At 49.9% G+C, this 57,671-nt stretch carries 49 protein-coding genes (1 of these 49 running past the window's edge); 32 read left to right on the top strand and 17 right to left on the bottom strand.

All coding sequences use genetic code 11. The features are described from left to right. Window positions 1-500, bottom strand: the 5' portion of a protein-coding gene (locus tag M6D81_RS24760) for a HAMP domain-containing sensor histidine kinase (RefSeq protein WP_262679851.1). It extends 988 nt beyond the left edge of the window; the window shows 500 of its 1,488 coding nt (coding positions 1-500); its start codon is at window positions 498-500; its stop codon lies beyond the left edge, outside the window. Continuing rightward, on the bottom strand, window positions 484-1,185 hold the full coding sequence (locus M6D81_RS24755) for a response regulator transcription factor (RefSeq protein ID WP_262679850.1): 702 nt from the start codon (window positions 1,183-1,185) through the stop codon (window positions 484-486). The genes M6D81_RS24760 and M6D81_RS24755 overlap by 17 nt, the downstream gene beginning before the upstream one ends. 189 nt (window positions 1,186-1,374) lie before the next feature. Here M6D81_RS24755 and M6D81_RS24750 point away from each other — a divergent pair, with 189 nt between their 5' ends. Continuing rightward, entirely contained in the window at window positions 1,375-4,665 is a 3,291-nt protein-coding gene (locus tag M6D81_RS24750; protein WP_262679849.1) for an InlB B-repeat-containing protein, read from the top strand. 11 nt (window positions 4,666-4,676) lie between these two features. Then, window positions 4,677-6,383, top strand: coding sequence for an S-layer homology domain-containing protein (locus tag M6D81_RS24745; protein ID WP_262679868.1), 1,707 nt, complete (start codon window positions 4,677-4,679; stop codon window positions 6,381-6,383). Window positions 6,384-6,491: 108 nt separating this feature from the next. Here M6D81_RS24745 and M6D81_RS24740 read toward each other — a convergent pair whose 3' ends face one another. Beyond that, window positions 6,492-10,811, bottom strand: a complete 4,320-nt coding sequence (locus M6D81_RS24740) for an InlB B-repeat-containing protein (protein ID WP_262679848.1) — start codon at window positions 10,809-10,811, stop codon at window positions 6,492-6,494. A 225-nt stretch (window positions 10,812-11,036) separates the two neighbouring features. On the opposite strand from M6D81_RS24740, the gene M6D81_RS24735 reads away from it, so the two are divergent. The 3 genes from M6D81_RS24735 to M6D81_RS24725 all read left to right on the top strand — a co-directional run bounded on the left by M6D81_RS24735 (window position 11,037) and on the right by M6D81_RS24725 (window position 15,705). Further along, window positions 11,037-14,108, top strand: coding sequence for an AfsR/SARP family transcriptional regulator (locus M6D81_RS24735; RefSeq protein ID WP_262679847.1), 3,072 nt, complete (start codon window positions 11,037-11,039; stop codon window positions 14,106-14,108). A 44-nt stretch (window positions 14,109-14,152) separates the two neighbouring features. After that, entirely contained in the window at window positions 14,153-15,097 is a 945-nt protein-coding gene (locus M6D81_RS24730) for a hypothetical protein (protein ID WP_262679846.1), read from the top strand. Window positions 15,098-15,282: 185 nt separating this feature from the next. Beyond that, complete coding sequence (locus M6D81_RS24725) at window positions 15,283-15,705, top strand: VOC family protein (RefSeq protein WP_262679845.1); 423 nt, start codon at window positions 15,283-15,285, stop codon at window positions 15,703-15,705. Window positions 15,706-15,825: 120 nt separating this feature from the next. Here M6D81_RS24725 and M6D81_RS24720 read toward each other — a convergent pair whose 3' ends face one another. Next, window positions 15,826-18,102, bottom strand: coding sequence for a preprotein translocase subunit SecA (locus M6D81_RS24720; protein WP_262679844.1), 2,277 nt, complete (start codon window positions 18,100-18,102; stop codon window positions 15,826-15,828). A gap of 245 nt (window positions 18,103-18,347) precedes the next feature. Between M6D81_RS24720 and M6D81_RS24715 the strand changes: the two genes are divergently transcribed. From M6D81_RS24715 to M6D81_RS24705, 3 genes are all read left to right on the top strand, one after another. Then, a complete protein-coding gene (locus tag M6D81_RS24715; RefSeq protein WP_262679843.1) occupies window positions 18,348-18,455 on the top strand; it encodes a putative holin-like toxin in 108 nt (35 codons plus the stop codon). 313 nt (window positions 18,456-18,768) lie between these two features. Continuing rightward, window positions 18,769-19,239, top strand: a complete 471-nt coding sequence (locus tag M6D81_RS24710; RefSeq protein WP_262679842.1) for a MarR family winged helix-turn-helix transcriptional regulator — start codon at window positions 18,769-18,771, stop codon at window positions 19,237-19,239. Beyond that, the gene (locus M6D81_RS24705; RefSeq protein WP_262679841.1) at window positions 19,232-20,203 is read left to right on the top strand and encodes a haloalkane dehalogenase; all 972 of its coding nucleotides are present in this window, start codon (window positions 19,232-19,234) and stop codon (window positions 20,201-20,203) included. Before M6D81_RS24710 ends, M6D81_RS24705 begins: the two co-directional genes overlap by 8 nt. On the opposite strand, the gene M6D81_RS24700 is transcribed toward M6D81_RS24705, so the two are convergent. Then, entirely contained in the window at window positions 20,105-20,845 is a 741-nt protein-coding gene (locus M6D81_RS24700) for an SDR family NAD(P)-dependent oxidoreductase (RefSeq protein ID WP_262679840.1), read from the bottom strand. The two genes, M6D81_RS24705 and M6D81_RS24700, sit on opposite strands and share 99 nt — an antisense overlap. Window positions 20,846-20,971: 126 nt before the next feature. Between M6D81_RS24700 and M6D81_RS24695 the strand changes: the two genes are divergently transcribed. From M6D81_RS24695 to M6D81_RS24680, 4 genes are all read left to right on the top strand, one after another. Further along, window positions 20,972-21,880, top strand: coding sequence for a LysR family transcriptional regulator (locus M6D81_RS24695; RefSeq protein WP_262679839.1), 909 nt, complete (start codon window positions 20,972-20,974; stop codon window positions 21,878-21,880). An 88-nt stretch (window positions 21,881-21,968) separates the two neighbouring features. Beyond that, window positions 21,969-22,424, top strand: a complete 456-nt coding sequence (locus M6D81_RS24690; protein ID WP_262679838.1) for a MarR family winged helix-turn-helix transcriptional regulator — start codon at window positions 21,969-21,971, stop codon at window positions 22,422-22,424. 73 nt (window positions 22,425-22,497) lie between these two features. Further along, a complete protein-coding gene (locus tag M6D81_RS24685; RefSeq protein ID WP_262679837.1) occupies window positions 22,498-22,995 on the top strand; it encodes a VOC family protein in 498 nt (165 codons plus the stop codon). Between the two features lie 113 nt (window positions 22,996-23,108). Next, entirely contained in the window at window positions 23,109-23,918 is an 810-nt protein-coding gene (locus M6D81_RS24680; protein ID WP_262679836.1) for an ABC transporter ATP-binding protein, read from the top strand. A gap of 6 nt (window positions 23,919-23,924) precedes the next feature. On the opposite strand, the gene M6D81_RS24675 is transcribed toward M6D81_RS24680, so the two are convergent. The 4 genes from M6D81_RS24675 to M6D81_RS24660 are packed head-to-tail and all read right to left on the bottom strand — an operon-like array spanning window position 23,925 to window position 26,656. After that, window positions 23,925-24,116 carry a capping complex subunit for YIEGIA gene (locus M6D81_RS24675; RefSeq protein ID WP_262679835.1) on the bottom strand — a complete coding sequence of 64 codons (192 nt, stop codon included), beginning with the start codon at window positions 24,114-24,116 and terminating at the stop codon, window positions 23,925-23,927. Next, entirely contained in the window at window positions 24,113-25,024 is a 912-nt protein-coding gene (locus M6D81_RS24670) for a YIEGIA family protein (RefSeq protein WP_262679834.1), read from the bottom strand. The genes M6D81_RS24675 and M6D81_RS24670 overlap by 4 nt, the downstream gene beginning before the upstream one ends. Next, on the bottom strand, window positions 24,988-25,644 hold the full coding sequence (locus M6D81_RS24665) for a nucleotidyltransferase family protein (RefSeq protein WP_262679833.1): 657 nt from the start codon (window positions 25,642-25,644) through the stop codon (window positions 24,988-24,990). The genes M6D81_RS24670 and M6D81_RS24665 overlap by 37 nt, the downstream gene beginning before the upstream one ends. Beyond that, window positions 25,571-26,656 carry an XdhC family protein gene (locus M6D81_RS24660; RefSeq protein WP_262679832.1) on the bottom strand — a complete coding sequence of 362 codons (1,086 nt, stop codon included), beginning with the start codon at window positions 26,654-26,656 and terminating at the stop codon, window positions 25,571-25,573. The genes M6D81_RS24665 and M6D81_RS24660 overlap by 74 nt, the downstream gene beginning before the upstream one ends. Before the next feature lie 161 nt (window positions 26,657-26,817). On the opposite strand from M6D81_RS24660, the gene M6D81_RS24655 reads away from it, so the two are divergent. The 5 genes from M6D81_RS24655 (at window position 26,818) to M6D81_RS24635 (ending at window position 32,379) form a co-directional block, all read left to right on the top strand. Continuing rightward, entirely contained in the window at window positions 26,818-29,142 is a 2,325-nt protein-coding gene (locus tag M6D81_RS24655) for a xanthine dehydrogenase family protein molybdopterin-binding subunit (protein ID WP_262679831.1), read from the top strand. Further along, on the top strand, window positions 29,139-29,987 hold the full coding sequence (locus M6D81_RS24650; RefSeq protein WP_262679830.1) for an FAD binding domain-containing protein: 849 nt from the start codon (window positions 29,139-29,141) through the stop codon (window positions 29,985-29,987). The genes M6D81_RS24655 and M6D81_RS24650 overlap by 4 nt, the downstream gene beginning before the upstream one ends. Beyond that, complete coding sequence (locus tag M6D81_RS24645; RefSeq protein ID WP_262679829.1) at window positions 29,974-30,447, top strand: (2Fe-2S)-binding protein; 474 nt, start codon at window positions 29,974-29,976, stop codon at window positions 30,445-30,447. The genes M6D81_RS24650 and M6D81_RS24645 overlap by 14 nt, the downstream gene beginning before the upstream one ends. Window positions 30,448-30,622: 175 nt before the next feature. Continuing rightward, entirely contained in the window at window positions 30,623-31,369 is a 747-nt protein-coding gene (locus M6D81_RS24640; RefSeq protein WP_262679828.1) for an RraA family protein, read from the top strand. 41 nt (window positions 31,370-31,410) lie between these two features. Continuing rightward, window positions 31,411-32,379: a D-2-hydroxyacid dehydrogenase gene (locus tag M6D81_RS24635; protein WP_262679827.1), complete on the top strand. Its 969-nt coding sequence runs from the start codon at window positions 31,411-31,413 to the stop codon at window positions 32,377-32,379. On the opposite strand, the gene M6D81_RS24630 is transcribed toward M6D81_RS24635, so the two are convergent. Beyond that, a complete protein-coding gene (locus M6D81_RS24630; RefSeq protein ID WP_262679867.1) occupies window positions 32,358-33,149 on the bottom strand; it encodes an AraC family transcriptional regulator in 792 nt (263 codons plus the stop codon). The two genes, M6D81_RS24635 and M6D81_RS24630, sit on opposite strands and share 22 nt — an antisense overlap. A 259-nt stretch (window positions 33,150-33,408) precedes the next feature. Between M6D81_RS24630 and M6D81_RS24625 the strand changes: the two genes are divergently transcribed. The 8 genes from M6D81_RS24625 (at window position 33,409) to M6D81_RS24590 (ending at window position 47,176) form a co-directional block, all read left to right on the top strand. Beyond that, complete coding sequence (locus M6D81_RS24625; protein WP_262679826.1) at window positions 33,409-34,488, top strand: sialidase family protein; 1,080 nt, start codon at window positions 33,409-33,411, stop codon at window positions 34,486-34,488. A gap of 13 nt (window positions 34,489-34,501) precedes the next feature. After that, entirely contained in the window at window positions 34,502-35,284 is a 783-nt protein-coding gene (locus M6D81_RS24620; protein ID WP_262679825.1) for a response regulator transcription factor, read from the top strand. Beyond that, window positions 35,281-38,010: a sensor histidine kinase gene (locus tag M6D81_RS24615; RefSeq protein ID WP_262679824.1), complete on the top strand. Its 2,730-nt coding sequence runs from the start codon at window positions 35,281-35,283 to the stop codon at window positions 38,008-38,010. Before M6D81_RS24620 ends, M6D81_RS24615 begins: the two co-directional genes overlap by 4 nt. A gap of 101 nt (window positions 38,011-38,111) precedes the next feature. Further along, a complete protein-coding gene (locus tag M6D81_RS24610) occupies window positions 38,112-39,800 on the top strand; it encodes a type 2 periplasmic-binding domain-containing protein (protein ID WP_262679823.1) in 1,689 nt (562 codons plus the stop codon). Between the two features lie 86 nt (window positions 39,801-39,886). Then, window positions 39,887-40,840, top strand: a complete 954-nt coding sequence (locus tag M6D81_RS24605; RefSeq protein WP_262679822.1) for an ABC transporter permease — start codon at window positions 39,887-39,889, stop codon at window positions 40,838-40,840. 1 nt (window position 40,841) lies between these two features. Continuing rightward, on the top strand, window positions 40,842-41,753 hold the full coding sequence (locus M6D81_RS24600) for a carbohydrate ABC transporter permease (RefSeq protein ID WP_262679821.1): 912 nt from the start codon (window positions 40,842-40,844) through the stop codon (window positions 41,751-41,753). A gap of 34 nt (window positions 41,754-41,787) precedes the next feature. Further along, window positions 41,788-46,374, top strand: coding sequence for a CBM96 family carbohydrate-binding protein (locus M6D81_RS24595; RefSeq protein ID WP_262679820.1), 4,587 nt, complete (start codon window positions 41,788-41,790; stop codon window positions 46,372-46,374). Window position 46,375: 1 nt separating this feature from the next. Further along, entirely contained in the window at window positions 46,376-47,176 is an 801-nt protein-coding gene (locus M6D81_RS24590) for a polysaccharide deacetylase family protein (RefSeq protein ID WP_262679819.1), read from the top strand. A 68-nt stretch (window positions 47,177-47,244) separates the two neighbouring features. Here M6D81_RS24590 and M6D81_RS24585 read toward each other — a convergent pair whose 3' ends face one another. From M6D81_RS24585 to M6D81_RS24575, 3 genes are read right to left on the bottom strand one after another with little or no spacing between them, the layout of a single operon-like run. After that, a complete protein-coding gene (locus M6D81_RS24585) occupies window positions 47,245-47,592 on the bottom strand; it encodes a hypothetical protein (RefSeq protein ID WP_262679818.1) in 348 nt (115 codons plus the stop codon). Between the two features lie 6 nt (window positions 47,593-47,598). Beyond that, entirely contained in the window at window positions 47,599-48,027 is a 429-nt protein-coding gene (locus M6D81_RS24580) for an SHOCT-like domain-containing protein (RefSeq protein ID WP_262679817.1), read from the bottom strand. Between the two features lie 17 nt (window positions 48,028-48,044). Then, on the bottom strand, window positions 48,045-48,407 hold the full coding sequence (locus tag M6D81_RS24575) for a DUF2089 domain-containing protein (protein WP_262679816.1): 363 nt from the start codon (window positions 48,405-48,407) through the stop codon (window positions 48,045-48,047). Between the two features lie 401 nt (window positions 48,408-48,808). Between M6D81_RS24575 and M6D81_RS24570 the strand changes: the two genes are divergently transcribed. After that, on the top strand, window positions 48,809-50,116 hold the full coding sequence (locus M6D81_RS24570) for an ABC transporter substrate-binding protein (protein WP_262679815.1): 1,308 nt from the start codon (window positions 48,809-48,811) through the stop codon (window positions 50,114-50,116). Window positions 50,117-50,188: 72 nt separating this feature from the next. Here the strand turns inward: M6D81_RS24570 and M6D81_RS24565 are convergent, their stop codons facing one another. Further along, complete coding sequence (locus M6D81_RS24565; protein WP_262679814.1) at window positions 50,189-50,521, bottom strand: DUF1904 family protein; 333 nt, start codon at window positions 50,519-50,521, stop codon at window positions 50,189-50,191. Between the two features lie 167 nt (window positions 50,522-50,688). On the opposite strand from M6D81_RS24565, the gene M6D81_RS24560 reads away from it, so the two are divergent. From M6D81_RS24560 to M6D81_RS24550, 3 genes are read left to right on the top strand one after another with little or no spacing between them, the layout of a single operon-like run. After that, window positions 50,689-51,198: a YhfM domain-containing protein gene (locus M6D81_RS24560; protein ID WP_262679813.1), complete on the top strand. Its 510-nt coding sequence runs from the start codon at window positions 50,689-50,691 to the stop codon at window positions 51,196-51,198. A gap of 32 nt (window positions 51,199-51,230) precedes the next feature. Beyond that, the gene (locus M6D81_RS24555; protein WP_262679812.1) at window positions 51,231-52,145 is read left to right on the top strand and encodes a hypothetical protein; all 915 of its coding nucleotides are present in this window, start codon (window positions 51,231-51,233) and stop codon (window positions 52,143-52,145) included. Window positions 52,146-52,182: 37 nt separating this feature from the next. Next, complete coding sequence (locus M6D81_RS24550; RefSeq protein WP_262679811.1) at window positions 52,183-53,403, top strand: hypothetical protein; 1,221 nt, start codon at window positions 52,183-52,185, stop codon at window positions 53,401-53,403. A gap of 29 nt (window positions 53,404-53,432) precedes the next feature. Here the strand turns inward: M6D81_RS24550 and M6D81_RS24545 are convergent, their stop codons facing one another. Then, entirely contained in the window at window positions 53,433-53,672 is a 240-nt protein-coding gene (locus M6D81_RS24545) for a hypothetical protein (RefSeq protein WP_262679810.1), read from the bottom strand. 286 nt (window positions 53,673-53,958) lie between these two features. On the opposite strand from M6D81_RS24545, the gene M6D81_RS24540 reads away from it, so the two are divergent. Further along, on the top strand, window positions 53,959-54,906 hold the full coding sequence (locus tag M6D81_RS24540) for a helix-turn-helix transcriptional regulator (RefSeq protein WP_262679866.1): 948 nt from the start codon (window positions 53,959-53,961) through the stop codon (window positions 54,904-54,906). Between the two features lie 68 nt (window positions 54,907-54,974). Further along, on the top strand, window positions 54,975-55,517 hold the full coding sequence (locus M6D81_RS24535) for a DinB family protein (protein WP_262679809.1): 543 nt from the start codon (window positions 54,975-54,977) through the stop codon (window positions 55,515-55,517). A 97-nt stretch (window positions 55,518-55,614) separates the two neighbouring features. Here M6D81_RS24535 and M6D81_RS24530 read toward each other — a convergent pair whose 3' ends face one another. Beyond that, window positions 55,615-57,225 (bottom strand): S-layer homology domain-containing protein, encoded by a 1,611-nt coding sequence (locus M6D81_RS24530; RefSeq protein ID WP_262679865.1) that lies wholly within the window; start codon window positions 57,223-57,225, stop codon window positions 55,615-55,617. Window positions 57,226-57,338: 113 nt separating this feature from the next. Beyond that, on the bottom strand, window positions 57,339-57,548 hold the full coding sequence (locus M6D81_RS24525; RefSeq protein ID WP_262679808.1) for a hypothetical protein: 210 nt from the start codon (window positions 57,546-57,548) through the stop codon (window positions 57,339-57,341). Between the two features lie 20 nt (window positions 57,549-57,568). Here M6D81_RS24525 and M6D81_RS31905 point away from each other — a divergent pair. Continuing rightward, window positions 57,569-57,671, top strand: a 103-nt coding sequence (locus M6D81_RS31905; RefSeq protein WP_410795791.1) for a transposase, incomplete at its 3' end; no start/stop codon positions are given.

Genomic DNA, 57,671 nt, shown 5'->3' with positions numbered 1-57,671 from the left:
ATCCAGGATTGCCGTACATAAACAAAGACTTGCGTTCCCCGCATTTCCTTGCCGGGCATTGACATGATCAGATACTGGGGTTCATTATCAAGCGCCCAATGAAACACTAAGGTCACCACTTCGTTGTTAAAGCCCCACAGCTTATCAGGCATGCCTGCAAAACGTTCCATCATCTCATCGAACGCATAAGGTTTCTTCCGCTGATTTGTGGCATACTGCAACGTGCCATCCTTGGAAAACCACTCCAGACTCATCTGCGGGTGTTCATCCCGAGTATGATCCAGTAGGCTTTGAATTCGCTCATCCACCTCTCTCTTGTTTAAATCAACTGCTTGATTGCCCGCATCTTCTACCAGCTGATTTCCTATCTGATTCAGCGATTCATGGGTATAGCCACGCGAAGTAAAAGAACCCATAATTACGATGCTCGCGATTAACAACACTAGTCCGGTAAAACTGGCTGCAATGACCATTAACCACAATTTAGTCCTCAGATTCATGCGTTCCCTCCACAAACCGATAGCCAACACCGCGTATTGTCTCAATATAGCGAGGGTTTGCCGGGTCCCTCTCTATTTTTTTGCGCAAAAAATTGATATACACATTGACTGAATTCGCATCGAATTGATCCAGCTTCCAGACATATTTGAATAGTTCTTGCTTGGTGAAAATGCGTCCCGGCTGGCGCATGAACAGCTCCAGCATCATCGCTTCTATTGGAGACAGGGAAATAGTGCTGGTTGGTTTCTCGATTTGCTGAGCGGCACGATCGTAGATGAGACTCCCACAGCTGATCTTATTTCCGTACATAGCGGGCTTGTAACGCCGCAGCAACGCCTTGATGCGGGCCGTCAGCTCGCCGGGGCTGAACGGTTTCGTGACGTAATCGTCTGCTCCTAATCCGAGGGTTTCAATTTTATCATCTTCCAGATGTCTGGCGCTAAGGATGATGACGGGCGTGTCCAACTGGCGGGACTGCATATAGTGCAAGACCTCCCAGCCGTTCACATCCTCCATCATCAGGTCCAATACGATCAGATCGACTGTGTAATGCTCCAGTATGGAGATGGCATCACGTCCTGAAGCTGCTTCAGAAGTGTGGATTCCTGCATTATGCAAGTGCAGCTTGACCAGCTGAACGATTTCCGGTTCGTTATCGACAATCAGTACGCGGGGATTTTCCATGGCACACTCTCTTCTATTGTCCAACGTTTTATTCATTATACAATACAGCCAGGCGTTTCTCCTTTATAGAATGAAATTCTTTAAGCATCCTTTAAGACTCTAGCCTTTCAGCAGGTGGTAGGATGAAAAATGGCAAGAAATGATCGAATCATAGATTCAGATGGAAATAGAGAAGGGGATGTTCTGGATATGTCCAAAAATACACGGCGTTCAAAGAAAAGCTCGCAACTGATTACGGTCGTTTTGGCACTCATCATACTTTGGGGTTACACTGTGCCTGCTGTCGTATCGGCTGAGAGGTCTTCGGGTGGCAGTTGGAGTCGGGGATCGTTCCAGATGATCGCTGCGGGAGTGTTTCATTCGCTGGCGCTGAAATCAGATGGAAGCGTGGTCGCATGGGGATCTAAGGTTAACGGTTTAACGACCGTTCCCGCAGATGCTCATAGCGGCGTAGTGTCCATCGCTGCGGGAGAGTATCATTCTCTGGCACTGAAATCGGACGGCAGCGTGGTCGCATGGGGAAAGAACAATTACAGTCAAACGAGTGTGCCGGATGGTCTAAGCGGCGTCGTGTCCATTGCCACGGGAGCGTATCATTCTCTGGCACTGAAGTCGGACGGCACTGTCGTCGCTTGGGGATTGAATAGTTCCCATCAAGCTGATGTACCGGATGGTCTAAGCGGCGTCGTGTCCATAGCCGCGGGACATTCTCATTCCCTGGCACTGAAATCGGACGGCACTGTCGTCGCTTGGGGATTGAATAGTTCCCATCAAGCTGATGTACCGGATGGTCTAAGCGGCGTTATATCCATTGCCGCGGGAGATTATTATTCTCTGGCACTGAAATCGAATGGTACTGTCGTCGCTTGGGGATCTAATAGTAATGGTCAAGCTGATGTACCGGATGGTCTAAGCGGCGTTGTGTCTATCGTCGGGGGAGGAGCTCACTCGCTGGCACTGAAATCGGACGGCAGCGTGATCGCGTGGGGAAAGAACAATTATCATCAAACAAATGTGCCGGTAAATGCCAAAAGCGATGTCGTCTCCATCGCAGGGGGAAGCTCTCATTCACTGGCGCTGAAATCGGACGGCAGCGTCATCGCATGGGGATTCAATGCTTACGGTCAAACGACCGTTCCGGCAGGTCTGTCTTCACCCGTCAAGGCAATCGCTATCGCTGCAGGAGAGTCTCATTCACTGGCATTAAAATCGGACGGTAGCGTGGTCGCATGGGGAAAGAACAATTACAGTCAAACGAATGTACCGGAAGGTCTAAGCGGCGTTGTGTCCATTGTTACGGGATGGAATCATTCGCTGGCGCTGAAATCAGACGGTAGTGTCGTCGCGTGGGGAAAAAATGATAATGGTCAAACGAATGTCCCCACCGATGCGCAGAGCGGCATCGTGGGGATCGCGGCTGGAGGCAACCATTCCTTGGCGTTAAAGTCGGACGGCAGCGTCGTCGCGTGGGGATATAATTATTGGGGTCAAACTGCTGTCCCCGCTGATGCGCAGAGCGATATCGTAGCCATTGCGGCTGGAAATGGTCATTCCATGGCGTTAAAGTCGGACGGCAGCGTCGTCGCATGGGGATTGAATGTTGACCATCAATCGACCATCCCGACCAACGCGCAAAACGGGGTTGTGGCCATTGCGAGTGGAGGCTATCATTCCCTGGTGTTAAAGTCGAATGGCAGCGTCATCGCGTGGGGATACAATTTTAGTGGTCAAACCTCCGTACCGACCGCAGCGAAAAATGGGGTTGTGGCGATTGAAGGTGGAACTCATTATTCCATGGCGTTAAAGTCGGACGGGTCTGTCGTCGCATGGGGGAAAAATGCAGACGGCCAAACGAATATCCCCACTGATGCACGGAGTGGCGTTGTATCCATTTCTGGGGGAGAAAATCATTCGCTGGCGCTGAAAACGGACGGCAGCGTAGTCGCCTGGGGATCTAATAATTACGGTGAACGTACTGTACCAAGCAGCGCGAATCTAAGTAATCTTGCGATAGATGCCGGTGAGCTAAGCCCATCATTTGTCCCCTCCGTCACGGCGTATACCTACCAGCTTGTGGGTTCATCTGCCGCCAGCATCGATGTGACGTCTATATTGTCCGACGCAGCCAACTCCATGTTGCTGGTCAATGAAGAGGAGCAGACAAGCGGCATACCTGTTGCCGTACCCTTGACCGGAGACACTACGGAAATCTCCGTCCGGGTCGAGCCGCATCTCCTGAGGGGCAAGACGTATACCATTACCGTGTCGCAGCTTTATACCGTCACGTATGATGACAATGGCAGCAACGACGGCAACTTGCCGGCTGACAATAGCGCATATAGCCCGGACGACAGCGTCACCGTGCTCGATAACACAGGCAGCCTGAGCAGGACAGGCTATACGTTTGCGGGCTGGAACACAGCAGCTGACGGCAGCGGTACGGGCTACACGCCGGGTGATTTCTTTTCGATGGGTACGGCCAATGTGACGTTGTATGCGCAGTGGACAATCGACAGCTATACCGTAAGCTATGACGGCAATGGCAACGACGGAGGAATAGCACCCGCCGATGTGAACGGGGATTACGGGAGCACGGTGACGGTGACGGGTAACACGGGAAATCTGGTGAAGACGGGGTATACGTTTGCCGGCTGGAATACCGAGGCAGACGGCAGCGGTACGAGCTACACGCCGGGTGATGCCTTTATGATGGGCGCGGGCAATGTAACATTGTATGCGCAGTGGTTGGATAGCTTCGCTCCTGCGATTACCGTTCATATGTCAGAAGCGGACGAATCGCCGTACGCGAACGATACGTGGACGAATCGTAGCGTGACCGTCAGTGTATACGCGTCGGATGACGGAAGCGGAGTGGCAACGCTTGAATACTCGGAAGACGGGGGCACGTCCTGGCAGCCGTTTGTCGAGGCGTTGACCTACAGCGAGGATGGGATATATACCCTGACTTTGAAAGCGACCGATGAGGAAGGGAATGAAGGGCAAGTAACTAGAAAGGTGAAGATCAATCGAAATGGGCTGGTTGTCACGATTTCCGCAAGCAATCAGGACGGTGGTCCGTACGTTTCCGGAGACTGGACGAACCAATCCGTGACGGCGGAAGTCAATGCCTCTCATCAGCAAGGGATTGCCGTCACATCAATAGCCTATTCGTTGGACGATGGCGCAACCTGGTACCATTACACGGAACCGCTAACTATCTCGGGAAGCGGAACGCACACGATCAAGGTCAAAACCCAAGACGAGGCGGGCAATGAATTGGAAGATGTCCTGACGGTTAAGATCGACCAAATCAATCCAAGCATCGAGTTCGGCACGAACGGAAATGAAACATGGAGCCTAAGCGGATCGACGTTGGTAACGGTGAGCGATACGGAGAGCGGCTTGCATCCAACCGCACTGGCATTCGCTTGGTCGCAGAGGCAGATGGCTGGGCGACGTTCACAAGCGGAACGGTACTAACGCAAAGCGGAGTGGATGGAGACTGGTACTTGCACATCCGGGCGCAGGATGCGGTCGGCAATACGGTGGACGCAGCATCGGAGCGGTTCAGACTGGACGCATCTGCTACGGAATTGAGCGGGCTTGCACTCTCGGCGGGAACGCTGGACACGGTGTTCGACGCATCCACGATGGATTATAAGGCAAGCGTGGCGAACAATGTGAGCAGCATCGCCATAACGCCGGTTGCCCTCGACGCGACGGACATCATCACCGTAAGCGTCAACGGCGGGACGCCATCAACGGTGACGAGCGGACAAGCGAGTGAAGCGTTGGTCTTGGATGTGGGTGGCAATACAATTGCGATTGAAGTTACGGCGCTGAACGGGGCGCGGAAGACCTACTCTGTCGCTGTTGCGCGCGCAGCGAGCAACGCCGGAACTTCTGGAGGATCAAGCGGCGAACCATCGGAACCGATGGGGAAAGCGAGCTTGCAGGTTGACTCGACTGAAATTGAAGCAGTGGCGATTAAGAGAGTAACCCGTCCGGACGGTGCTATCGTCGAGCAAGTCTCGCTTGATGAAGAGACACTGGATGAAGCGTTGAATTCATTGAAGGATGCCAAGCAACCGGTCCTCACGATCAAAGTGGACGATTCCGAGCCGATCGTTCTGGTAGAGCTTCCTGCCACTTCAATCGCCGCAGGAGCTGTCCCGAATGCGATTATCGAGGTGAAGCTGAACGGGGCCAGCTACCAGCTCGTCATCCGTGTGCTTGATCTGGTTGGATTGGCGGAACAGCTCGGCGTTGAACTGACAGACCTCAAGGTGAACATCATCCTGGAGCGCGCGGACGAAGCCACGGAGACGCAGGTCCAGCGGCTCGCCGTTATGGAAGGCTTTGACCTGGCAAGTGCGGTCATCGATTTCAAGGTGACGGTAGAGGCGAACGGTCAGACGGAGGAGATCCGCGATTTCGGCGGGACCTATATGGCGCGGGCGATCACGACGGAGAAAGGCGCCGAGAATCGCAACCTGACGGGCATACTGTATGATCAGGAGACGATGACGTTTACGTTCGTTCCTTCGCATTCAGGTACCCGCCCGGATGGTACACAGGAAGTCATTATGAATGTACCGCACAACAGCATGTATGCTGTACTGGAATCAACGGGCAAGACGTTCGACGATCTGAGCGGGCATTGGGCGCGGGAGGACGTTGAGCTGCTGGCGTCCAAGCTGATCGTCAATGGCGTCACGGACAGCGGCTTCGCGCCGGACGCGGACATCACGCGGGCGGAATTTACGGCCTTGCTCGTCCGAGCGCTCGGCCTTTCGCCGAATCCTGACGGACAACCTTCCGGCTTCGCGGATGTGGCGGCGAATGCGTGGTACAGGCCTGCCGTCGAGGCAGCGGTGAATGCAGGACTGGCGAGCGGCCTATCGCCGGACCGATTCGATCCGAACGAGCGGATCACTCGCGAACAGATGGCCGTAATGGTTGCCAGAGCACTATCGTTCGCAGGCAAGGAGGCGGCAGCAGACATGGGAGTGCTGGGATCGTTCACTGACCGAACGTCGATCTCCGCCTGGGCCGCGGATGCAGTTGCTCAAGCTGTGGCTGCGGGTATTATCACGGGCACGCCCGGCGGCACAATTATGCCTTCCGAACATGCAACCCGCGCGCAGGCGACGGCGATGCTGAAGCGTTTTCTGCAATATACGGAATTTATCGACTAGAGAGTTGGGGCTGCGGAAGAATGTCCCAAGGGGTGAAGTTGTACACAAAGACCCGTAGAGCATCATGCTCTGCGGGTCTTCCCTGTCCCATCCTTCTATCCAATCCTCTTATTGCTCAAGATTGATTGCTTTAAGAATAACTGTAGCAGCCTCCGCGCGAGTGGTATTAATCTTTGCCTTAAATGTGCCGTCTGTATAGCCGTTCATTAGCTCCTTCTCGGCTGCGGTTGCTACTGCTTCCATGGCCCAACTGGACACCGACGAATTGTCCGTAAAGCTGATAGACGTACTTGATGCCGGCAGCTTCAGTGCCCGGACGACGATTACGGCCATTTGCTCACGAGTGATCATGTCGTTCGGACGGAAGGTATGATCTTCAAATCCGGAAATAATCCTCAAAGCTGCGGCTGTACCGATCGCATCCTTAGCCCAATGACCAGTTGTATCGTCAAAGCTGCGGCTGCTTGGTGCTGTCAGCTTGAGCGCCTTTACCAAAATGGAGACGAATTGGGCTCTTGTAATCGGGCTATTCGGTTTAAAAGTCTGATTCGGATAACCGCTGATGGCTCCCAATTCAATCAATTCCCGAATATCGGCTTCCGCCCAGTGTCCCTTGATATCGGTCAAGTTCGATTCATTTTCGGACGGCGAAGGCGTCTGCTTAAGCTCCGAACGGAGCACGGCGAACTTCGTAAAATGCATGATCGTGCCGGATACCGTACCGCTTGCTTCATCCGCCTTCGCATTGTCCAGCTTCACCCATTGGTTCGTTTGTTCGTTCAGCCAGTAGACAGCGACCTCATTCGCATTGAGATCGACCTTGGAGCTGTCAAAAGGCAGCGTAATCGTCACAGGCTTTATAAAGTCGCCATCGCTGTTTTTCTTTACTTCGTAAACGTCCCCAAGCAATTGGAGCGAGGCGTCTTGCGGCAGATGAGCGATATTAGCCACTTTATCCACCGTGACTTGAATGGTTTTGTCCGAAGCTCCTTCCGGAAGGGTAAGGGTAACGCCATTCAGAGTGAACTCGGCACTAGAGAAAGCTTTGATCGTAAAACTGTTGGACGGAGCACTGCCTCCCCCGCCGCTTACAGTTGGCGGACTAACCGGCGTATAGGCGGCAAACTTGGTGAAGTGCTTGGTCCAAATAACAAGATCGCTGCCAACGGTGATTGCCGCTTCTCCTCCGGCTGCAATTTCACTGTCAGCCGCAGCCTGAGTGTCCGTGGAAATCGTGCGTGTAATCGGCGTACAGGTTGTGTCGCCTGTTCGTTTGAAGCAGGCCTTCTTGCCCCCTTTATTCGGGATGAGCAAGCGTACGGCCTTGTCGAACGTTAACGATACGTCCGACGATCCGACCTCGATGACGGCGTCCACGTTGCCGTTATTGACCGATACGCTGTCGTTGCTCAGCACCTGCGGAAGCTTGATCGTTCCGTCCCAATTAGAATTAGCCGTAACTTTTGCGCCTGCCGGAATCGTTACGCTCACATTGCCTGACGAGGTAGCTGCTTGCACTTCCACAAGCGGCAGCGTCGCTTCTTTGTTCGAGCCTGCCGTCGTTGTCGTGACCGCAATCTTGGCACCCGTTACCCCCGCAGGGATGGCAATCGATACAGGATCGCTGGATACTTGAGTCATCAATCCGTATTTCATCACGGTCGCTTTATTCAAGTTACTGCCATCTTGATAGACAACATAAGGAGTTCCGCTGCCGTCTATCGCGATAGACGTATAAGAAGCCGAGCCTGCCGAGAAGCCTACCGTTGCCCAACTGCCATTCGCGTACTTCATTAAGGTCGCTTTATCCCCGTTTCCGCCATCTCGATATACAACATAAGGAGTTCCGTAGCTGTCTATCGCGATAGACGTATAAGAAGCCGAGCCTGCCGAGAAGCCTGCACCGCCTACCATCGTCCAATTGTTATTCGCGAATTTCATCACGGTCGCTTTATACGAGTCCGAAATCTCCCAATATACAACATAAGGAGTTCCGCTGCTGTCTATTGCGATTGACGTGTACCAAGCATCTTCTGCCGAGAAGCCTTCACCGCCTACCGTCGCCCAACTGCCATTCACGAATTTCATCACGGTCGCTTTATATGAGCTATCGAAATCCCGATAGACAACATAAGGAGTTCCGTTGCTGTCTATCGCGATCGACGTGTACCAAGCCCAGTGTGCTGAGAAGCCCGCATTGCCTACCGTCGCCCAACTGCCATTCGCGAATTTCATCACGGTCGCTTTACCCGAATTTCCGCCATCCTGATAGGCAACATAAGGAGTTCCGCTGCTGTCTATCGCGATCGACGTATACTCAGCCTTGCCTGCCGAGAAGCCTGCGCTGCCTACCGGCTCCCAATTGCCACTCGCGAATTTCATCACGGTCGCTTTAGACGAGCTTCCGCCATCCTGATAGGCCACATAAGGAGTTCCATTGCTGTCAATCGCGATCGACGTATACTCAGCCTTGCCTGCCGAGAAGCCTGCACTGCCTACCGTCGCCCAACTGCCATTCACGAATTTCATCACGGTCGCTTTATTCGAGTTCCCGCCATCTTGATAGACAACATAGGGGGTGCCGTTGCCGTCTATCGCGATCGACGTATAATTAGCACTGCCTGCCGTAAAGCCTGTGTTGCCTAAGGGTTGCCATAGCGATATCCACTTGGCGTAAAGCGTGATGTCGCTCGTTACTGCTGTCGCGGCGTTAAATGTCGTGCCGTTGCCATCCGACTGAGTATTCCATCCGCTGAACGCATAGCCCGTTCGTGTCGGGGGAGTCGGCAGGCTTCCTACAGTGTCGCCGTAGGCCACAGTTTTTGCGGCCGGAGTGGCTGCCGAGTCGCCGCCGTTTTTGTCGAAGGTGACCGTGTAGCTGGTCATCGTCCACTTGGCGTAGACCGTCATGTCGTTCGTTATCGCTGTCGCGGCGTCAAATGTCGTGCCGTTGCCGTCCGCCTGGGTATTCCATCCGCTGAATGTATAGCCCGCCCGAGCCGGCGGAGTCGGCAGGCTCCCTACAGTGCCGCCGTGGGTTACAGTCTTTGCGGCCGGAGTGGCCGCCGAATCGCCGCCGTTTTTATCGAAGGTGACCGTGTAGTTGTTGATCGTCCACTTGGCGTACAACGTCACGTTGGCGTTGTCCATTGTAAACGTATCGCCAGCGGCGTATGTCGTGCCCGTCACCGTATCCCAACCTGTGAACGTGAAGCCTGTATTCGTCAGGCTCCCTACGTTGTCGTATACCGAAACCGTATCACCTTGCGCATAGGTTCTACTGTCTGTCGGCACACTTCCGTTCGTAGCGCCGTTGTCGTCATAAGTCACGGTGTACGTCGGTACCAAGACATACCTTACTACGGTCGCTTTATCCGACTGTTCGCCATCCGTATAGACCACATAGGGAATTCCGCTGCTGTCTATTGCGATCGACGGATCCATAGCTTCGTCTGCCGAGAAGCCTGTATTGCCTAAGGGCATCCAGCCGTCATTCGCGTAAATCATGACGGTTGCCTTATTCGAGTTATCGATATCCTGAAAGGCCACATAGGGGGTGCCGGTGCCGTCTATCGCAATTGACGTATGAACAGCTTCGCCTGCCGAGAAGCCTGCATCGCCTACCGGCGCCCAATTGCCGTTCACGAATTTCATTACCGTCGCTTTAGACGTGTTCCCTCCATCCTGATAGACCACATAAGGAATTCCGCTGCCGTCTATTGCGATCGACGTGTATGCGGCTGTGTCTGCCGAGAAGCCTGCATCGCCTACGGTTGCCCAATTGCCATTCTCGAATTTCATCACGGTCGCTTTAGAGGAGTTTCCGCCATCCTGATAGGCAACATAAGGAGTTCCGCCGTTGTCTAGCGCGATTGACGGATCATTAGCCCAGTCTGCCGAGAAGCCTGCGCTGCCTACGGCTGCCCAGCTGTCATTCTGGAATGTCATCACGGTCGTTTTATTCGAGTTCGCGCCATCCAGATATACCACATACAGAGTCCCGATGCTGTCTATCGCGATTGACGTGGACGCCACACTGCCTGCCGAGAAGCCCTCATTGCCTACGGGTACCCAACTGCTATTCTCGAATTTCATGACGGTCGCTTTGGACGAGTTCAATCCATCCGAATATACAACAAAGGGAGTTCCGCTGCTGTCTAGCGCGATCGACGCGCCAAAAACCGGGCCTGCCGAGAAGCCTGCATGGCCTACGGTCTCCCAATTGCCATTTACGTATTTCACCACGGTGGCTTTATACGAGTTCCCTCCATCTTGATAGACAACATAAGGGGTTCCGCTGCCGTCAACTGCGATCGACGTCTCATAAGCGGTGTCTGCCGAGAAGCCTGCGCTGCCTACGGTCTCCACTTTAATTGCAGCAGCCCATGCATATTGCGGTATACTTACCGCCATTATGATAAGACACAATAACGTTACTCTTACAATCCACCGTTTGGCTATCACTTTCTTTCACTCGCCTTTCTATGCCTTCGATTTTAACCACATGTCAACTATATCACTCGAGAATACACAACGAATCGACAAGGAATACACAACGAATCGGCAAATCCTTGGGCATAACGTAGGATTATAGCGTCTTTTGTCGAAATTAGAAAAGAAAATCAATCCACTGATCATCAGGAGGGTCGCCAAATGATTGTAAAAACAAAGCTAACCATCCCCCCTGTGAGCAACGATCTAGTCGATCGTTCCTCCTTGATGCGCTTGCTCCACAAGGGGATGGGAACCAAGCTGACACTGCTTTCCGCGCCCGCCGGCTATGGAAAGACGACAGCGTTAAGCAAATGGACTAGGCTAAACAACATTCGTGCAGCGTGGTTGTCACTGGATCAACACGATAACGATTGGGTTCAGTTCTGGAGCTGTGTCACCGCATCCATCCAGGACATCATCCCTGATTATGGCCAAACGGTATGGCCGCTTCTCGAGAACGGTCCTTCCGCGTCCAGGGTGTCCGCGGAGCCTGCCGTCCAAGCCATGCTGAACGAACTGAATCTATTCACATGCGAGCTAGCGATTATCCTCGACGATGTTCACTTGATTGAGCATCCCGCGATCCATCAATCGTTAAGCTATTTGCTGGAGCGGTTGCCTTCGTCGATCCATCTTTATATGGCAAGCCGAACGGAACTGCCTTTTCCTACCGCCAGGCTTCTGGCGAAGGGAGATATGCAGCGAATTACGATGCAGGATCTGCGTTTTACGCACGAAGAGGGGGTTGCCTACTTCCGCGGTACGACGGAGTTGTCCCTGACCCGCGAACAAGTCGTGAAGCTGTGCCAACAGACGGAAGGCTGGATCAGCGGTCTCAAGCTCGCGGCGATTGCACTTGCGCGCAGCGATAATATCGCGGAGTCCATTCGCGCGTTCAGCGGTCATCAGCATCATATTTCCGAGTATTTGCTGGAGGAAGTTTTTCACCATCAATCGGAAGAGATGCGCGCTTTTTTGCTGCGCACATCGATCTTGAGCCGCATGAATGATTCTCTGTGCCGGGCCGTAACAGGTTTGGAGAGCAGTCAGAACCTCTTTGAAACGTTAAAGCAGGGCAATCTGTTTACGATCCCCTTGGACGATCAGCATAATTGGTATCGCTATCATCATTTATTGTCCGATTTTTTGCAGAAGTTGTTTTCCCGGACAGCGGAGGGTGAGTGGACGAAAGCACATGTTCAGGCTGCGAATTGGCTGGAGTCCCATGGCTTCGTGGAAGAAGCGGCGGAGCATTATTTGGCAGGGCGGCAATACGAGGATGTCGTTCGAATCATGGAGGAGCATCTCCTTGCCTTTCTTTTTAAGAAGAGCATTGTACTTGGCGAATTGATTCTGCAAGTGCCGGAGAGCTACCTTGTCAATCGGCCTTATTTGGAATGGTTTTATTTGAACCTTATGTTTGTAGACAGGACGCGATGGGCGTACATCCCTGAGAAAGTGGAACAAGCCCGAACGCGTTATGAAGCGCTCAAGGATCAAATGAGTGAAGAGAACTGGAACAAAATGATGGGCGATTTTTATTTGCTGAGCGCGATGTCTTGTTTTATTCAAAAGGATTTGACGCGATCGGCCGACTATCTGATAATGGCCGAACACTATTTGACTGAAGACAGCCTTACTTACTTGATCGGGCAAAATAAATATTTCGGGACGGAAGAATTAGAGGATCACTTGTTCTACATTAACGACCATCATGAGGCAGCCGCCTATTTGCACAGGATGATCGATCATTGCGGCCCTCGTACGGATCATCCGTATATCGCCTCGATGTTTGCTTCTTACAGTAAACTGCTGTATGACTGGAACCGGTTAGAAGAAGCTGAAGCTTGCTTGAACCGGATGATGAAGCCGAACCATAAACCGCTCATTCCGCGAATGTTATTCCATGTACATATTACCGCTGCGAGAATTCAACTCGGACTTGGGAACCGTGCAAGGGCACAAGAGCTGATGGAGCAGCTTAAGCTCACGATCGACTCTCCCGATTATGAGCTGTTTATGCGAAAGATCGAGGCGGAGGAAGCTTGGCAATTCGTACGACAAGACGATATCGCATTTGGCGTGAAGTGGCTTGAATATTGCGGTATGGCTTCTACGGATGAGGTATCGCTCGTTAGTGTATCTGAACATATGGCTTTATCCTATGTACTGTCGGCCTGCGGTCGAACCGAAGAAGCATGGTCGCTTTCGGAGAAGCTGATTCAGTTGTTGGTGAAAGAGGATCGTCTGCGCGACCGCATTAAAATGATCATTTTGCAGGGGCTTCTCCTGTATCGAATGGGGCAGAAGAAGGAGGCGCTCAATCGACTGGAAACGGCTTTGCATTTAGCGCAGCCGGAAGGGTTGATCCGCAGCTTCATCGATGAAGGCGCCGTGATGGCGGAACTGCTGTCTGAGTATGTGCAGGCGGACCGAGATCTTTCAATAAAAGATTATGCAAAGAGCCTGCTTCAGGCTTTCCAAGATTCGCAACCAATTCCCCCCAAAATGATCCGGGCGCAAGTGTGCTGCTTCGGCAGGTTTCAAGTCACTTCGGGACAAGGAGACGGAAATGCCATCAAATGGCGCACCTCCAAGACGGAGGAGCTCATGGCTTATCTCGTCCATCATCGTGGAGAACCGGTAGACCGGGACCTGATTCTGAATAACTTGTGGGGAGATATGGATTCGGACAGAGCGAGAGTTCAATTAAACAACACGGTCTACACGCTGCGAAAAAACCTGAGCACGCTCGGGCTTGAAGGGATCGTCCAGCATGTCAAAGGCTATTATCGGATTGAAATGCACACGCTTAATTGCGATTACATTGCATTTCTGCAATTGATATCCGAAGGCGTTCCGGCCCCTATCGAACACATCAAGGAATATGAAGAAATATTGGGAAAAATATATCGGAATGGTTATCTGCAAGGCAATGATTTTCCGTGGGCGGAAGGGATGCGAAGCCGCCTGGAAAACGAATATTTCCGGATTCTTCTTCAGATTTCTGAACATTATGTACAGGAACGTGAATTCTCTTTTGCGGTTAACCAGTTAAACGAAATTCTGGCATTCAATCCGCTCAATGAGGAAATTCATGCCAAGCTGATTCGCGTATATATGCTTGCGGGCGATCGCGTTTCAGCGATGAAACAATATGATTCTCTTAAAGGGATGCTTCAAGCCGAGTTGGGGGTAGAACCGAAAGAGTCTATTAGACAATTGCTGTGAATGAAGGGGTATATACTAATATTGATCACAAGAGGAGTGGTAAGATGGACTATAGCATCCTGGAGAGTGGTTTATCTATTATATCGCAGTGCAAGGAGCGGACTGGTGATATTTGGGAAGCGCATTTTGGAGCGGCAGCTATCGCAAGTTATTTTTTTGTCAAAGAAAATGCACTGTCTGCTAAAGCGGTAGCTCGAATTACGGAAGAATCCCACGCGATGTTGCGTAGCCGCACGTATGTACATATACCTCGAAACGCAGAAGAAACGGATGTCCAAGCCGAAGAAATGGCGATTCTAATTGCACTAGAGCCAACAATGGATGGACTCCATTGGGTCGGACACAATGTAATCTATGCCGCCCTCAGTTTGTGGGCTATTAAAGAACTTGGCCATTGGGGACGTAAGGATGATATTGCAGGCATCTCGAAGCTGATCGAATCGTTCCATAAAACGATTCCCGGGAGGTCTTGGCTAGGCTATTCGGTATCGGAAGTGAAGAAGCTGGAAGTGGAGGAAGGGGATTGCTTTCCTGAAATCCGAAATGCAGAACAGCTTTCAGATTTTATATTAAACGAGTTGTCATCCTTTCGAACCATTTACAAAGCGGAGGCTCATCACGATTTAATCGGACATATGCTCACTTTCTCTCAAGCATTAAATATTTTGCATGATCTTGGTCACACCGAACTTTTTCTGAAAGGTATCCCGTCCCTTCTAAAGCTGATTAAGGCGCTTCGAATGAGTCGGGATATAGACCCGAAGCATCCGCCCAAATTGCTCTCTCCAGTAGATCGATTGCCCCTTCAATTAGCGTATCGTTCAGAGTGGCTGCCAGTCGAGGATGAATATTGGCTAAGAGACTTTCAGCATCTGGGCTGGGAATTCGGCCATACATTTAAATTCCCCTATAGTCTATATAACCACATGAACAGACTACCCAGACCTAACTCCAAAGCAGTGGAGAATTTTCGATACATTATTGGGTAATGAAAAAACTTGCCGTTACAGACAGCGCGGAGAACCTCATCATCGCTAGAAGTATCAACAGTCGTGGCGTGCCGGCCGTTTTGGACGAGAATGAGATTTTTCGAGGTAACCGATGATTTTACGGTGGCCGAATCGTCTATACTTATGAAACACAATCGAATCAAAATTTGAGGAGGAACAATCTTATGACGGTAAAACTTACCCCTTATATTACTTTGGAGGGACGTGTAAAGGAAGCAATTGCGTTTTATGAACAAGCCATCGGTGCAGAAATCCTCTCCATTGCTACTTACGGTGAAATGCCGGACATGCCCAATACGTTCACTGACGATTTGAGTAGTCTTATTGCGCACGCCAAATTGAAAGTCGGTGAAACGGAACTCATGTTATCGGATTCTCCAGGCGGATCGCCTATTAAAAGCGGGAAACAGGTAACTATTTGCATTACATCGAACGACGTAGAACAATCAAGACGAATTTATGAAGCCTTGCGGCAAGACGGTCAAGTCAATATGCCGTTCAAAGAGGAATCTTTCAGCCCAGGATTTGGCGATGTAACGGATAAATTCGGCGTGACCTTTCAAATTTATACGGAGATGGAACACTAAAAACGATAGCGCGGTAGCAGTATTTATTCTATAAATGCATCGCCATGCGGCTTGTACGCCTTGGCGATGCATTCTTCGTGGCTCGAGGTCAACATGGAATCAACACTTGCATACGCTGTATCAAAATTTGGACAATTTGAATATCGGCCTCAAAATGCCGCGAAGATAATAAGCCATCATCGTCGCTGGGTTCCATGAGCTGCGCTTATTTTGGATGTATTGATCGCTGATAATATAAGTCCGAGTGGAAGCGGGACTCTTCAGACCGAGCTTTTCCCACTTTGACGGATCATTCGAGCCTGCGAGCCTTTCAAGCATATTCGCCGACTCATTATTTATTTTAGCTGGAATTTGATCGTATGCTTCGGTAATCTGCACATGGAATTCGTCGATCGGATTGCGGCTGGCGAGGCTCTCCAAGTGGATGCCTTCGCGAATGTAAGAAGCGTATGCCAGATGGTCAGCCCAGAACTGATCGATATAAAATAGTCGTACCCGTTGCTCCGAAGGACTCATCGACTTCCCGCCTTTCAATATGGCAAGACGCTCCTCATATAGAATTCGCCTCTGATCCTCTACCATATCCGAATAACAGTTCAACTCCTGGCGGATATGGTAGTTTTGGGCCATCGCAACCCGCTGAATATGCGAGATTTTGCTGTGGAGCGCTGGCTCTTGAAGCTCCTCATCTTGTCTAAGACCGCGAACCCATCTGTCAATGCCGAACTGAAGCATCAACTCGTCCTCCAAGCTTACGAAAAAAACGGAAGCTCCCGGGTCGCCTTGGCGGCCGGCGCGCCCGCGCAGCTGGTCGTCGATCCGCACGCTTTCGTTCACATGTGTGCCAATTACGTATAAACCGCCCAGCTTGGCGACGGCTTCTGCTTGCGTGGGATTGCCGCCGCCGAGCCGGATGTCGACGCCGCGTCCCGCCATATTGGTAGACACCGTTACGGCGCCGATTTCTCCCGCTTTGGCGATGATCCCGGCTTCTTCTGCGTCATTCTTCGCATTCAGTACATGGCAAGGCACATCGGCAACGGCTAGCGCCTCCGCCAGCATGTCAGACTCCTCGACGCTTGACGTACCGATAAGAATCGGACGGCCCGTTGCATGGACAGACGAGATTTCTTGGACAAGTGCCTTAAGCTTGGCCGCTTTATGGGTATAAATCCGGAGCGGATGGTCGATTCGGATGTTTTGCCGGTTCGACGGAATTTGCACGACCTGCAGCTCATAGATCTCTTCAAATTCGATTGCGGAAGCATGCGCGGTAGCTGTCATTCCGCAAGCCTTCGGGTATAGGCTAAGGAAGTGCTGAAGGGTGATCGTTCCAAGAATTTTACCGCCGGATTCGGACGGCAGCCCTTCTTTGGCCGTAAGCGCGGCTTGCAGCCCGTCCGGCAAATGCCTGTTCTCCGCCACGCGTCCGGTATATTCGTCGATCAGCTCGATTCTCCCGTTCCGGACGATGTAATCCACGTCTTTCTTCAATAACGATTCTACATGCAGCGCACAATTTAATGCAGATAACAGAGGACCGTTATGACTTTCGAACAAATTGCCGCATCCAAGCAGCGATTCCACCTTTGCAGAGCCCGCTTCATTCAAGTAAACGTTCCGCTTGGACTCGTCGAAGTCGTAATGTTCAATGGGCGTGAGCTGCCGAACCACTTCTGCGAGATGAATGCCGTCGCTGCTGGAAGAGTCCGACTCGCCGGCGATAACTAACGGGACCCGCGCTTCGTCGAGAAGCAGTGAATCCGCTTCGTCGACGATGACGTAGTGGAAAGAACGATGCACGGTATCGGCTTCGTTCAGTGCGATCGTATCGCGCAAATAATCGAATCCCGCCTCTTTGGCTGTGACGTAGGTTATATCTGCGGCATAGGCTTCCCGTTTCTCGGACAGGCTCATGCCCGCTTGAACCGAATTTACCGTTAATCCGAGGGAACGATAGATTGGGCCCATCCACTCCGCATCTCGACTTGCCAAATAATCGTTGAAAGTCAGCACATGAACGCCTTCCCCGGTTAGCGCATTTAGATATGCAGGCATAACTGCAGAGAGCGTTTTTCCTTCGCCTGTATACTGCTCGATCAACTTCCCATCATGCAAAGCGAGGGCAGCCATGATCTGGACATCGTATGGCTGTAATCCCAGCGTTCTCTTCGCCGCCTCGCAGACTAACGCATAAGCGTCGACAAGCAGCTCGTCCAAAGGCGTACCCGATTGTGCTTCTTTTTGCAGCCGGAGGGATTCCGCTTGAAGTTGCCCATCATTACATGCCTCCCAATTCCGTTTCCTGATGAGCTCCACCTTGTCCTGATAGACCTTCAGCGTATTCCGGATTTCGCGGTTTTTGAGTTTTTGCAACAACTTGTCGGCTATATTCATAGCAATTTGATCTCCCCTCGGTAAAAATACGCAGTTTTATAAAGGTCATGAATAGATTAGTGAGGAAATGTAATTGTCTTTATCAGCAGAAACTGGCAGAAACGATTGGATTTTGTACAGCGATGATCCCATTGAAGTGCGAATTTCTTGACTATGCTTCTTACAAATTATGCTATAATTAGACAAGCACATAGAACGGCTTGCAAGGGCGGTCGGCTACCTCTCTAAGGAAGGGAGGGATGCCCATGGAGGTTAAAGACGCTTTGACGTTGATGATTGGTTTTGGTGCGCTAATTATTGCGCTGCTGACGCTGATTGTTGCCATCATTGCATTAATTATCCAACAAAAATAGACCGCCCCGTAGCAAGGTGATCGGTCTATTTTCGACTAAATTACCAAAGCCGACCGCCTTTGAAGCGGTCTACTGTGCTGTCGGAGTCGTGTTGGCGCACGGCTCCTTCTTTAGTTTTATTATAACGGCGTTAGTTTATTCATGCAAACAGAAATTAAGTGAAATGGAGTGTGATACTAGTGCGGACGATTCAGCCAAAAGCAATTTTGCTGGATATGGATGACACGATCATTTCTTACATAGTTGCAATAACATCCTATTTGTTGTATCTTAAAATTAGTTGCAATAACATTCTATTTGAAGGAGGGAAAGTGTGAACGAGCATTGGAGGCAGAATGACAATAGTGCAGAGGAATCACATGGACAATACATCTCAGCCATTTACCGACACATGCAAGTATTGATCTCAGCGGAGTTGGCACCTTATAGAATCGGAAGCGGACAGTATACTTTTCTGATAGCAATTGCGAATCAACAACCCATTACTCAAAAGGAGCTAAGCAAAAAACTGCTCATCGACAAAACGACTACAGCCAAAGCGATTACCAAATTGGAAGCGGAAGGTTACGTACGAAGGGAAGCCGATCCCGCCGATAATCGCTATCATCTGCTCTTTTTGACGGAGCGGGGACACGAGGTGGTACCTAAGGTACAAGAAGCGCTGGCCCGCGTTAAAAATAAAACGAGGAAAGGTATTACCGATGAAGAGTATGGCTTGTTCGTAGGCTTGCTGAAAATTGTGCTTCGCAATCTGACAGAGCAGGAGGAGATGCAAGATGATTAACGCGGCGTTCCCCTACGAGAAAAAAAGAATGCAAGTTTCTGGATTAGAGATGGCCTATGTGGATGAAGGAAGCGGAGATCCGATCGTCTTCCTGCACGGGAATCCGTCATCCTCTTATCTCTGGCGTAATATTATTCCTTATGCCCGGAAGTTTGGCCGCTGCATTGCTCCCGATCTTATTGGAATGGGTGATTCCGCAAAGCTTCCGGATAGCGGCCCTCAATCGTATACATTCGCCCAGCACCGTCTCTTTGTCGATGAGCTGCTCGATCAGTTAGGGGTAAGTGAGTGTGTCACCTTCGTAGTTCATGACTGGGGATCGGTACTAGGCTTCGACTGGAGTATGCGCCATCCCGCCGCTGTCACAGGCATCATTCACATGGAGGCCATTATTAAGCCCCGCAGTTGGAGTGAAATGCCGGAGAAAGGGCGCAGCATCTTCCAATCGCTTCGGACGCCGAAGGGAGAGGACATGGTGCTAGAGGGAAATTCATTTATCGAGTTCAACCTGCCGGTTAATATATTGCGCAAGCTGACGGATGAAGAGATGACACAATACCGGCGGCCGTTCCTGGAGCCGGGCGAAAGTCGCCGTCCTATGCTCAGTTGGGCCCGTCAGCTTCCCTTCGACGGAGATCCGGCTGATGTTGCAGAGATTGTCACTGCGTATGGAGAATGGCTGGCACAAAGCGACGTACCCAAGTTATTCATCAAATGCGAACCAGGCTTATTGCCGCCATCGCACATCGATTATTGCCGTACATGGCCATCGCAGACCGAAGTTACCGTGCCAGGCCGTCACTATCCTCAAGAAGACGCACCCGATGAAGTAGGCGAAGCTATTGCCGCATGGCTGAGTTTCCACCTACAGCGTTTGACCGCTGTCCACCGTAATGATTTGCCCCGTCATCGCTTCCTGCTCCAAGGTCGCGCAGATCATGGAGGCGATATCTTCAGGCGTTGATATGCGCTGCAGAGGAAGGTTCGGAGCTAATCGCTGCATTTGTTCTTCTCTTCCTGCCCACCACCTTGTCTCGACGGCTCCCGGCACGATACAGTTGACTCGAATATAGGGCGCTAATGCTCGTGCCAGCGATTTTGTCAGGCCGTGGACCGCCGCTTTCGATACGGCATAGGGAAGAGAAGAGCCTACTCCGGTTAGTCCGGCAATACTGCCAAGATTGACGATGGCTCCCTGTTTATTCTTCTTCATGTAAGGGGCGACAGCTCGCGCACAGTTGAACATGCCCTTCACATTCACATCGAACAATTCATTCCATACTCCAGACGTTACTGCCTCCAGATTGTCCATCGGAATATGGCTGGTGATGCTGGCGTTATTGACGAGCAAATCTACGGTCCCGAATTGCTGCACGATCGTTTCGACGATGCCCTGGATTTCCTCATCACGGGATACGTCCCCTTTGACGGCTACAGCATGCCCACCCTCACTGTTGATTCGTTGAACAGTTTCTTCCGCATCGGATTGAGAACGGGAATAATTGACGACAACAGTGGCCCCTCGCTTGGCCAGCAAGAGACTTGTCGCCTTGCCGATTCCTGTGCCGCCGCCTGTAACAAGAACTACTTTGTTACTCACCATCATATTGGACACACTCCTTAATATCGTATTTTGCTCTTTTTTAATTGTAAATCCTCCAACTGTATTTGTATAATTGAATTAAGTGAATAACTCATTCAAATATTTTGAATTACATTGAGGTGGCGTGCGATGGATCTTAAGACGTTAAAGACGTTCCACACAATCGTTAAATATGGCAGTTTTGTCCGTGCGGCTCAAGAAATGAACTATGTGCAATCCACCGTTACGATGCAAATACAAAAGCTTGAATCGGAATTGGGTGTTCAGTTGATCGAGCGCGGGAAAGGGAAGGAATTTCAGCTAACGGAAGCGGGAAGGCTGTTGCATGACCAAAGCTTGCAAATTGTAAAGAGTATGGAGCAAGTACAAACAAGCTTGTCGAATCTGCAATTAGGGGAATCGGGGCATGTCCGCGTAGGCGTCACGGAGCCGACAGGGAGTTATCGGTTGCCAGGCATTTTGCAGGGGTTTATGTCCAAATATCCGAATATCCGCATTTCCGTGGAGTTTGCGAATACTCAGGCGTTAAGCGATCGAATCCTCGGAGGCGAGCTTGATTTCTCACTCTGCTCGGCACCCGATTTGGGTAGGGAGTTTTATTTTGAACCGTTATTCCAGGAACAGTTCGTCGCCGTATTGCCTGTATCCCATCCGTTAGCGCTGAAGTCGGAACTTTCAATGGAGGATTTTCGAGGGCATCGTCTACTCATCACCTCAGCAGCTTGTCCGTATCGAAGGAAGCTGGAGGTCATGATGCAGGAGACAGGGAACGCATCCATCGACACGATGGAGATAGGGAGCATGACGGCTTTGAAATTTTATGTCGCGGAAGGGTTAGGCATTGCACTTGTCCCGAAGATTATATCGGAGCCAGTATCTACGGGAACAACTATACGGCCTCTTCACGGGAGCATGATATACATGATTTTCGGGCTCCTGTGCAAAGCATCTGCATATCCGCTGCAATTGGCCGGTCAAAAGCTTTATCAATACCTCAAGCTGCATCTGAGTGAGCAATCCGTTTCAAGCAAAAAATAGTTTGAAAATAGCAAGAGACAAAGCGGGACTTTACAATTTACAATTACAGGATATAATATAATTAGAATTCGAATTATTGGGGGTCGATATGATGAAGGAGCTAGAGCATGAGGACTGGCAGTGGGATAAGGGGCCGATTGGCCGGCTGATCAAAACGGGCTATATTACGCTTCGCAGAGAAGTAGAGGAATTATTGCGGCCTCTAGGCTTAACGCATACGCAGTGGAGTGCGTTGAGCGTTATAAAGCATCTTCCGGGAATATCGCCGTCTCAATTAGAGCCAATTCTAATGATTGAACGGCCAAGCGTGACCAGCTTGCTGAACGGACTGGCGAACAAGGGATTAATTATTCGTAAGGACCATCCCAAGGATGGGCGTTACAAACTCATTTATTTGACGGACGAGGGCTTGAAACTGGCAGAAGAGACTCAGCACTTCACAACTGTTGTAGAAGAGCGGATTAAAGAGGGAATGACGGCGGACGAATTCGAAACCTTAAAAGCGCTCATGGTCAAAATGGTCAGTTTGTTCGCAAAGGAGTGATATTCAATTTCACTCATATAGTTAGAATTCTAATTATGTGCAATTCATTCAAAATGAAGGAGTGGTATAAATCGTGAATGAACAAGGTAAGAAAGTGCCATCAGAAAGTTTTGGTTGGTCTGGCTTTCATCATGTGGCGTTAGTTACACCGAACCTGGACGCAACCCTTCACTTTTATGAGAATGTGCTTGGCATGCAAGCATCATCGGTGTATCCGGCAACCTCGCAACGCGGCAGGCACTGCTTTGTGAAACCAGGCAATACGGAATCATGGGGAATCCATTTTTTCGAGTACCGGGATGCCGAAATCTATCAAAGCGCCGATGCATTGAGACGTTTGGCGGAAAAGCCGGAGTCGGAAGATTTGTATCGATTTGTACCCGGGTCGCTTCAACATATCGCTTTTGCTCTCTCATCAGAAAAGGAGGGTTTGGCTCTTCGCGATAAATTGAGCAGTTTCGGGATTGCGATGACGGATATCTACGATCAGGGCAAAATACGCAATTTTATTTTTATCGATAATAATGGGATTCAGTTGGAAGCCGCCTGGACGAAGACAACTCGCAGGTGAACGGTCTTTTTCAGATGTAAGCAAGGATATTATTATAACCGTTTTTTAGCTGGCGGAACCTCTGCCTATCAGATAGACTAATCATTATTGTCTGTGGGAAAGAGGAGGCCGTCATGACTGATCAACATAAAATATCCATGATATGGCTGCTGCGTTACTTGAAGCCGGTTAAAAGGCGGATCATCCTGCTCCTGATCTTGCTGCTCGGATCGACGAGTCTGCAACTGATCAATCCCCAAGTCATTCAACGCTTTATTGATGCGGCGGCGGGGAGCGGGGGGATGGCTGAATTGCTGGAGCTGGCGACTCTATTCCTTATCCTCGCTGTCTGCAATCAATTGCTGGGAGTTGCGGTTACTTACTTGGGCAGCGATGTGTCCTGGCGAACGACGAATCGGCTTCGGGGCGATTTGCTGAAGCATTGTCTGCGGCTGGATATGCGATTCCACAACCGGAGGACGCCGGGCGAGATGATTGAACGGATCGACGGAGACGTGACAAGCATCTCCAATTTCTTCGCCATGTTTATCGTGCAAGTGATTGGAAGCTTCGTGCTGCTGGCCGGCATTCTTGGGTTCATGTATACCGTCAATGTGCCAATCGCCGTTGTAATGACGGTGTTCACACTGCTGTCCGTGCTGGTTATGATGATTATTCGCAATGTAGGCGTTCAGTCTTCCAAGCAATATCGTGAAGCGAGCGCCTCACTGTTCAGCTTGATCGAAGAGCGAATTGCCGGAATAGAGGATGTGCAGGCGAATGGACATGTTCCTTATGTCATGAATCGCTTCTACCGCTCCATGCGCGCCGTGTTCCTGAAGGGGAGAAGAGCCTGGATGCTTCGCTTCGTCCCCTGGAATATGACGGTTGCCTTGTTCGCGCTGGGGGTGACGGCTGTCATGCTGCTGGGCGTTCGTTCATAAGTTGGACTATTTTTTTATGACTATGCAGTCTCCTGACTGAAATTGTACGATGTCCGCCCCGAAGGCTTTCGCTACTGTTGTTGCAAGCTCCAGCATTTCTGCGTCGTCCCTAACCAGCAGTGCGAGCGGCTGACCTCCCAAGTACCGGCTTCGATCGGTCGTTACATAGGCGAGTATGCCATGATTGTCTTTGTTCACTTGTTTGTCTCCCCCGTTGCGTTCGCATCTAATAATCTGTGCGTTTTTTTCACGGTTTCAAGCAAGGGCGTGTTCAATAACGTCTCTCTCATCAGTTCAAAGTTATGAATGATGGGAACCAGTGCGATAATGACCTTGCCTTCCATCAAATTCTGAAAGCAATATCGTTTCTTTCCTATCGCTCTGGTGACTTCAAATAACATAGCCTGACGCTGGCCGAAATGTTCCAGAACAATGCGAAGCTGGGGCTTATGGGGATGAATGACCGCAGCGATGCCTTCCTCCGTGAAAAATTGCTTCGCTTCTTCTTCTCCGGCGGCGTTGGTAACCAGCATCCCGTCCACATAAAGCTCGGAGCCTTTAATTTCAATGCTTCCCTGCGTTATGTTCGCGATGTCCTCCACGCTTTTGCCTCTCGTGAACCGACGAAGAAGGACGAATAACAGCAGTCCGACCAGGAGGCCCGCGGCAATTTCAATCCAATCGGGAAGCTGCAGAATCTGCATGGTCAAACTCACCGCAAATGCGACGAGCAGTGCAAAGTAGTTCCGCGCCTCGAACGTTTTGGCAATTCCATCGATGTAAGAGTCGCCACGTGTTGTATACTCGCTGCCTTCCAGATCCTTCAAGCTGTCTCTTTCGGTTTTCCTCACCTCACGGAATTGCTGAATGGCCAGTGAAAGGAAAGTGACCGCCACAAAGTTTTTGGTCATCAAGGTAGGAACGATAAAAGCTCCTAATGCCGCGGCCAAAGCTCCCGTCACAAAATGAATCAAATATCCGTTCGGATGGCTGGGATACTGTCTGTAGTCCTGTTTAATGGTCAGAGCCCGCGCCAGCAGACCGGCCACCGATGCCGTAACGATCATGACTAAATACTGTGCGGAAAGAATATCGTTGCTTTCCATCCCTCGTCCTCCTCTTCACCAAGCAAGCGTTCGTAATCACCCGGTGTATCGATATCGATAAAATAGCGCTTGTCCTGCCAAGCGACCATCATGCCCTTCTCCTTTTCATGCATCTGCAGAATCCTCCGTGCCCCCTCGTCTCCATGCAACTGGTGAAGATGGGGAAACATGCATGCGTCAAACAGCACCGGCGGACGAGTTATTCCCTGATGGCTGGAAGCGATAAATGCTTTTTTCTCATGCTTATAGGCGCTGACGTAATCGTCAATCATTTTTGCAGTAACATATGGCTGGTCCGCCAGAAGCACCATAACGGCATTCGCTTGCCGGCTCTGCGCGGTTCGCAATCCTGTTTTTAACGACTCGGACATGCCGAGGCAAGCCGCTTCGCATGGGGCGTGAATCCATTTTTTCTGAAACTCGGGGCTGTCCCGCACGTCCTCAGACATCCAGTCCAGCGAGTCCTCCATCCGAGATACGACGATGACGCCATCCAGCGTCGATGTCATTGCCGCATGCAAGGCGATGCCGCCGAGCGGATGGCCGTTAATAGGCATACTGAGCTTGGGGCGCCCCATTCGCTTGCTTTCGCCTGCTGCCAGATATATCCCCCAGATCATTCCCATCTCCTCCTAGACGAGCGGCTTGAATGACCCCGGCAAGGATGCTGACCGCAATCTCTTCGGGGCCTTCGGCTCCGATGGGCAAGCCGGCGGGGGATTGTACCCAGTCCGGAACTCTCCCGCCGTAAAGCCGTTCGGTCCGCGCTCTTGACCCTAAGATGCCCACGTACTGCAGCTTGTTGGACAGCAAGGCATGGACAATCTGTTGATCCTTCTGAAAATGATGCGTCATCACGACGACAGAATCACGCTTCGTGAGGGGGAAGTCGGATGCGATCGTCGCTGGCAAGCCGAGCAGCAATTCCTGTGCCTCCGGAAAGTGCGTGCGATTGCACAGTGAAGGGCGCCAATCGGCAACGACCACACGATAGCCGGCTTCGGCGGCAAAGCGAACTAGCGGCTTGGCATCCGGGCCTGCTCCGAATATGAGGAGACGAGGCTTAGGTGTGAAAATCTGGGTGTAGATCCAATCCGACGAGTGTTGAAGCTGCCTCAAGCCGGCCCTTCGGGTTGTGAACAGCCGGTCCAAGTCCTGCGGGAGCTCACCGCTCCAACGGCCGAACCATAGGGCTTGTCCGGCATAGAACAAATAATCCGTGACGCTCCGTCGTTCGGACAGCTTCTTGATATGAAGCAATGGCATTCCTTGGTCAAGCATGCGCCTTGCAAGCTCCAGATGTTCCATGAACCCGGTCTGTACAGGCTCCAGCAGCACATGTACGGTGCCGTTGCAGCCATTTCCTTGTCCCCAGGACAAATCATCCTCGGCACTCATATCATAAACGACGGTTCGAGAGCATCCTTCCTCCCACACCAGAGGCGCCCTTTCCGCAAGGTCAGCTTCCAGACATCCGCCGCTTAATAACCCTACCCGTTCACCGTTGTCCTTCAAGAGCATCATCGTTCCTTCTTTGCGATAGGCCGAGCCTTCCACCTTAATAATCGTCGTCAGCAGCTTCTGTCCGTTCGTATCCAATAGCGCATCCAACACTTCGTACAAATTTCCCACAGCACACCTCGCTTTAAAACGGCATCGCTCATAATCTATCCATTTTTTAGAAAACTAATCCAGTTCAGGGGCGAGTAGTGTTAAAGTCATATGGATATAATACCCATTACGATTGGTCGTTAGGGCATCATTTATTTCAAAAAAAAGAGGAATTCGGCGAAATGACGATTGGAAACAGCACATACAGAAAAGAAGCCTTGGAGAAGGTTACCGGAACAGCAAAATATACAGACGATTACACGACGCCTGGCATGCTTCATGCGAAGCTGGTCGTTAGTCCGTATGCGCATGCCAGAATCAAGGCGATCGACACCGCGGAGGCGTTAAGTGTCCCTGGTGTTCGAGCCGTCGTAACGGGCCGGCCGGAATTCCCGCTTACCGGGGAAGAAATCCACGATCGCCCTCCTCTCGCTTACGAGAAGGTTCGCTACCATGGCGAAGCTGTGGCGATTGTTGTAGCGGACAGCGCACACTTGGCGAAACGGGCCGCAGGGCTTATCAAAGTCGAATACGAGCCGTTGTCTGTCGTCAATTCCCCTTCCGAAGCCATCTGCATGAGCGCTCCGCTCGTTCACGAGAAACTGGCGAAGTATGAGAAAAACGAGCACGTCATCCCGGAACCGAATACCAATATTGCGGATCGGGTCAGGATACGCAAAGGCGACATGGAGCTGGGCTGGAAGGAAAGCGAAGTGACCGTCGAGGCAAGCTTTTCGTTCGGGCCCTCCGATCATGCTGCTATGGAAACTCGTTGTGCAACCGCCGAAATGCGTCCGGACGGCTATATACACATCGCAACCTCATCTCAGGCTCCGTATATGATCAAGAAGTTAATCAGCCGATACTTCAAACTTGACGTCGGGAAAATCATTGTCTCCACCCCGCTCGTAGGCGGAGGTTACGGCGGCAAAGTGTCCGCGCAGCTGGAGATCGTCGCTTACTTAGCCTCCAAGGCAGTAGGAGGAAGACCGGTTAAAGTATTTCATGAACGGGAAGAAGACATGATCACCTCTCCCGTACATATCGGACTTGAGGCGACCGTAAAGCTGGGATGCACGAAAGAGGGTGCTTTAAAAGCTGCGGAGCTGATGTACTTGATTGATTCCGGAGCGTATGCGGATAAGGGGGCAACGCTCACCCGTGCCGCCGCCGTATCCTGTACAGGGCCTTACCACATCGAGAACGTCTGGTGCGATTCGCTCTGTGTCTATACCAATCATCCCTATGCTACTGCCTATAGGGGATTCAGCCATTCCGAGGTATTGTTCGCATTCGAACGAACGATGGATAGACTTGCAGATAAGCTGGGCATTGACCCGCTTGAGCTTCGGGAGATGAACGCTATTCTTCCGGGCCATACGACGCCGACACAGGCTTCTCTGAATACCAGCAATGTGGGGAACTTGTCCCAATGCATAGAGAAGCTGAAGACACTGATGACGTGGGACGAAGGAAGGCTTATTGCAGTCAATAGCCGGAAGGTGCGCGCCAAAGGCATCGCGTGTATATGGAAGACCTCAACGATCGATACAAGCGCCAGCTCCGGTGTCATCTTGACCTATAATCGGGACGGCAGTCTGAATCTGATGTCGGGGCTGGTCGAGATCGGAACGGGTACCAAGACCGTGCTGGCCCAGATTCTCGCGGAAAAGATGAAAATGGACGTGAGTCAGATTCATGTTCGCATGGATGTGAATACGCAAACGATGCCGGAGCACTGGAAGACGGTGGCCAGCAGAGGCACCTATATGGCGGGGAGAGCGGTTCAACAGGCAGCAGACGATCTCATCCGTCAGTTGAAAGACATCGCATCACGAATGTTGGTCTGTTCATCCGATGAGCTGGAAGTCGGTTACGGCAAGGTGTACGTCCGTGATGATCCAACGAATTATTGTCTGATTTCCGATATTGCCTACGGGTATAAGTACCCCAATGGCAACGCGATCGGAGGGCAAATTATGGCCAAAGGCAACTTCATGTTCAGACATATGACGAAGCTGGATATGGAGACCGGAGCGGGCAAGCCGGGGCCGGAATGGACGGTAGGGGCACAAGGAATAGAGCTGGAGTTCGATACAAGGGATCTGACCTATAAACTTCTCAAGGCTTACGCTGTGATCGATATCGGCAAGGTATTGAACTACAAAGCGGCGCTTGGTCAGGTAATCGGCGCCATGAGCATGGGGCTTGGCTTCGCGGGACGGGAGACATTCATCTTCGACGGGCAAGGCAAGGTGCTGAATCCGCAGCTGCGTACTTATGTCACGCCACGTTACGGCGAGCATCCGGAGTACATCGTGGAATTTGTGGAGACGCCTCATATCGATGCGCCTTACGGCGCCCGCGGGATCGGAGAGCATGGCTTGATCGGTATGCCGGCGGCACTCGCCAATGCGTTGTCGACCGCCGCCGGCCTTCACTTGAATCAACTGCCGCTTGTTCCAGAGCTGATCTGGAGAACGAAGAATGAGGGAGGTGCGCTATGATTCCTTTCGATTTCTCATATTATAAAGTCTGGTCTGCCGAGGAAGCCGTCCTGCTGTATCATTCTTTGCGGAAGAAGGGGATACGTCCTTACTATTACGCCGGAGGAACCGAGCTCATCACTCTGGGAAGAGTGAACGAGGTCCATGCGGATGCCGTGATCGACATTAAAGGCATAGCGGAATGCAAGACATTGCAACTGGAGCATGGTCGGCTGATCATGGGGGCGGCCCTCCCGCTTGCGAAAATTCGGGAGTCCGGCTTATTTCCGCTGCTGGGTCAAACCATTGGCGAAATATCCGATCATACAGCCCGAAATAAGATTACACTGGGCGGCAATCTATGCGGACATATTTATTATCGGGAAGCCGTTCTTCCGCTCTTGATCTCGGACACGGAGGTCGTTATTGCAAGCAGATCCGGGAAGAGGAGCGTACCTCTGCATTCGATTTTCGACAGGCGCCCGCAATTGGAGGAAGGGGAGCTCCTTGTTCAGCTGCATGTAAAGTCGGACGATCTGGAGCTGCCTTACTACACCAGGAAAAAACGCAGACAATGGGATATCGGATATCCATTGATTACAGTAGCAGCAGTTAAAAAGGATGAAAAGTTCCGTGTGGCAATCAGCGGCCTTTGTCCGTTCCCATTTCGTAGCGAATCGTTGGAGGAAATTTTGAACGACCGCCGGCGGCACCCGACAGCGCGAATTGAGCAGGCCATTCGCCATTTGCCCGAGCCCATCTCGAGCGATGTGGAAGGCTCTCCGGAATACCGTGTTTTTGTATTGAAGAACACGCTGCTAGATGCCTTGGAGGCACTGGAGGGGGAAGGACATGAACATAGCTGAAATTACTTTGGGCATTAACGGGGAAGCCCGAGCATTGACTGTAAGGAATGCCGATACGTTATTATATGTGCTCCGGGACAAGCTGGGATTGACCGGGGCCAAGCCCGGCTGCTTGAATGGAGATTGCGGGGCGTGCACGATTGACGTGGACGGGAACCCGATGAAATCGTGCTTGATGCTGGCTGTTGAAGCCGAGGGCGCCAGGATTACAACGGTGGAAGGGCTGACATATACGGCACTTCAGACTCAGTTTGTGGATAAATTCGCTTTCCAATGCGGATATTGCACTCCCGGCTTCATCATGAATGCCCAAGCTTTGATCCGGCAATACCCTCACGCGACTGACAAGACGATCACGGAATGGCTGGAATCGAACATTTGCAGATGTACCGGATATAAGGAAATAGAGGAGGCCGTAAAGGCGGCTCTGGCTGTCGCCCGGACCTCATTGCAGCTGTAGTTTCACTCAGTACTTTACAATTTGAAAAGGTATTCAGCTGGAAGCCGCTTGGCCGAAGGCTTAATGCAACCGTACGATTCGAATAAATGAGAGGTTTTGATTAAAAATTGAAAGATATGCTGTTCATGAAACCTGTACAATCAAAGCAAGTTGATAAGCAGGAGGTATGAACAATATGGCGAGATTATCCTATTCCGAGCTGATGATGTTGAAAAGGTGGAATACGCCTACGATCTATAATGGTTGGGAGGCTATTACCAAGCATGATATTACTCAGGGATTCAATTTGGAAGAAACAAGAGACTATATGCCTCATATGGGACCGATGGCAGGTTATGCAGTAACGGTGCAATTTGAACCCAGCAATCCAGACCACCCCCGACAAAATGCTAATGCATGGAGCGAATATCGCCAATATGTTGCCGGCATACCGGGACCGAAAATCGTTGTTGTTCAGGATTTGGATAAACCGGATGTAATCGGAGCGTTCTGGGGGGAAGTGAATAGCAACATTCACCGTGCGCTAGGATGTGTAGGAACGATAACAGACGGTGCGATTCGTGATATAGATGAAATGAACAATGCAGGATTCAAGGCGCTAGCCCGCAGAACTTGCGTCGGACATGGCTTCAGTACACCGGTTCGCTGGGGAATTGAAGTGGAAGTGTTCGGCTGCAGAGTGAAGCCTGAGCAATTGATCCATGCCGATAAGCACGGATTTCTAGTCATACCTGAGGAAGACGAAGCTCAACTGCTTGAGGCATCTATATATATGGATGGCAATGAGTGCAGTACGGTTATTCCTGCAGCAAGAAATGTAATGGGCAAGACTGCCGAAGAATTGCTGTCGAGGATAGATGAGGCCGGTCGTCAATTTGGAAGAAATATGAAGCAGACGTTTGACACGACAGGGGAATGGTAATGGGGGAAGCTGCTCTTGAATGTCTCAAGGGAGGACACCGGATGAAGATTGTCGTGTTGGATGGCTATACGGTTAATCCCGGAGATCTTAGCTGGGGAGAATTGGAGAAGTTGGGTGAACTAACTGTCTATGAACGGACGTCCCAGGATCAAATTGTAGAGCGGGCTCAAGGCGCGCAGATTTTGTTGACGAACAAAACACCCTTGCATGCAGAAACGCTTAGCCAACTTCCCGAATTAATGTATATCGGCGTGCTTGCTACGGGATATGACGTAATTGACGTTGATGCGGCATCCCGGCAAGGCGTGATCGTGACGAATATTCCAGCCTATAGTACGGATTCCGTAGCGCAGTATACAATCGCGCTAATGCTGGAGCTCTGTCATCAGATTGGCCGCCACGCTGACTCCGTACGCCAAGGGGATTGGGCGATTAGTCAGGATTGGAGTTATTGGAACTATCCCTTACTTGAACTGACGGGTAAAACATTTGGCGTGGTGGGAGCAGGACGAATTGGCTTGCAAGCGGCACGCATTGCGAGTGCGCTCGGTATGAATATCGCGGCATTGAACCGTTCTGGCCATAGCCGTCATGATGTCGGCATACCCCACCTGAAATGGGTGGAAATGGATGAATTGCTTCAATGCTCGGATGTGATCAGCCTCCATTGTCCGCTTACGGCGAGTAATGAAGGTTTTATGAATAAGGATTCCTTGTTGAGCATGAAACGCAGCGCTTTTCTTATTAATACAGCGCGTGGGAAACTTGTGAATGAAGAGGATTTGGCTTATGCGCTTAACAATGACTGGATAGCGGGGGCGGCTTTGGATGTCTTGTCGTCTGAGCCGCCTTCTCCGGATCATCCATTGCTCTCAGCCAAGCATTGCATCATCACACCGCATATGGCTTGGGCAACCAAAGAGGCCAGAGGACGTCTGATGGATACGACGGTACATCATCTGATTCAATTTTTGCAAGGGAAACCTGTTCATGTGGTGCATCCCCGGTAATCCTTGGGCGATAAGCCTTTGGTCTTGTGGAATACGCGAACAAAGCTGGAATAAGACCCGAATCCCGACTCCTCGGCCACGTCGGCAATGGGCATGTCCGTCGCGCGCAATAAGGCACAAGCATGCCGAACCCGCAGCTCATGGAGAAAATCCGTGAAGTGAATGCCGTATTGCTGAATGAACATTTCGCTAAGCGTCGACGGGGGGAGTCGGAATTGTTCAGACAAGCTGACAAGCGTAAGTTTGTCTTGATAATGCTTATGGATGTAATGAATGATAGACCAGATACTGCGGGCATTCGTCGCGCCCTTCAAGCTTCGCTCGGAGGAAGAAGGCCATTGGGACAGATTGCTCCGCGCATATTGGGCAATAGCTCTCATTAGATGTGCTTTCAGCACCATTGATTTGAAAGGATGATCGTTGTCATACTCGTGGAGAAGCTCCGAGAAGCACTGCCGGATCTCTTCGAACCGGGAACCTTTAAGCTGGACGAACGCTCTCTGCTCGGACATGCGGTTTCTTAGCACATATTCGTGCAGACCCCATTCCTTGTCGTCCAGTTCAGACAACAGGTCCAATGAGAAATTGCAAATATATAGATCTAGCGGATGGTTCGGATGGGATACGATTTCATGGACTTGATAAGGAAGCAGTAATACGAATGTGCCCGGCAGCATTTCATGAGCTTCCCCGTTTATGGTTTCCATTCCTTTACCAGATACAACCAAGGTTAGTTCGACAAAGTCATGGCGGTGTGCAGGAGTTTTCATTTGGCGTTTGCGTTTCACGTATATGGGAAGACTGGAGCTCATATTGGGATATTCAAACAAGTATTCCGGGTACATGCGGATGTCCTCCTGAATGTCCTGTTATTATTCTCGTACATCATACTGTCTGCGTACAACCATGTAAAGCTTCTTATTATGATTTCACGAGAATTGTATTATGAACATCTGACGATTCTGTTATAGGATTCCCTGTTATTTTCTTAAAATGATAGTTATCATACTATACGAGGGGGACAAAAGCATGCTTGCCACGGTAGAATACGCGACGATTGCAGCAGCTTCAGCGAATAATCCCAGAAATGATACGGCCTCGGTCGTAGAATTGGAAGACGGTGCGTTATTGGCTGTGTGGCATAAATACGACGGATTGGTTGGAAGCGATTTCGATTTATGCCGTATCTATGCCAAATCGTCCTATGATGGCGGAATGACCTGGGAACGTGAGAGAATGCTGATCGATAATCACCCGGAAGACCATAATGTACAAGCGCCCGGACTGTGCCGGCTTCCAAGCGGAGAGCTGCTGCTTCATTGCCTTAGAGGTCATTCGGGCGGCTCCAGCTCAACGATGGAGGTATATGTCTCGCGTGACGGAGGAGAATTCTGGGAGTTTCGGTCGCACATATGGACACGCACGAATGGCCAATGGCTGCAGGGCGGGGCCAATCATATGAATGTGTTATCCGGTGGCCGCTTGTTGCTTCCGTACCATTTCGGCAGCGGTCATCAGGGAGACCAGCATAATACAGTGGGCTGCTACTTCAGCGATGATCAGGGGGCAACGTGGACGCGTTCGAAAGATACCGTCGATCTTCCCATGAGGGGCGCGATGGAGGCATCTGTTGCCGAGCGAACGGACGGGTGGCTTGTGATGTCGCTGCGATCCCAGCTGGGGTCCGTGTTTATAAGTTTATCGCACGACGGAGGAAACAGCTGGAGTCCGCCTCAGTCAAGCGGCTTGAAGTCTCCCGAATCGTGTACGTGCCTGCGGGCAATTCCCGGTACGAATGCCCTTCTTCTATTATGGAACGACAGTATGTATCAACCGGACAAGCATCACTTTGGGCGGAGGACGCCTTTAAGCGCGGCGGTGTCCGAGGATGGCGGTGCAACATGGTCCAAGATAGGCAATATCGCGGAAGGCCCTTATGAATTTACTAATTTGAATTGCATGTTCACAAGAGCGGGAAAAGCTGTCATTACGTATATGCAAGTAGAAGACCCCGCATTCTATGAATCGGGAGACCCACCTTTCAAGAGGAACGGCATGAACTTGAACGTGGCTGTAATAGACAGGAACAACTTGATTGAGATTGAATGACAGAGGGGATTCTATGTTCAAAGTTTTGATTGCTGACGATGAAGAATTTATTCTCGAGAGAGTCAAGAATAATATGCCGTGGAAAGAGATGGATTTCGAAGTGATAGAATGCGTATCGAATGGCGAAGCGGCTCTGGATCGGATACGCGCTTGCTCTCCCGATGTCGTATTGACCGATATATTGATGCCGAATATGACGGGCTTGGAACTGGCTCAACGGCTGAGAAGTGAGTTTCCCGAAGTGAAGGTTGCGCTAATGAGCGCCTACGATGATTTTCATTATGCCAAGGAAGCGATTCGTTTCGGAGTGAAGGGATATTTGCTCAAGCCTATTATACGAGATGAATTCCTGGAATTGTTCCAAAGCATTGCCAAGGACATTCAGAAAGAGGAGGGGCAGATACCCCCTCCTTTCTTTCATCATGAAATGAGCGGTTCTGACAACCGCAATGTTTATGTCGCACGCGCCAAGCAATACATTGCGGATCACTATTTCGAGCAAATCAGGTTGAAGGATGTTTCCGAACGATTGTACGTCAACGCGAATTATTTCAGTTCCGTCTTCAAGCGGGAGACGGGGAAAAATTTCATCGACTATTTGAATGAAGTAAGAATTAACGAATCGAAAAAGTTGCTGCTTCATACCGATCATAAAGTTTTCGAAATTTCACTTCTTGTCGGTTTCGGGAATTTCTCATACTACAATAAAATGTTCAAACGTCTGTGCGGCGTAACGCCACAAACCTACAGGGAGGCGGGTGGTTTGGTCTACACATGCAGAGAGGGCCGCGAATGAAACGGAAAAAAATAAAGCTGAACCGGTTTTTAATGCTTTTTTCACTTGTAATTGTAACCGCTCTCATGTTAAGCGTCGGATGCATGCTGTATTGGAAGACGGAAAGGTATATGGAAGATAAAACGGATTTGATGCAGTCCATGCAAATGAATCAGACCGTAAAAGATGTGCGCAAGCAATTTGAAGATATCTATCAGACAATGGACAGCTTGCGCAATACTTCCACGTTGATTCATACCTTGGACAGACTTCGCCAGAAGCAGCTGACATCGTACGAGCAAGTCGTATTGTCGCAAAACCTGGAGTCGTCCTTATCCAATTTGAATAAAGGAAACGAATTAATTGATAGCATTACAATATGGACGGAAAATGACCAATATAGCTCGAAGACGGAATATGCCTCTTATTATTTTCAAGGTCACCAGTTGCCTTTATCGTCTTTCGGGAGCGGGATTCAGTTCGTAGCCCGGAACCGGACTTACGAAGCGTTGGGTCCGGAATTCGCGAATATTGAGGATGAAGCGCTGCAGCGGCTTTTAGAGGACTGGAACCAGTCCAGTTACTTTATATGTCCGATCACGGGACCGAGCGGTACGCTTGGCGTCTTGAGGATGAAGCTGAACTTCGACGCCTTTCGGCACATTCTTCCGTACGGTGAATGGTTGTCAGTGTTTGACGCCAATGAAGAAGTGTTGTATAGAGGGAGCGAGGCTGCGGAGAATTCAATGGAGCGGGGTCCTTTTTATCGCGACAGCGGGTTTGGCGGCATTCACGTTGCGTTGCATGTTGAGGAAAGCGGGTTTCATCGGAAACAGCTCCGTTTCCTCGCTTTATATTCCTTTATCACTCTTGGGGTCAGCGCAATGCTGGCTTTTTCTCTCTCTCAACTGATCAGCAAGAAAGCAATGTCTCCTTTGCACAGTCTTGTCAAATGGATCAACCGGCATCGTTCGCTGAATACAAGATGGGACCCGACAGGGGAGGAGCGGGACAAACGCAGAAGCCTGACAATGAGGGACCGTTTTTTTATCTATTTTCTACTTACCATTCTATTTCCCGTCGTTTTGTTTGTGACGGTTTTTTATTTCCATTCATCAACAATAATTAGCCATGAGCTGGAAAATACATTTAAGATTTGGTTCGACAAGACATCCCACCGGATCGAACTGTTCACTGAACAAAAAGAATCCGCAATGGCCCGATTGGCATACGACGCCTTCGTCGTATCCTATGTGTTCCAGCCTGACAACGAACGGCAGCGAGATATGGACCAGCTTATTTTCGACAGCAGCTTCCCGACGCTGAGCGAAGATGCGCTTGGCATCTACGGGTTGGACAATAAGCTGATCTACAGCAACCGCGTCAAATATTCGCCCCGGATCGATCCGGCGTTTTTTGATCAAATGCGCACAAATCGCAAGCATTTATTCTATTGGCTGCCGCCTGGCGCGGCATCATCCACGATCAGCCTTGGGATCGGAATTGCCGATCTGAATCGGGATGCCCAACCCCTCGGCTACTTGAAGACGGACATAGACAACGTATATTTCGCGAATTTGTATGCCGATTTGAAGGGAAACGGCAAAGAAGCTTTTATTATGGACGGGAACGGACTTATATTGTCTCACCCGGACGCGGAGAGGACGGGACAGAAGGCCGAAATTCCTTTCCGGCTGAATGGGGAGACTGCAAGCATATTCAGGGACGGCGATGGCGTCTATTATGCTATGAAGATCTCTTCTTTGCCATGGTATTTTGTCGCTCGTTACGATGCCTCGCTTATACAAGATCAGGTCATTCGCCTCTTCCTCAATGACTTTTACTTGCTCGTCGTTTTATTTCTGCTGACATTGCTGTTTTCTTATTTCATGTCTAATTATTTGGTAAGGCCGTTGGCCTCCTTGCATAATCGGTATTGGAATATCGATCTGGATGGAGTAGCACAATTAGGTGTCGATAAAGTCTATACAATCGATGAAGTCGATCAGCTTCGGATTTCATTTAATGCGATGATGGAACGGATTCACCAGCTGGTGCAGAATAAACTGGACGCTCATCAAGAGAAGCTGGTGTTGGAATTCGAGAAGAAGGAACTGCATATGGAAGCACTTCAGGCTCAGATTACGCCTCACTTTCTCTACAATACGCTGGAAAATATTATGTATATGGTCGAGAATGGCGAGCGCGAGCTTGCGGTTGATACGATCGGCCTGCTGAGCCGGCTGTTCAGGTATGCCATGGGCAAGGAAAGCCCTCTGACAACGCTGGGAGAAGAGATCGCTTATGCGCAATCCTATGTAAAAATTATGAGCTGCAGGTATAAATCCAAACTGATTTGCGATTGGGATACGGATCTATCTCTCTATCCCTTCACGGTCAATAAAATGATTCTTCAGCCGATTATAGAGAATGCGATCCGGCACTGCTTGCCCGTCTTGAACCAGGTTCATATAACGGTCTGCTGCAGGAGAAGGAACGACTGCCTGGAGATCGCCGTCCGCGACAATGGCCCCGGCATCGAACCGAGCAAGCTGGAGGAGCTTCGTTTGCAGTTGGACAAGAGAGATAGACGGAAAGTCGGTCTATACAATGTGAACAGCAGAATCAAGCTTCATTTTGGAACCGAGTTCGGGCTGCGAATCGAAAGTCGGGGCACGGGAACAACTGTGACGTTACGTCTGCCCCTCCATAAAGCTCGAGCAATGGAAGCGTATTCAGAAAGCTGAAAATCGTATTATGAACCCCTGAGGATTCTGTTACGAATCTCGGGGGCTTGTTATATATAATGATCATGCAAAACAAAATATCACGGATATGGGGGATGAACATGGCAACTAAAAAGCTGGGGGTGACAGCGCTTGCCGCGGTCATGCTGTTGTCGGCTTCGGCCTGCTCGGATGGCAATGTCACGAATGAAGGCGGCGCTACGAGTTCGCCGACGGCAACTCAAAATACGGAGGCTCCCGAAACATTCGAAATCAGCTGGCTTGGACAAGGGGCAAGAGGCAAGGTCGAGGATAACAATAAGGTACAGCAAATGATCGAACAGAAATTCAATGTCAAGCTGTCCAACCGGAAAATCGACATCAACAACAAGGAGCAGCGAAACTTGATGCTGGCTTCCGGAGAAATGCCGGATATCTCGTTCATGGACACACCGGTCAAGCTTTACAACGACGCGGTTACGCGCAGCATTCCCAAAGAGATGATCGAGCAATATGCGCCTAACTACGCCAAGATGCTTGATGAAGAGCCGACGGGGTGGCTGGTGAACCAGATCGAAGGCAAGGACGGGGAATATTACGCCCTCACCGGCTACAAAGAAGATTGGGATAATCTGATCTGGGGGCAGGTGTACCGGCTGGATTGGATGGAGAAGCTTGGGATCGAACCTAAAGGCGAGCTCGTTCCCGTTGGTGACTCCGGCGGACTGGAACGGATATTTTTCTCGAAAGAAGCGTTCACCTTGGAAGAGGAGCAGGCTATGTTCGAAAGGTTCGTCCAGGATGATCCCGACGGCAACAATAAAATGGATACATTCGGCTTGCTGATGAACAACAGTGACGCCTCCTGGGCCATGAATACGGAAGCGGGCGCCTTCGGCTTCGGCTGGGACTATAACTTGGAGGAAGACGGCCAAGTTACGGGCTATGCGATCAGCCAAAGCTACAAGGCGTTCTTGAAACATATGGCACAGCTTTATCAGAAAGGGCTGCTTGATCCGGAATTCACGACGCTCAACCGGGCCAAAAGCTGGGAGAAATTCGCGGCAGGGAAATACGGAGCCGCCCAAGTACAGGTGCAAGCCGCAGGTTTGATGCCTTTTACATTCAACCGTCCGCCTGGCAATCTCGTTCAGAAGGACCCTGCTGCGAAATTTCTGTTCACCCCGCCGCCGATTGGTCCGGATGGCCGACAGGGCTCGGCGGCTTACAGGCCTGTCGACGGGTTCGGATATGCGATGGTCGTCAAAAAAGATGTCTCTGACGAGAAGCTGGCCCGGATCTTGCAAATTTTCGATTATATCAATTTCGACAAGGAAGGTTTAATGCTTTCGCAATTCGGCGATGAAGGCGTGGATTATACGTGGGAAGGCGAGCCGTACCAATCGGCCGTAGTACCGATAGAGACGGCGGAAGCGGACCGGGAGAAGCAAGGAATCGGTTATTACAATCTGTCGATCCAGCATGGCAATGTCGCCGCTTATTACGTCAATGAAGGCGTAACGAAATTGACGGAACTGTTCTTTGGCAGCAACGAAGGCAGGGATATCGTGTACCGTCCTTACAGATGGGATTACTTTAATCAAACGAAATACGAAGATCTGAATACCACTTACGGCGCGCAGCTGAAAACGGTTACGGATGAATTCCTGTTTAAATCTATTACAGGCGAAGTTGACGTGGATGCAGCCTGGGATGACTATGTGACAAGCTGGCGCGGCAGCGGAGGCGACGACATGCTCGCTGAATTGGAAAAAGCGCCTAAGGTGTCCGATTTGCGCGAAAAGCAATAAGTCATATATAAAGCCGCGGGGAAAGGGAACGTGCTTGCATCGTGCTTGCATGACCCCTTCCCCAAGGCAGGAAAGGCGGTGGGGGCATGGCTAACCCAGCCGAAGCGACTCCTTCGATGAAACCGAACGCATCAAGAGCACAAGTCTGGAAACGTATGAAAAAAATGAAAACGCTGTATCTTCTTTTGCTGCTGCCCGCTTTGAGCCTGGCCATTTTCCATTACGCTCCGTTGTACGGCGTTGTTATTGCATTCAAGGATTTCAAGCCCGGACTCGGCATTTGGGACAGCCCATGGAATCAATTTGCACATTTCAAAACGATGTTTCACGATTTCGTTTTTTTGCGTGCGTTCCGCAATACGCTCATCATTAGTGTGCTGAGACTTATTGTCGGCTTTACGTTCCCGATTCTGTTCGCTTTGCTTATCAATGAAATTACGAAATCTGCTTTTAAGCGGACGGTTCAAAGCATTTCATATTTTCCGCACTTCATGTCCTGGGTCATTATTGCGGGCATGGTAGTCGAAGTTTTCTCTCCCGAACGCGGCATTATCAACTATGTGATTACTTTATTCGGCGGAGATCCCATCAACTTTTTATCGAGCAAGTTGTATTTTATCCCGATCCTGCTCATTTCAGATGCCTGGAAGGAGGTCGGATGGGCTTCGATCATCTATTTGGCTTCAATCACATCGATCTCGCCGGAACTATACGAAGCGGCCGAGTCGGACGGCGCCAACCGTTTCCACAAAATGATTCATATTACGCTTCCTGCGCTTGTGCCGGTCATTACGATTTTGTTCCTGTTAAGGCTTGGCCATATCCTGTCCGGCGGCTTTGACCAGGTTCTTAATCTGTATAGTCCGTTGGTGTACGAGGTTGCGGATATTATCGATACTTACGTGTACCGGGCAGGGCTTGTCGAGTTCAGAATGGACTATTCCGCCGCAGTCGGACTGTTTAAAAACATAGTAGGGATCGTGCTTCTTGTCACGGTAAACCAAATTGTCCGGAAATACAACGACTACGGGGTGTGGTGAGATGAGACAAGTTCAGCTTGGCAACAGGCATAGCCGGTTTAACCTTCATCCGGGTTGGTGGTTCGATATTTTGAATGGCGCTTGCATGGTCATGTTTGTTCTATTGATCCTTTATCCATTCTGGCAAGTTTTCCTGTTGTCCTTCTCCGACGGAAGAGAAGCGACGACGCTTGGTTTTCACCTCTGGCCGCAGAGCTGGTCCATTGAGGCGTATCAATTTCTGTTATCTTCAGGGGAAATTATCCGGCCTTATATGAACTCTGTCATGCGAACGATTATTGGTACTGCACTGGAGGTCTTGTTCACGATTTTGGCAGCCTATCCGCTGGCGAAGAAAGAGTTGCCGTTCCGCGGCTGGTTGACGACCTATTTCATTATTCCGATGTTTTTCGGGGGAGGCTTGATCCCGACTTACTTGATCATAAGAAGCTTGGGGCTGCTGGATCATTTTCTGGTGCTTATTCTTCCCGGAGCCGTTGCCGTGTTCAGCATTATCATTATGCGGAATTATTTTATGTCGCTGGATGTTGCGATCGAGGAGTCTGCGTTTATGGACGGGGCGGGATATATGACGCTTTTGTTCAAAATCATACTCCCGGTTTCTACCCCTGTGCTGGCAACGATTGCGTTATGGGCAGCCGTAGGACATTGGAATGCCTGGTTTGACGCTATGATTTATATACGTGACCGTGATTTGACCGTCATACAAGTCATTATGCGGGAAATGCTTACATCGGTCAGCGATGTCAGCAACGACTTGATGTTCGACAATAATACACGGCAGGCACAACTCGCGATGAACAACGTCCGCTCTGCCATTGCGCTGTTGTCGATCGGCCCCATCGTCCTGGTTTATCCTTGGCTGCAAAAGTATTTTGTGAAAGGGATTATGTTAGGTTCGGTAAAAGGTTAGCTCTACATTACTTTCATTGAAGGAGTGAATGCATGTGAGAGCAAGTGCTTGGAATTCGAAGAAGGGTTTACATTGTGGGTTGATTGTCTTAATTGTTTTAACGTTGTGCAGCGGTTACGGCGCGGGAATGAAAGCATACGCTTCAGAAACGGATGTTATGCAAATCTTGCCGTTGGCGGACACCTATCTCAACAGCGGATCAAACGCAAATCAAAACTATGGGACCGACCCGACGCTGCAGGTGCGGACTTGGGCAGGTGATGACAATTATACCCGCGAATCGTACATGAAATTTGATTTAAGCGGCTACGAAGGCGAGATTGGATCGGCCAAGCTGAATCTGTATGCGAAGATCGTCAATCCGAACGGAAGCCCGTACAATTTCCAATTGTACGGATCGGGGGACGACTCGTGGGAGGAAGAAATGATCACATGGTCCTATAAACCGACCCTTGATCATTATTTGGCCAATGTCAATGTCGGTCTTGCCTGGAAATGGATCGAGGTCGATGTCACTTCATTCGTGAAGGCCCAGATGGCTTCTGACAAAGTCGCCAGCTTCGGATTATCGCAGCACGCCAATAGCGGTGCTCTCATTCACATTTACAGCAAGGAAAACGGGGCATACCAGCCTTATCTGTCAATTGCCGAATCGCGCGTCGATGCGTCCGCGCCTGCCTGGCCCGAAGGGAGCAGCGTGCAAGTCACCCAAATGAATGCGGAGGGCATTCGGGTCAGTTGGTCCGAAGCCGAGGGTTCCGATGGCGTAACCGGGTATCGGGTCTACGAGAACGGAAAGCTTGTGGCAACGGTTAATGATACGACATGGCATCGCGAGATTGCGGAATCGGATATGGACAAAACGTTCACTTACAAGATCGAAGCCGGCAACGGCGGAAATCATTGGTCGAACGACGGGCCTTATCTATCTGCCGCCATTCCTTCAACGCAGCTGGAGCAGACCCGCATCGGCAATGTGTTCCTGGACAATGAACCAGTCCAGTTTCAAGTGGCGACCCTGAGGCCGGATATTGCTTGGTCCGTGTACAATATGCAAGGCGACAGGGTGTCTCAAGGCAGCGCCGTGAACGAAAACGGAAGCACGATTATCGAGGTTCCGTTTGCCGGCTATGGATATTTTACGTTCCGAGCTTCCGTCGGAGGTGAAGGTCTGGAGCCGATCGAATTAATGACATCGTTCGCCGTCTTGTCCCCGTTCGATATCTCCGAAGTGGAGGAGTCTCCGTTCGGCATGGCAACGCATCTCCACCGCGGACAGAAAGATACTGTTCCGCTCATTCAATATGCTGGTGCCAAAACAATCAGGGATGGAATTGAATGGCGGGTACTGGAGAAGACGAAGGGGGAGTATGATTTCAGCCCCGTGCCGGACGATTATATGGCTGATCTGAATCAATATGGGCTTAACATGCTGTTCGTATCCGGATTCAACAATCCCTATTACGATAACAACGCTACCCCTTATACCGATGATGGAAGAGAAGGCTTCGCGAATTATGTGGAAGCCTACATCGAACAGTACAGTGACCAGCTGATCGCCGCAGAAGCGTACAACGAATTTAACGGTGGATTCGGCAAGAGAGGCAACAGTCCGGCTAACTCTCAGCCGGAATACTACTATAAGCTGCTGAAGAAAACGTATGAAACAGTGAAAGCGCAGCACCCTGACTTCCCTGTCATCGGCATCGTTGCTTCCGAGGATGCGATGGACTGGATCGAGGAAGTGTTCAAGCTCGGCGGGCTTCAATACATGGACGCCGTCTCCATACATCCTTATCGCTACCCGGATTCCCCTGAAGGTCTGGCAGATTCCGTGGAGGAAATTAAGGCGCTCATCAGGCAATACAATAATGGCGAGCTTATGCCGATATGGGCAACCGAATTTGGTTATCCGACGTTTCAATCGACCAGAGGCGTCGATGAATTGACGCAAGCCAATTATATGGTGCGTTATTACGCCATTGCTCTTGCAAGTGGAATCGAGAAGACGTTTTGGTATGACTTGGTGAATGATGGCGTGCGTATCGATTATAACGAAGACAACTTCGGCATGCTTCGCAATGCGGCGGACCCGATGGGCAGCTTTACTCCGAAACCGGCATACGCCGCCTATGCTGCCATGACAAGAGAACTAACCGGAGCGGAATTTGTGATGGAAGAATCAATAGGCGGCGATATAAAGAGTTATGTATTCGATCAGTCCGGCAACCGGGTTAGAACGGTATGGTCCTTGTCCCCCGTTAATGCGGCGATTCTAACCGAAGACCCGATTCAGATTGTCGATATGATGGGCAATTCGAACACCTACACGCCTTATCGTGGTCGCGTCTATGTTAGCCTGAACGGCGAGCCTCTTTATGTCAAAGGAGACATTCAGGGCATTGAGGAGAATTCCATGTTCGCCGTTCATGCTGAAGAAGCGGTAGCGGGTGAACAGGTACTGTTCAGCATACAGGCCAACAATACGGCTTCCTCGCCGGCGGACTTCACGCTGCTTGCGAACGGCGGCACTTACGACATTCATGCGGGCAGCGGGCAACCTGCGGAGTTGACGGTAACGGTAGACGGATTGGAAGAACCGGGAACGCGTCTCTTCAATGGAACGATCATGTACGGGAATGACCGGATCGGATTGCTGCGCGATGGCGTAGCCGTTGGTCCGGCCAGTGAGATTCATCTCCGTCCTGTTCTGAACAGCGCTGATGGGGAGAATAAGTCGTTGACAATAAAAGTCACCAATTTATCGAAGCGCAATGAACTGCACATTAGTGATGCGGATTGGCAGTTGGGGGATTATTCCGGGCATGTGACGATCAACCAATCGGTACCGCCCGATTCGTCCAGCTTGTTCGACATTCCGCTTGAGAATATCGTAATCGGACAAAGCTATCCCGCCAGCGTGACCGTAAAATACGGCGGCAACAAGCTCTTTACTTACGCCGGCAATATAGCATATCATCCGATATACGCTGAAACGGTGCTATTGGATGGCATTCCCGATTCACAGGTGACCGCCAGGCCGGCTTCGATCGATTTATCCGGCGGTACGGTGCGTGTGAGCGGTTATGGCGGAGCTGATGATCTGAGTGGCGAGGTATGGCTTAATTACGATCGGGACAATTTGTATCTGACGGCTGAAATAAAGGATGATACGTTCGCGTTCCCGGCAAGCGGGAAGGACATCTGGAACAATGACAGCATTCAATTCGCCATCTCGAACGGTCTGCCTGCGGAGGATGTGAACTATTATGAATACGGGATCTCACAGACGCCGGACGGACCGCAGATTTATCGCTGGCTGACTCCTTCAGGCGTGGCGAGCGGTCCGGTGACAGACGGCGCACTTCATGTAACGCGGGATGAGGAACAGCATATGACGAGATACGAATTGGCGCTGCCGTGGACGGAATTGCTGCCGGTTGATCTTCATGAGGGAGTAATCAGCTTCTCGCTGCTGGTGAACGAGAATGACGGCGGGTTGAGAAGGGGATGGGTAGAATGGGGAAGCGGCATCGGCGATGGCAAAGCTCCGGGCAAGTTCCTCACCATGCAATGGGTACGCGAGTCTACCGTTCTGGAGATGCAGCCGGTCTCCGGTGTATATAGCGATGCCGTCTGGCTGCAGGCTTCGTTGAAAGCCGGGAACGGCACCCCTCTTGCGGATGAATGGGTCGGCTTTCTCGTAGACGGCGATCTTAAGGGAACGGCATTAACCGATGAACAAGGTATAGCAAGGCTCGAATATACGATCGATCAAGGCGCTTCCGCCGATTCGGATTCCCGGAGCGTGACGGTCAAGGCGGTATATGATGGAGACGATACAGGGTTCTATAAGAAGACGGAAGCTGATGGGACGCTTGTCGTCAACAAAGAACAGGGAACCGTTACTTGTACCTACAGCATTGCCGATGACGGCAGCGGCATGCTTACGCTGCAAGCGCAGGTGCATCAGGAGATGGACGGCAGCTATGGCTCTCTTGAGCATCTACCGATCCAATGGCAGCTTTCCCGGATAAACCCGGATGGAACATTGAGTCCAGTGCCAGGGGTGGTCGACAGCGTATATGAAACGAATGCAGATGGTTCGATTTCCATTGCCGTGCAACTGCCCGCCGGACTTTACGATATCAGGACGAGGCTTATAAATAATCTTTATTATCAATCGGCGGAACAATCAACTATTATTGGAATTACAGGCGGAACTTCGGGTAAATTGCGAGTCAATGGATTTATTGAACCCGAGGACATTGGGGAATTCATGGGAGATAAGGCCAAGAAGATTCATATGAATATTCAATCAGGCGGCGCCGGGAAGAAGGATAAGGTGCGCATACACGCCGAACCGCAAGGGCTGGACATTACTTTGGATGAGACAGATTGGATGGTTATTGCCGATGACGGCAGCAGCGCGTATGTGCAAGGCGAATATGATGCGAATGGGGAATTACAAACGCTGCGGTTGACGGTTCAAGCCCGGCAAGATGGCGAAGGGTATGAGATAACGCTTCAGATATGGCCGGACCGTGATACAACAGCGGCTCCAGTATATCAATCGATTGGAGTCCCGTTGTCGGGTTCTGCAGACATAACGGAGGGATGAGATGAAAGTTCAATTGAATTGTTTTCCGGAAGGGAAGAAAAAAGCGCTTACTCTCAGTTATGATGACGGCAGGGAGCATGACCGGCAATTGGTAGCTATAATGAACCGGTACGGGATACGAGGGGCATTCCATCTGAATTCCGGTCTGCTCGGCAAACCCGGTTATGTGGAAGCTTCAGAGGTAGGGGAGTTATATGCCGGTCACGAAATATCCGCCCATACGGTGACACATCCGTTCCTGACCAAATGCCCGAAAGAGAAAATCGTGGATGAGATTGTGCAGGACCGCAGGGAGCTGGAACGGCTTGCCTCCTACCCGGTTAAGGGGATGTCGTATCCTTACGGCGATTGGAATGGACAGGTCGTCGCTTTACTGCCCGCTCTGGGCATCGAATACGCGAGGACAACCAAAAGCCACGGAAGCTTCAACATGCCGGCAGATCCGCTAGAATGGCATCCGACATGCCATCATCGGGACATGCTGGAATGTGGCAGGCGCTTCCTGGATGATCAGCCCCGTCATTCTTCCATGTCGTTGCTCTATGTGTGGGGGCACAGCTACGAGTTCCATGATCGTCACAATTGGGATGAACTGGAACGATTTGGTGAAATGATAGGCGGGCAAGAAGGGATATGGTATGCGACCAATATAGAGCTCGTCCTGTATTGGAAAGCGCTGCGGAATTTGCGCTTCTCCGTCTCCGGTGAGTCCGTGCACAATCCTTCGGCCTTGTCCGTGTGGTTCAGTGCAGATGAGGACATAGTGGAAGTGAAGCCGGGGCAAGTTCTGCAATTGCGTTGAATCCAAAAAATTCTTCCTCAAGAAAGTACTCAGGAGTCGTGTAGGCACACGGCTCCTTGGAACTAAGCCTATAGTTTTATCAATACTTTCGTGCCGTCCTGAGTGTGGACATTGACCAGAACCGTTCCTTTGCAACGCTGCAGCTCCTTAATGAGCTGCCGGAGCGCTTGCTTCGTGCTTTGGCTTCCGAGAAGCGACAGCAGCAGCTCATTACCGATATGGCTGCTGTCGGAATCGAAGCCATGCTCCCGGCTCACGCTCGAGTGCCCACCCGCATGTCGGTCATAGCTCAGCCATTCCTTCATTTTGCGCTGAACGAGATTGGAAGTCAGTATGCCGCATCCCATGCGCAATATAGTATAAGGGACAGGAATCGTAAAAGCGTGTTCCTCGCTCTTCACCTTCACAATCATCATGATTCATCACTCAATCACGACGCTGACAGTTTCTTCACCGGAGCGGACATCAATGATTTGCCCGTCAAGCTCATTCTCGATGGCATCGATCAGCAGATCGATATCGATATCCTTCACATATTTCGCAGCCTGCGGGATATTGGAAGCAATGCTGTGACCTACTCCGAGAACGGCCTTTACCAGTTTTATCGGCAAATTGATGTTGACGTTATCGTTTTCTTGGGAGGTTACCCTTATTTTCAACGTTTTGTCCAAGTAACCGCCGGATGCCGCTGACAGTTTCCTGGAATAGTCCGATTTCCCCAGCGTCTGTACGGTTTGCGTTGCATGAGTTGTTTGTTTCTCATTTAACGCATCAATCAACTCCGAAGCCTTTTCTGAATCAATTTTGCCCTCCTGCACCATGGACAGCACTTTGCCGATTTCTTCTTTCATCGTTTCTTCCTCCTTTTTCATTCCTTCAACATTTTGACCGCTTCGTCGGCGGTGATTTCGCCATTCTCCAGCATGGAGATGACCTTCTTCTCATCGACTTCCGGCTTCTTCTTCGTATCGTATCCGAGGGCTGTAATGATATCATTGAGCTTGCCGCGCACCGTCGGGTAAGATATGCCAAGCTCTTTCTCCACTTCCTTGATGTTGCCTCTGCTCACTAGAAAGGTGATGACGAAATGGAGCTGTTCGGGCGAGAGTAGAGCCAGCTTCGATAATTCAAATGTGTTCTCAATTGTCGTCCGGCAATGTCCGCATTCCAGCTTGACGGCATGCAGCCGATGGTCGCATACAGGACACTGAGTGATGATAGGGTATTTCATAGTTCGCTCCTTTCTTTATTTGAATTATAAATCAACATATTTAATTTGTAAATTGATAATATTGAATATTTTAATTTAGAAATTTAAAATATTGATTTTGTTGTTGTTCTTCTGAGTTTGTGAGCGAACTTGTTTGGACAGGATCATTAAAAACCAGTATAGAGAAATTGTTGTGAATTATTAGTTTACAAAAAAGACTAATAAAGATAATATAAACCATGGTATATAGCGTCCAATCATATCATATTTTTTCCAGAATATATTTAGATGGGGAGTTTGAGGTTGAAGGGACATTTGTTCGACGGAGGTTCTAACGTCTCTGGTTCTGTAGCGTTAAATTGACAGCGCAGCTTTTACAACATTCAAAGTAATGATTAATTATTGCGAGGATTGAATCTAAAATGAAAAGAATGCTAGTCATTTTTATTGTATTACTATTTGTATTATCAGCCTGCATAGCTCCATCCGAAGAGGTGCAGGAGCCTGTCCAGTTGAAAGTTCTTACTTGGAATGAAAAAGTGTTTAATGATAAATATGGGAATTTTTTTCGTGCAACACATCCGAACTATGAGCTTGAAGTGATTTCAGTGGCGGGGAATATGACACCGGGAGAAAATTTGCAAAAAACAGTTCAAAACTTGATCGCATCTGAAAATCCAGATGTTGTTGCCCTTGATATGGATCAGTTTGAAGTGTTAAAGAAACAGGACGCATTGATTTCTCTAACTCCCTTAACGAGTAAAGATAATTTCGACATTTCTGATTATACACCGGCCGTAGTAGATTATTTTACAGATGAAAATGGACAAATTTATGGCCTATCGCCAACATTTATTGGCAGAGCATTGTACTACAACAAAAAAATGTTCGATGATCGTATGATACCCTATCCGAGTGACAGGATGACTTGGGATGAGGTACTTGAATTAGCTTTGCTGTTCCGTAATGAATCAAACGCGGCTGAGCCACAGTACGGCTACAATTATGAGCAAATCTCGAATCCGTTTATGATGGCTCTGTACATAGGAGAAGGAAATGGTTATTCCTTTTATCGTAATAATGAATTTTTCTTCGATACAGAGTCCTGGGAAAGAGTGTTTCAACTTGTAACAGATTGTTTTAAATACAACAGCTGTTATGTGCAGGACTCCAATAATCCTTCATATTCCGATCTTGTTTCTGCACAAAAATCAAGTTATCCCTTTCTCGAAGGAAATATTGCCATGTCCATTAATGATTCGTCATTATATCACTTGCTGACAAGCGATAATAACGGTCATCAAGAACTAGATTGGGGTATAGTATCACTTCCAGTTAGTGTTGACCAGTCCGGACTTAGCAACGGTATTCAGATGACGGATATTTTCTCAATTACCAGAAATGGTGACGCAAATGCAGGTTGGGATTTCATCAAATATGTGTGCGGTGAAAGCTATACCAGACTTCTGCCTAACATAAACCCGGAAGAACTTCCCGCCATTCAAGATGCGGAATGGCAGGATGAAGGGGTGAAGGTTTTTTACCAATTGGAGCGAATCTCCAATACGACTATTCAAACATTGCGTTCACTCCCAAGAGCCGTCATTACCCGTATGGATGAGGTTTCACCAGTCTATATGTCCGAGATCTTGACTGAGAAAGCTACGGCACAGGAAGTATTACAAAAACTTGAACTGGATTTACAAACGACTCTGAATGAGAGCAAATAAATGAAGAACAACTAGATTCATGCATCAGTTCGACCCCAATAGGGGCCGCCCTTCTTATACCGACACTACCAGCTAGGAGCCATAACGGCGGCCGTTCATATAAAAATTATCCTCTCGGCCGACACGGAAGGAAATTTCCAGATCGGGGATGCCGAGCGACCGGACATGCCTATCGATCGTCTCGGCCATCTTATCGCGCACTTCGTCCCCCCGTTCAAACCACCATACGTCAATGAAAGGATACGAATCGGTATATTTTCCATCGAATATAGCGGTGACGTGCAGGCACTCCAAGGTGAAATTATCCGTTCCGCATTGGCATATTGCGGCCATCTCCTCTACGAGCGGTACGCTGATGGCGCGTATGCCCTCGGCTGGAATTCCTCTGAAAATTAATTGCGGCATCTCTAATATCCTCCTGTCGATTAACCCTTACTATTGTCTTATTGTATATGTACGAGTCTGTCTGAGGCAAACGTAAGACCGCATCTGACAATCTTCTCGGGGCCATGTTGTGCAACTGTTGTCCTTTATGCAACGTCTAGGTGGTTAGAGTTGGAAGGGGGAGTTATATGAGGAAGATAAAGTTCATAATCTTCGTAACCGTGATATCAACGTTGCTTGCTGGATGTGCAGATTCGGACTATGAGGATACTAAGAACGTTCAAACCATGATTGAGCTTAACGCTGTTCAATCGATTGCCGTTCAGAACGATAGCGGCGCATCAATGGACATCACGGATCGCAAATCAATAGAACGCTTTGATGAAGTCATTCATCATGCAGTATATGACATCGGACAACTTGATATAGCGTCGCCGGATTATGTGGCTTCAGTAAAAGCGGAGAACGGAGGAGCTGTAACATTCTCCTTCTGGATGGAAGGAGAGAATGACGCCTTATTCATCAAATCCGGGCAGAATGGGCATTACAAGCTGCGGGGAACGGCAAAGGCAACATTGCTTGACTTGTTTCAATCAGATGAGCCCTTGAATAGATTGGCATTTATTGCTGAGCGTAAAGCGGATGGGGAGCTTGTGGCGAAGCCGATCATTCCTGCCGGTCTTGGAGCTCTAAGCTGAGCACTTCAAGCAACCGTTGGAACAACGCATTCATGAGCAGCTATAATATGTTGATCCCGTTCGATGCTGAGCATCTCCTATTCCTGGAATCCGAACTAACGGAAGAAGCGGGGCAATATCACTTGTCATCGTACAATGTTGTGACGGGAGCAATTGAACGGCTTAGAGAAAATTTCTGGCCGCTTACGGAGCAGTATGACTACATCTATCAGCAACAATGGAATGCCGATGAGCAAAAATTGTTCATGCAGAGCTTTCTCGGGAATGTGTGGATCTTTGATCTGAAGACAGGAGAGGACGTTGTCCATCTTCAAAAATATCGCGTTATTCCACACTCCACAACTGGGGCGCCGTCTCTGTTTATCTCTCCAACCTTTGAGAGATTTGTACATGATGATGAAAGCGGCCAATTAACCTTCTACAATGATGAGGGGGCAGCGCTTCATCAAGTACCATTGCAACCGAATGCATATGTACCTTCTGAGAAAATAAAGTGGAACCCTGCGGGTACGATAGCCTGGATGGATTCATCAGAGGGCAAATCGGATCGAATCCTTGCAATCGATATTGATTACCTGAAAATAGCTCCTCAGCAGGTCGATTTCTACAACCTGGACGGACTTCTCATTGGAACCATTCAAGCGGAGGATGGCCGTGACGGTGCGGCATTGGAAGTTGCGGGATGGATGGACGATGATATCGCTGTCATAAAATCCTATTCGGTAGAGGAGCTTAAGGAAGCTGATAATGACCTGCAGAATCTTCATGTGAAGGATGTTTCTTATTATCTCTACGATGTGAGGAAGAAGCAAAAGGGAGACATGACGGAATCCATGCCGCTCGATGCAACCGTTATCTCTGATCGGCAAAGGCAATGGAACGATGTTGGTGATAGGGGGAATATTGTTGTTGAAGATGGTAAGATCATCTACGCAAACGAAAAATGAATTGCCATAATAACTTAATATGTTTTTTGAAGAAAGGATGATCAAAATGCTGTCAAATGATAACCCGGCTCATCCTCCTGACGGTTCTATTAGTGAGGATGGCCGTTATCCGATTGACCTGACCGGTCCTCGCAGTCACACTCTTGTCATTCGGCCCGGTGTGGGGAGTCTGTCCATTGGACCGTCGCAATTGGGAAAGAAAGCGGATCTTCACGTTGCGCCCGATGCGCCAATCGACTGGAACGTATTCGACGCCTTTGCCACGCCTGCCGGCTCGCCTTGGCCACGGTTTCTGTACTATACAGGCAGTGACGCAAGCTTCTTTGACTGGGCGCAGAAGCGTCCCATTGAAGAGATGACGTGGGCTCCGATTCTGGTTGCAGACACACTGGTGAATGCCAGCCAGTCCAATTTACACGGCTTACATATCGAATTGGATCCATCCGGGGGACATCTGAATCTGAAGCTTCCCAAGCGGAATTTCCGCCTGAGTGTGTCCGGCGCTCTATCACGATTCTCGGCCACTGGCGGCATGCCGTCTTCTCTGACGCTAGCCCCGCATGCCGGCCGACGCAAGAGTGATGCTCCTCTCTTGCTGCCCGACTTGGGGGAATTGCATCAGGTGACATGCCTGACGTTAAAGAACGCGCCACTAGGACAACCCATCTCGCTGGAGTGTCTTCACCGGTTCCCGAATCTGAACTCACTGAGTTTGTGGGGGAACTTCTGCGACGTGGACTCGTTGGCTTGTCATACCGGGTTGAAGAGCCTGGAGCTGCGCTTCATGCCTGATCTGGGGGAGTTGCCGCCACTGAACGTGTGGCCGTTGCTTGACAGATTTATCGCTTTCAATGTGGAAGAGACCGCGGGTAAGCGCCTTAAGCAGCAAATGAAAACACGTGCTAAAAACCGTCCTTGGACCGGCTATGCTTCAGTGAGCCAATTGCGAAAGTCCGAATGGTGGACGACCGAGTTCGGCCGCCCGTTCTCTTCCTGGCCGAAACGTCTGGCCAAGCAGGCTAACGAAGCTTACGACGATGCGCAGGCATCCTTGGCCCAGGCTCGCAGCTTTGCCGATGCCGAGGCAGCCATTACTGCTTTCACCGTCCGCTTCAATACCCTTAAAGGCATCGAAACTGTCGAGCGAGAAGATCTTGGTGAAGCGGTATGGCAACTGAGACAGTCTGATCACCTGATTGGCCAGCCTATAACAGAGGAAATGGCTCAACGCTGGTTCGATGAGGCGCGTGACTATTGAATAGCTGGCCTGACGGCCTGACGTGAGGCTTACCCTACGCCATCACTTTCCAACAAGGAATAGAAATGATCGCGGTCTTCGTTATCGAATTGGCCAAGTGTTCTTACTCTGACAATTTCATGTCCGCCATGGAGGTCAATTTCCTCGCCATACCAGTTGTAGAGCGCGATCATATGGCCGGACTGATCCAGCTCCATATACCCGTAACATGGCGTCTTAGGTACTTTATTGTAAAAGAGCTCAAATCTGATTTTGTATACGCTGTGCATACATCTCCTTCTCCTTCCGTTAGTAAGCATGATCTTGCATGATTGCGCACTGTGCTTTGTGTGAATATCCCTTGATTTTTCATCGACCTGAATAAGATTTTACGGGAAACCGGACGAATTGGAAAAAGCGGTAGCACTCTTCACACTTGGAAATTCGTTTCTATTTGGGTAACATAGGGGGGACTTCCTCGTTATGTCGCTTATTCGCGCATTTTCTCTTGACGAGATGAGATTTGCGGATTATGATAACGTGCCGGTCGACTCGAAGGAAGGAAGTGGCGGTAAAGTGAACAAAACAGACCGTCTGTTGGCTATCGTGCTTGAGCTGCAACGTCATAAGGTGATGCGGGCGGAAGACTTGGCAGCCGCATTCGAGACGAGTGTGAGGACCATCTATCGCGATATGCAGGCGCTTAGCGAAGCAGGAGTGCCTATCATTGGCTCTACCGGCCAGGGGTACTCTTTAATGGAGGGGTATTTCCTGCCGCCAGTTAGCTTCACAGTGGAAGAAGCCGTAACCATGCTCATTGGGATGGACTTTATTGAGCAGAAATTTGATAGCGATTATGGGGCCAAAGCCCGAGCCTCCCGTGGGAAAGTCGAGGCCATTCTGCCGGAGAATGTTCGCAACGAGGCTAACCGGGTACGTAAGAGCATGCGGCTGCTGACGTCAGGAAAAGATGCAGTTAAGGAGCAAGAGAAGGAGTATTTGGAACGAATCCGAGACGCTATACTGGAGGAGCGGAAGATAAGCTTCCGTTACATGAAGAGTGCCCCCGAACCCGATGGGAATCGTCAAAGCTCCAGAGTGGCGGAACCTTATGGACTTGTCCTTAATCAAGGAGCATGGATGCTTGTTGCCCACTGCGAATTGCGGCAAGAAATTCGTCACTTCCGCTTGTCCAGGATGTCCGAGCTTCACGTTCTGGAGTGCCGATTTCATGTGCCGTCCGATTTCAACTTGCATGATTACAAGCCCTCGGATGACCGTGACATAAGTATAACCATACTGGCCAATCCTGACATTGCGGATAAAGTGATCGAATCGAACAATTATTTTATGACAGGTACTGAGGAGCATCCGGATGGCTTGCTTGTGAAGTTTCGCGTTCGTCAGCCCGGGGATTTACTGCATTGGGTGCTTAGCTGGGGAGCGGGAGTGGTGGTGCTGGAGCCGGAATCTTTCCGGCGACGGGTTCGCATTGAGGTGGAGAACATGTTAAAACGCTACTGACATACTGTTGTCAGTAGCGTTTTTGTATAGTTACGTATAGATCACGATAAAGGAGTTGCTTCAACAATATGAATACCATGGAAGAATCGTTGCGAAAGTTTGAAGAAACGGCAAACCGCTATCTTCTTGAATTAAATGGATTTGAGCTAGAGCAGTTACGGCTGCAGCCAAGTGAGAATGAATGGTCGCTTGGACAAATGTACTTGCATTTGATTAACTCGGCTCTGTACATGCAGCTTCGCAATATCGACAACTGCCTGACACAAGAGGAGGATTCTGCTGGCTCCTTACCGGAGAAAACGAAAGAGGGACAAGCCATAATGGAACGGGGGCAATTCCCGCCTATCCGCATACAAGTCCCGCCTTCTCCACAATATACACCGGGGCAGCCCGAGAGCAAGGAGCAGTTGATTGAAGGACTGCATACTGTCATTGCTCGTATGAAAGAAATCATGCCAAAGCTTGAACAGGCGCCTGTGCGGAATAGCATGCCTCATCCGCGATTCGGTGCGCTGAATGCACAGGAATGGTTTTTGCTCATTGAAATGCACTATCGTCATCATTTGATGCAGATGGATCGCTTGAAGCAATTTATAGCCGGAAGCGCATAGGGACCCTTTTCGCAATCCTCACTTTACCTCCAAGTACATCGCCACACAGGGGTGATGTACTTGGAGGTTCATACCGTAATATTGCCTAATATTGCAATCAGCTATTGGAGAAGGAATACCTCGAGTATCGCTCTGCGTTGCGCAAGCTTGACCATATATCCGAACTTTCTCCGCCAATATACCAATAGGCTGCTCCAGCTAATCCGTTGTTCACAACCAAATGATACTTGGCTATTAACGATCGGCCTTCCTCGAACCAGATCATATGCTGCACAGACCGCTTCTTATAGCCGGCAATATATTGTCCCGAAGCTTCGCTCCACACAGGCTTAAGGGAATAGGACTCCATCATCTCATTCTGCTCCGTAAGCGTAATAAATGCCGAGGAAGCGACATTGCCGTCCGGCTTCAATGTCCAATCGCGGTTATAGAAGGGCATACCCAGAATGACTTTGTCGCCGGGAACAACCTTCAGCAGTGTATGGACGGCATTCGTAACATAAGGCAGGGAAGCATTGGGACCTGCACCAGACAATTCTCCATAATGCTCGTCGTACCCCATCATCACGATATAATCAGCGTGCTTGCCAAGCGCAGCATAATCGAATGCCTCCGTCCAGCTGGTTCCCCGGTCAGGAGATACATCTATCGATAGCACCGCATCTTGGTCATGCAGCTTTACAGCTAATAAAGCAATGAACGTTGTAAATGATTGCCGGTCCGCAGGAGCTACATTTTCAAAATCAATATTAAGCCCCTCTAATTCGTATGTTTTCACCATATCTGCCAATTGATTAATTACTTTATTTCTAGCCGTTGTATTGGTTAAAATGAAATGTGTCGTTTCCTGATCGGAGCGATTGCCTACCATTGGCCAAATTGGTTTGTTATTGTTCTTTCCCCATGCTATAAGCTTCGCATCGGTCAAATCTGTCATCGTACCCGTTTTATCAAGGAAATACCAACGCGGTGATAACGTATTTACGTTCGAATGCAGAATATTATCCGTATATTGCTCCATCGTCTGACCATACTGCCATCCCAGCATAATCCGTTCAATTGGCTTTTTCTCAAGCTCCGAAGCCCAGCTGTCATTTTGCAGCACCCGATCCATTAGCATTGCCGTTTCTTCTCTTGATAGGGGGTCTGTTGGCCTGAACGTCCCTGTATCGTCCCCTTTTATTAGCCCCAGCTTATGGACTGCACCAACAGATGCGCTCGCCCAATCGGCAATGCGATCTTCATCTTCGAACACCTTCTTCACGATAGACGGGGTATCTGACTGTTTCAATGCTCTTGCCATCCATACCGCAGCCTCCTGACGCGTAACGGATTCCTCCGGTGCGAAGGTTGTGGCCGACTTGCCCTTCGCAAGTTCCAATTGAACGGCCGCCTGAACCGGGCCGTAATACCAAGTGCTCTGATTCAGATCCTTATAGGGAGTGACCGGACTTGCCACAGGTTCTAGACCCAGCAAGCGGTTCAGTATCGCAATAAATTCAGCTCTTGTTACCGATCGGTCAGGCGAAAAAGTGGTTGCAGATGTGCCGGTTATGATTTTTTTGTTATATAAGTGTATGATTTCATCCTTGGCGTAACTCGTGCCTATATCTTGAAATTGCGACGCGTCAGCTGTAGCAAGGTGCGACAAAAAGATGCTTACAGCAAATAAAAAAGCGAGTGTCACTATATGTAATCTACCAACCATACTTTTCAAATCTTCGCCTCCCCATACTAACTTAGGGATCATATCAAAGATCCGGTTATAAAGCATCGTAAAAATATTGGCAGATACATGTATTTCGAGCTGGCACTTACACTTTAATTGGTACGGTCCGCCCGTTCAATCAGCACGGCTGTTCCCTCGATAATGCGCTCCAGTCCGAACCGATAAGCATACTCCGGGTTGTACGCATTCTGGTACATTTCCCTTGCGGCTTGCCCGACGCGCGATGATACGGGGAAGCGACTCCAGTCCGTCAGCTTCTCCAGTGCGGGGGGAAGTCTGATGCCACCATTCCTTGTCGTCAAGTTTCTGGTAGACTATCTGTATGACAAAAGAAAATATAAAGCACGCTAGAACATGCGTTTACAACGTCAATTATCACATCGTTTGGTCGGTTAAGTATCGTCGTTCTGTACTAACAGCAGAAA

This window comes from Paenibacillus sp. J5C2022 (genome assembly GCF_025567625.1).
Classification (GTDB): domain Bacteria; phylum Bacillota; class Bacilli; order Paenibacillales; family Paenibacillaceae; genus Pristimantibacillus.
Note: the sequence above shows the minus strand (reverse complement) of the source record. Positions and strands in the feature narration are given on the sequence as shown.

Coding starts and splice junctions, on each gene's coding strand:
- M6D81_RS24755 (WP_262679850.1), bottom strand. CDS start 1,185: ATGGAAAATCCCCGCGTACTGATTGTCGATAACGAACCGGAAATCGTT.
- M6D81_RS24750 (WP_262679849.1), top strand. CDS start 1,375: ATGTCCAAAAATACACGGCGTTCAAAGAAAAGCTCGCAACTGATTACG.
- M6D81_RS24735 (WP_262679847.1), top strand. CDS start 11,037: ATGATTGTAAAAACAAAGCTAACCATCCCCCCTGTGAGCAACGATCTA.
- M6D81_RS24730 (WP_262679846.1), top strand. CDS start 14,153: ATGGACTATAGCATCCTGGAGAGTGGTTTATCTATTATATCGCAGTGC.
- M6D81_RS24725 (WP_262679845.1), top strand. CDS start 15,283: ATGACGGTAAAACTTACCCCTTATATTACTTTGGAGGGACGTGTAAAG.
- M6D81_RS24720 (WP_262679844.1), bottom strand. CDS start 18,102: ATGAATATAGCCGACAAGTTGTTGCAAAAACTCAAAAACCGCGAAATC.
- M6D81_RS24715 (WP_262679843.1), top strand. CDS start 18,348: ATGGAGGTTAAAGACGCTTTGACGTTGATGATTGGTTTTGGTGCGCTA.
- M6D81_RS24705 (WP_262679841.1), top strand. CDS start 19,232: ATGATTAACGCGGCGTTCCCCTACGAGAAAAAAAGAATGCAAGTTTCT.
- M6D81_RS24700 (WP_262679840.1), bottom strand. CDS start 20,845: ATGATGGTGAGTAACAAAGTAGTTCTTGTTACAGGCGGCGGCACAGGA.
- M6D81_RS24695 (WP_262679839.1), top strand. CDS start 20,972: ATGGATCTTAAGACGTTAAAGACGTTCCACACAATCGTTAAATATGGC.
- M6D81_RS24690 (WP_262679838.1), top strand. CDS start 21,969: ATGATGAAGGAGCTAGAGCATGAGGACTGGCAGTGGGATAAGGGGCCG.
- M6D81_RS24680 (WP_262679836.1), top strand. CDS start 23,109: ATGACTGATCAACATAAAATATCCATGATATGGCTGCTGCGTTACTTG.
- M6D81_RS24670 (WP_262679834.1), bottom strand. CDS start 25,024: ATGGAAAGCAACGATATTCTTTCCGCACAGTATTTAGTCATGATCGTT.
- M6D81_RS24665 (WP_262679833.1), bottom strand. CDS start 25,644: ATGATCTGGGGGATATATCTGGCAGCAGGCGAAAGCAAGCGAATGGGG.
- M6D81_RS24655 (WP_262679831.1), top strand. CDS start 26,818: ATGACGATTGGAAACAGCACATACAGAAAAGAAGCCTTGGAGAAGGTT.
- M6D81_RS24650 (WP_262679830.1), top strand. CDS start 29,139: ATGATTCCTTTCGATTTCTCATATTATAAAGTCTGGTCTGCCGAGGAA.
- M6D81_RS24645 (WP_262679829.1), top strand. CDS start 29,974: ATGAACATAGCTGAAATTACTTTGGGCATTAACGGGGAAGCCCGAGCA.
- M6D81_RS24640 (WP_262679828.1), top strand. CDS start 30,623: ATGGCGAGATTATCCTATTCCGAGCTGATGATGTTGAAAAGGTGGAAT.
- M6D81_RS24635 (WP_262679827.1), top strand. CDS start 31,411: ATGAAGATTGTCGTGTTGGATGGCTATACGGTTAATCCCGGAGATCTT.
- M6D81_RS24630 (WP_262679867.1), bottom strand. CDS start 33,149: ATGAAAACTCCTGCACACCGCCATGACTTTGTCGAACTAACCTTGGTT.
- M6D81_RS24625 (WP_262679826.1), top strand. CDS start 33,409: ATGCTTGCCACGGTAGAATACGCGACGATTGCAGCAGCTTCAGCGAAT.
- M6D81_RS24620 (WP_262679825.1), top strand. CDS start 34,502: ATGTTCAAAGTTTTGATTGCTGACGATGAAGAATTTATTCTCGAGAGA.
- M6D81_RS24615 (WP_262679824.1), top strand. CDS start 35,281: ATGAAACGGAAAAAAATAAAGCTGAACCGGTTTTTAATGCTTTTTTCA.
- M6D81_RS24610 (WP_262679823.1), top strand. CDS start 38,112: ATGGCAACTAAAAAGCTGGGGGTGACAGCGCTTGCCGCGGTCATGCTG.
- M6D81_RS24605 (WP_262679822.1), top strand. CDS start 39,887: ATGGCTAACCCAGCCGAAGCGACTCCTTCGATGAAACCGAACGCATCA.
- M6D81_RS24600 (WP_262679821.1), top strand. CDS start 40,842: ATGAGACAAGTTCAGCTTGGCAACAGGCATAGCCGGTTTAACCTTCAT.
- M6D81_RS24590 (WP_262679819.1), top strand. CDS start 46,376: ATGAAAGTTCAATTGAATTGTTTTCCGGAAGGGAAGAAAAAAGCGCTT.
- M6D81_RS24585 (WP_262679818.1), bottom strand. CDS start 47,592: ATGATGATTGTGAAGGTGAAGAGCGAGGAACACGCTTTTACGATTCCT.
- M6D81_RS24580 (WP_262679817.1), bottom strand. CDS start 48,027: ATGAAAGAAGAAATCGGCAAAGTGCTGTCCATGGTGCAGGAGGGCAAA.
- M6D81_RS24575 (WP_262679816.1), bottom strand. CDS start 48,407: ATGAAATACCCTATCATCACTCAGTGTCCTGTATGCGACCATCGGCTG.
- M6D81_RS24570 (WP_262679815.1), top strand. CDS start 48,809: ATGAAAAGAATGCTAGTCATTTTTATTGTATTACTATTTGTATTATCA.
- M6D81_RS24565 (WP_262679814.1), bottom strand. CDS start 50,521: ATGCCGCAATTAATTTTCAGAGGAATTCCAGCCGAGGGCATACGCGCC.
- M6D81_RS24560 (WP_262679813.1), top strand. CDS start 50,689: ATGAGGAAGATAAAGTTCATAATCTTCGTAACCGTGATATCAACGTTG.
- M6D81_RS24555 (WP_262679812.1), top strand. CDS start 51,231: ATGAGCAGCTATAATATGTTGATCCCGTTCGATGCTGAGCATCTCCTA.
- M6D81_RS24550 (WP_262679811.1), top strand. CDS start 52,183: ATGATCAAAATGCTGTCAAATGATAACCCGGCTCATCCTCCTGACGGT.
- M6D81_RS24545 (WP_262679810.1), bottom strand. CDS start 53,672: ATGCACAGCGTATACAAAATCAGATTTGAGCTCTTTTACAATAAAGTA.
- M6D81_RS24535 (WP_262679809.1), top strand. CDS start 54,975: ATGAATACCATGGAAGAATCGTTGCGAAAGTTTGAAGAAACGGCAAAC.
- M6D81_RS24530 (WP_262679865.1), bottom strand. CDS start 57,225: ATGGTTGGTAGATTACATATAGTGACACTCGCTTTTTTATTTGCTGTA.